Here is a 56662-nt window from a genome sequence, read left to right as displayed (position 1 = left end):
GCGGGAAGCACACTTTTTTCAGGCGTGACGCGCCTGCATGCAGACTAAAAGAGGCTAGACCCCTGTGGCATTGACGATTCTTGGCCTGTCCGGCGCCCTTAGCCATGATCCTTCCGCAGCCTTGTACATCGACGGCAAGCTGATCGCGGCCGCCGAAGAAGAGCGCTTCGTGCGCGACAAACATGCAAAGAACCGCATGCCCTACGAATCGGCGAAGTTCTGCCTGGAACAAGCCGGTATCAAGCCTTCCGACGTTGATGTGGTGGCGATTCCGTTCGCCCCCATCAGCCTGTTCGGCGAGGCCCGCTGGCACTATGCCAAGCGTTACTGGTATGCCCCGGACCGCGCCCTCGACGCGATCCTGATGGGCAACCGTCGCTACAAGCGCTATCGCAACAAGATCGTCTGGTGCCTGGAGCAACTGGGCTTCGATCCGAAGAAAATCAAGATCGAACCGGTTGAACACCACCTGGCCCACGCCTCCAGTGCCTACCATTGCTCGGGCTTCCAGGAGAAGACCGCGATCCTCGGGATCGACGGCAAGGGCGAGTACGCCACCACCTTCTTCGGCTACGGCGAAAACGGCAAGATCCACAAGATCAAGGAATTCTACGATCCGGACTCCCTCGGCGGCCTGTATGGCGCGATCACCGAGTTCCTCGGTTTCGAGATGCTCGACGGTGAGTTCAAGGTCATGGGCATGGCGCCGTATGGCGATGCCAGCAAGTACGATTTCTCGCGCCTGGCCTCCTTTGAAAACGGCGAGCTGGTGATCAACACCGACTACGCCAACGTCATCGGCCTGCGCCGCTACAAAGAGAAGGGCAAGGGTTTCTACTTCTCGCCAAAACTGATCGAGTGGCTGGGTCCGAAGCGCGAAGGCGATATCGCCGACGAGCCGTACATCCACTACGCGGCCAGCATGCAGGCGCTGTTCGAGAAGCTGGCGTTGCAGATGATCGACCATTACCTGGGCGACATCCTCAAAGACACCGGCAAGCTGGCGTTTGCCGGCGGCTGTGCGCTGAACGTCAAGCTGAACCAGAAGATCATTGCCCGCGACGACGTCAAGGAGCTGTTCGTGCAGCCGGCGTCCGGCGATGCCGGTACTGCGGTGGGTGCAGCCGCCTACGTGTCTCACGCCCGTGGCGTACCGGTTGAGAAGATGGAACACGTCTATCTCGGCCCGTCCTACAGCAACGAAGACGTGATCGCGGCGTGCGCCAAGCACGAGAGCAAGCCGGTTTGGCGCAAGATTGAAAACATGCCCAAGCGCATCGCCAGGATCATGGTCGACGGCAACCCGGTGGCCTGGTTCCAGGGCCGCATGGAGTTTGGCCCGCGTGCCCTGGGCGGTCGTTCGATCATCGGTTGCCCAAGCGCCACCGGCGTGGCTGACCGGATCAACCACCAGATCAAGTTCCGCGAGCGCTGGAGGCCTTTCTGCCCGTCGATGCTCGACACCGTTGCGCCACAGATGATCAAGGTCGATCACCCGGCGCCGTTCATGACCTTCACTTTTGAAGTGTCGGAAGAGTGGAAAACCCGCGTGCCGGAAGTGGTCCATGAAGATGGTACCTCCCGTGCCCAGGTGCTCAAGCGCGAATACAACCCGCGCTACTACGACATGATGAAAGAACTGGAAGTACTGACCGGCAATGGTGTGTCGCTGAACACCTCGCTCAACCGTCGTGGCGAAGCGATGATCTGCTCGCCGACCGACGCGCTGAACATGTTCTTCGGTTCCGACCTGCAGTACCTGATCATGGAAGACATCCTCGTGGTCAAGGACGGCGTGGACCCTTATGACGCCGTGGTCTAAATGCTGAACCGCTTCCAGGGCTGGCGTGAACGTGGCTGGACGCCTGTCGAGGCCGAGGTTTACGCCCAGGCCTGGCAGCGTTTTGGCGGCAGCGTGGCGACTCATCCGCAGATCGTCGAGCGGCTGGCGCACCTGGCGCAGATTCCGGTGCGCTACCTGGGCTGGGAGCAGGACGGTGAGCTGAAGGGCGCAATTGCTACCTGGGGGCGCGACCTGGCCCTGTCCAAGGACGTGCTCAAGCGCAAAGGCAAAAAAGGCCTGTTTGATCTGGGTAACGCCGAGATCATCCTGCCGATTGCCGCCGATGCGCAGGTGCCATTGCGCCATCGCGCGCGTTATCTCTCTGCACTGAATGAGGGGCGCGTAAGCACCCTCAAGCCCCAGGCCGAGCAGTTGGCCATGGCGCGCACACCGGAAGAGCTGTCGAAGAAGTTTCGCTACAACCAGCGCCGCGAACTGCGTTTGCTGGAAGAGGCGGGCGGCGTGGTAAGGGCGGTCGGCGAGTTTTCCAGCCGCGAACTGGCGGCGATTTACTGCGACCTGTTCCAGCGGCGCTGGGGCTTCCCGGCCGCAGGTGCCGAGCGTTTGGCCGAGGTGCTGGAGTTGCTCAAGGAATTCCTGTTCGGCTCGGTGCTGTTTCTCAATGACGCTGCGATTGCCGTGCAACTGGTGTATCAGGTGCAGGCGCCGCAGTGGGTCAGCGCCGAATACGTCAACGGCGGTGTCGACCCTGAAACCAAGGCGTTCAGCCCCGGCAGCGTGCTGAGTTTCCTCAATACCCAAAGTGCCTGGGAGCAAGCGCGGGCGAGCGACAAGCCGCTGCGTTTCTCCTTCGGGCGTTCCGACCGTGAATACAAGGAGCGCTGGTGCAACCCGGTGCCGGTGTTCAGCGTATGAGTCGCAAACAGCAATTGCTCAAGCAGCACCGGCGCAACAAGCGTATTGCGCTGTTGGTGGGCCTGTTGCTGTTGGTGGCTGTCGGTGTGCTGGTGGCCTGGTGGTTGCCACTGGTGCTGGCCGTGGTGCTGTGGGCCGCACATGAGGCCTGGTTTGCCGATCATCTGTTCTACTCGCCGAAAGACGATTATGAGTACGCGTTTCCTGAAGGGAGCGAGTGCGCGGGCCTGCGTCTTGAAGCCGGGCGCCTGCTGTTGGACACGCCTCTGGTGGGCGATGAAACCCTGATCGTAGGGGTTGAACTCAAAAGCTCTTGGCTCGGGCGTTTTCTCGATCCTGCGGTGGACGTGTCGGGCCTGGATGCACCCGACCGGCAAGTCTTCGAGCGTGGTCTTTCAGGCCGGCGTTACCTCAACCTGACGGGCATGGGCGAAGCACTCGCCGGCGGTAAGCTGCGCTTGCGCGGGCGCTTCTGCCGGATCAAGGGGCAGCCGACGCTCTGGTTGTTCCGCCAACCGGACTACCGTCGCCAACGGGTGATGGTCATCGCGCCCCATGCCGACGATGCCGAACTCGCCGCTTTCAGCCTCTACAGCCAAGCCGATGAGAGCTGGATCGTCACCCTGACGGCGGGCGAAATCGAAGCCGATCACTATCAGCAGATGGGCATGCCCAAGGCCGATGCCGCACGACTCAAAGGCCGCCTGCGTGCCTGGGACAGTGTCACCGTGCCGCGTTGGGCGGGCGTTCCCGAAGCGCAGTGCGTGCAGTTGGGTTACTTCTGCATGCAGCTTGCAGCGATGCAGGCCGCACCGGATCAGCCCCAGGCTTCCCGGGAAGCTCAGTTGGACGATACGCGGCTGTTTCGCCAGTTCAATGCCCTGGCCTTGCCCGGGGATGTGGACGGCGCCCCGACCTGGAATAACCTGATTGCCGACCTGCGGGCATTGCTGCTCAAGGCGCGCCCGCAGGTGATCGTGTTGCCGACGCCGTTGCTGGATCCGCACCCGGATCACATCTGCGCCCACGCCGCGATCCTTGAGGCCCTGCAAGGCCTGGAGTGGCAACCGGGCACGTTGCTCGGCTACGCCAACCACCTGCATGATAACGATCGTTGGCCCATGGGTGATTCGGGCGCTGGCGTGGCCTTGCCGCCGCGTTTTGATGCCTCCCGTGAACTTGTGCCTTGCAGCTTGCCGCTGACGCTCAGCCAGCAGCAGGACAAGGCCATGGCCCTGGGCATGATGCACGACTTGCAGCCGCGGGCGCCGTTCAAGCGCCGCGTGCGCAGGTGGTTGCAGCAATTATTGGCGGGCCGTAGTCCATCGCCTTACGGAGAGAATGAGTTCTTCCGCAAGGCGGTGCGCCGTCATGAGTTGCTCTGGGTGTTGAAGCAGGATTGAGACCTTATTGAAGGCAGGCTTGCAGCGCCTGCCGCCCCTTTTCGCCGGGCTGCGCGCCCGCAGCCAGATTGCAGCATGGAGAGTTATGAAACCTCGTTTCAAGGTTTTGCAGTTACAGCCGGACTACAACGTCAAGACCCACGACTTCGCCGACCTCGGCGAGCAGATCGTCAAGGCCTTGCCGGCTGAACGTTTCGAGGTCACATCCGGGTTCCTCAGCGGCCGCCCGCTGCCCGGCCAGCCCCTGAGCGTGGCTGAGCACTCCCATTATTTCGAGTTGCCGGAAAAGTCCCTCAAGGGCATTCGTTTCGGCGCGATGTGGCAGATCTACAAATATTGCCGCGAGCAGAAATTCGACGTGGTCATCTGTAACCGCTTCAAGTCGGTGAACATGATGCTGTCGCTCAACCGCTGGTTGAAGATCCCCCTGTGCATCGGCATTTCCCACGGTTTTGGCGAGTACGCCCGGGGCTACCGCCGGCGCCAGACGCAGAAGTGGGTCAGCCCGGCGTGGCGATTCGTCGGGGTGTCGGCAGCGGTCAGGGATTACCTGGTGGACCTCAACTGCGGGTTCACCCGCGAAAACACCACCTTTGTCACCAATGCCATCGACATCCCCCAGGCCGAAGCCTTGCAGTTGCCACGGGATGAAGCGCGCAAGGCCCTGGGCCTGCCGCTGGATGCACGGATGATTGGCGCCCTGGGCCGCCTGGTGCCGATCAAGGGCCACACCCATTTGTTGCAAGCGTTCGCCACCCTCAAGGACAAATACCCTGAGGCCCAGGTGGGGATCATCGGCTCCGGCCGCGCCGAAGCAGACCTGCGCGCCGATATCGAGCGCCTGGGCCTGACCGGCCGTGCGCACCTGCTGGGCTTTCGCGAAGATGGCATGAAGTATGTGCGCGGTTTCGACATCTGGACCATGCCGTCGTTGTTCGAAGGCCTGGGCCTGGCGCTGCTGGAAGGCATGAGCGGCCATCTGCCGGTCATCGCCTCCAATGGCCCGGCGATGCTGCCGTTGGTGCAAGGTGCCGGCGGCCTCTCCCATGATCCGGGCAATGTCGAGCAGTTGGCGGCAGCACTGGACACTTACCTGGCGCTGAGCGACGAAGATCTGCGTGCCAAGGGTGAGCAAGTGTTCCGCTACCTGGAAGAAAACCACACCCTGGACGAGTTCCGGCACAAGTATTTGAACCTGATCGAAACCGGTCTGCGTGAAGTAGGTAAAGCATGAGTCTGCAGCAACCCCTGGTCACTGTGATCATCGCCTCCTACAACCACGGGCCGTACATCGAGCAGAGCATTCTCAGTGTGCTCGGCCAGACCTACGCCAATATCGAATTACTGGTGGTGGACGATGGCTCCAGGGATGACAGCGTGGAGCGCATCCAGCGCTTGCAGGCCGAACACGGGTTTGATTTCCAGGTGCAGCAGAACCAGGGCCTGACCAATACCCTGAACGGTGCCATCGCTCGCGCCAAAGGCAGCCTGATCGCGCCATTCGGCTCCGATGACATCATGCTGCCCGAGCGCATCGCCACCCAGGTTGCCTACATGGAAGGCAAGCCGAAGGTGGGCATTTGCGCCGGCAATATCGAGTTGATTGATGGGGACGGCAAGCCATACCCGGAGAAGAAGCAGCGCCGCGACTTGCCGTTTCGCAGCCTGGATTTCGATGACCTGTTCCTCGATCGCAAGCCCTTTCCGCCGGCACCGACGCTGATGATCCGTCGGCAGGCGCTGGAAGAGGTCGGAGGGTTCGACCCGCTGATTCCGCTGGAAGACTTGCTGATCGAATTGAAGATCACCCACGCCGGGTACACCATCGACGTGTTGAACGTGGTGATGGCGCGCTATCGCCAGCACGCGACCAACACCTACAAGAATCACCGCTACATGATCCAGAACATCCTCAAGACCTACGGGTTGTTCAGCGATCATCCAGCCTACGATCAGGTTCGCTACAACTTCCTGAACTCGATGTTCCTCAAGACCGCCGACCGTGACCGCCCACTGGCGCGGGAGATCCTCAAGCAGATTCCGTTGAAGTTCTGGGGTCGCAAGACCTTGCGTGGGTTGGTGCGGCTGTACCTGGCGCCGCAGCGCAGCTCATAGGGCTTCGGCCGGGCCATTGCGTTCACCGCAATGGCCCGGGGCCTGCAACCCCGGCGCTTCAAACCATCACTTGGCCGGGTTCGCTACCTGCGCAACCGGACGATTGAGCCTGGACACCTGGTCACGGATCTTCGCCGTGGCGCTTGGCGATGCTGCCGAAGCGTAGCCAGCGGCGAGTTGTTCAAAGTGGGTTTCGAACAACCAGTTGCGGTCCTGGGGATAACGCTGCATGTGCCGCAGGTTGCGCTGGCGCAGGGCGTTACGCAGCGGCGATGGGTAGATGCGCATGTCTGCCACGTCAATCAGGCCGAACTCGCCATCATCCATCAAAAGTACGTTGCCCAGGTGCAGGGAGCGGAAGTACACGCCGCGCTCGTGGAGCTGGGCCATGAACCGGCCGAAACGTTCGATCAGCGATTCCCGCAGGCTGCTGTCCAGGCTTTGCAGGGCCTGGCGCAGGGTCAGGCCGGGCAGCGGCTGATAACGTACGGCGCTGCTCGCATCCTTTAACTGATAGAGATTGAGGATGACCGGTGATGGAATCCCCAATGCACGCAGTTGCTCGCTGTTGCTGGCAAAGCGCTCTGAATAGGGATTGAAGCTGCCTGAGGTGTACCAGCGACGAGGGCGGAACAGCTTGAGGAAGCTGCCATCCTCCAGGCGCAGGACCTTGGGCCCCAGGCCATCGGCTTCGATCACGTGGGCGTTGGCGCACAGCTGTTCGAAGTCTTGCGATTTCAGGCGTTGAACCGGCATGCGCAGCAGGCTGCGGCGACGCTGGGCGATGCTCAGGCCGGCGATCAGTGCCAGCGGGATCCACAGCAGGAACCAGTGCTCTTTTGGTCGCGAGAGAATGCCGCCGCCTTCGGTCAGGCCGGCACCGATGCCATAGGCCAGCAGGGAGGAGGCCAGGATGAACAATGGCTGCGCACGTTCCTTGAGGCTTTTGTACAGGCCCCAGCCGAGCATGAATATCCAAGGGATGAAGCCGATGATGCCGACGTAATAGAGCACGCCGAGGGCAAAGCTGTGGGGTTCGCGCAGTTGATTGCCGTCGGCGAGTGTCAGGTACAACTCTGAGTCGTAGCTGTGGCCGATCCAGGGGTGTTCGGCAATACGCTCAAGCGACATGCTCCAGAGTTCGAAGCGGGACGAGCTGCCACGATTGGTGATCAGTTCGGGATAGAGCAGCAGCAGCGCCGCGGCCGCCAGCGCCATACAGGCGATCAGCAGGGCCGAGCGCCGATTGCGAGTGATGAAACTCATCCAGAGCACGGCAAGGAGCAGGGCAACCAGCGGCGTTCTCGAGCCGGTGGCCATCACTGCAGCGCCCATGATTGCCAGTGCCGGAACGCTGAACCAGAGTACGTGCGCACGCTTGGTGGTCATGCATACGTACAGCCAGTAAATGCAGAAGAATCCGAATACGTGAGAGCTCAGCAGCGGATTATCAAGAGCGCCACGCCCGCCGATCATTCGCGAGCCATCCGATAGGTGGGGAGCAAAAGCCACCAGGCTGCAGGCGCTCGATATCAGCGCAATCAGCGCGGCACAGAAGAAGATCGGCTTGAACAGTTCGCTGCGGTAATGCAGCAACAGTCCTAAGCCGACAAACAACGTGAAGGTATTCGGTGGCCGCTTGAACAGGTCGGAGTCTGTCGTGGCCTCAGGGCTCCAGAGCAGGCTGGTGAGCGCCCAGCCCGAGAAAACCAGGAAGGCAATCGCCAGCGGCTCGCGCAATACCTGCTTGAATTCCGTCGGGCGCAGGCACAGCAGCAACAGTGTCGGCGCTGCGAACAGCAGGTAGTAGAACCTGTGCAGCACGTTTCGATTGGTGACGAAGAACAGCGAACTCAGGAGCAACAACAAGCCGATGGGCAGAATCCACAAACAGAGGAAGTCGAAAACGCGATTTGAGCCATAGGTAAGGCGCTTGGAGTGCATACAGAAAAGCCGTTCCAGAATAAAGAAAGCCGACCATACTAAAGTAGTGGCTATATAATGTCGTCCGTTGGATCCAACGGGGCTGCGGTTGTGCCGCGTGCAAGTACAACAGAGAAGCTGTGCTAAAGTCAGCCTCCTTTTTCAAAACCGCCGCGTGATATGACCGACTCCAGTCCGAGCGCAAGCCCTTCGAGCTTGAAAATATACTTCCGCCTGCTCAGCTACGTTAAGCCCTATGCCGGCTTGTTCGCGCTGAGTATCGTCGGCTTTCTGATTTTCGCTTCGACCCAGCCGATGCTGGGCTACATCCTCAAGTACTTTGTCGATGGCCTGTCCAACCCTGAAGCGGTGTTGTTCCCCACGGTGCCTTTCCTGCGTGACCTGCAACTGCTGCAGGCCGTGCCGTTGCTGATCATCCTGATCGCCGCGTGGCAGGGCCTCGGTTCGTTCCTGGGCAACTACCTGCTGGCCAAGGTTTCCCTGGGCCTGGTCCACGACCTGCGGGTGCAGTTGTTCAACAACCTGCTGACCCTGCCGAACCGCTATTTCGACAATCACAACTCCGGGCACCTGATCTCCCGCATCACCTTCAACGTGACCATGGTCACCGGTGCTGCGACCGATGCCATCAAGGTGGTGATTCGCGAAGGCATGACGGTGATCTTCCTGTTCGCCTCGCTGCTGTTCATGAACTGGCGGCTGACCCTGGTGATGATCGCCATCCTGCCGTTGATTGCCGTGATGGTCAGCACCGCAAGCAAGAAATTCCGCAAGCAGAGCAAGAAGATCCAGGTTGCGATGGGCGATGTGACCCACGTTGCCTCGGAAACCATCCAGGGCTACCGCGTGGTGCGCAGCTTCGGCGGTGAGGTGTATGAGCAGAAGCGCTTCCTCAAGGCGAGCCTGAGCAACACCAACAAGCAACTGCGCATGACCCGCACCGGCGCGATCTATACGCCGGCGCTGCAACTGGTGATCTACAGCGCCATGGCAGTGTTGATGTTCCTGGTCCTGTACCTTCGCGGTGATGCGTCGGCGGGTGACATGGTCGCCTACATCACGTTGGCCGGCCTGTTGCCCAAGCCAATCCGCCAGCTGTCCGAAGTCAGCTCGACCATCCAGAAAGGCGTGGCCGGTGCCGAAAGTATTTTCGAGCAGTTGGACGAAGACGTGGAAATCGATCGCGGCACCATCGAGCGCGACAAGGTCAGCGGCCGCCTGGAAGTGCGCAACCTGAACTTCACCTACCCGGGCACCGAGCGCCATGTGCTCAAGGACATCACCTTTACCGCAGAGCCCGGGCAGATGGTTGCCCTGGTGGGGCGTTCGGGTAGCGGCAAGTCGACACTGGCCAGCCTGATCCCGCGTTTCTACCACCATGAGAGCGGTGAGATCCTGCTCGACGGCGTGGAAATCGAAGACTATCGCCTGCTCAACCTGCGTCGGCACATCGCCCAGGTGACCCAGCACGTGACCCTGTTCAGCGACACCGTGACCAACAACATCGCCTACGGTGACCTGGCCGGCGCACCGCGGGCCGATGTCGAGGCGGCAGCGGCCGATGCCTATGCCAAGGACTTCATCGACCAGTTGCCCAAGGGCTTCGACACCCAGGTCGGCGAAAACGGCGTGCTGCTGTCCGGCGGCCAGCGCCAGCGCCTGGCAATCGCCCGGGCCTTGCTCAAGAATGCGCCATTGCTGATCCTCGACGAGGCCACCTCGGCGCTGGACACCGAATCGGAGCGCCATATCCAGGCCGCCCTGGACAAGGTCATGCAAGGCCGCACGACCCTGGTGATCGCTCACCGCCTGTCGACCATCGAGAAAGCCGACCTGATCCTGGTGATGGACGATGGCCGGATAGTCGAGCGCGGTACCCACGGCGAATTGCTGGCGCAAAACGGTTACTACGCCCGGCTGCATGCCATGGGCCTGGACGCGCCGATCCCGGCCGACATCACCTGATCTGCAGGAGCCGGCTTGTCGGCGATGGCCACCGCGGTTGCACTGAAAAACCGCGGTGGCCGCATCGCCGGCAAGCCGGCTCCTACATTGCACAAGCCTTTGACAACCCTGTGGTAATATCGCGCCCCTGTTCATTTTGTATGTGGGTTGCTCCATGAAGTTGTCCATGCCGCGATTCGATCAAGCCCCTGTCTTGGTGGTCGGCGATGTCATGCTCGACCGTTACTGGCATGGCGGTACCTCACGGATTTCCCCTGAGGCACCGGTACCGGTAGTCAAGGTCGAGCAAATCGAAGACCGTCCAGGTGGCGCTGCCAACGTTGCCCTCAATATTGCCGCCCTCGGCGCCCCGGCATCCCTCGTGGGTGTGACCGGCGACGACGAGGCTGCCGACAGCCTGGCCAACAGCCTGAAGGGTGCGGGTGTGCGTGCGCTGTTCCAGCGCATTCCCCACCAGCCGACCATCGTCAAGCTGCGGGTCATGAGTCGGCACCAGCAATTGCTGCGTATCGATTTTGAAGAACCCTTCGCCACCGACGCCCTGGTGCTCAGCGCCCAGGTCGACGAGATGCTCGAAGGCATCAAGGTGCTGGTGCTGTCCGACTACGGGAAAGGCGCCTTGAAAAACCATCAGGTACTGATCCAGGCCGCCAAGGCCCGGGGCATTCCGGTGCTGGCAGATCCCAAGGGCAAGGACTTCTCGATTTATCGGGGCGCCAGCCTGATCACGCCGAACCTCAGCGAATTTGAAACCATCGTCGGCGGTTGCGTCGATGAGCACGAGCTGGTGACCAAGGGCGCCCAACTCATGGCCGACCTCGACCTGGGTGCCCTGCTGGTGACCCGTGGCGAACACGGCATGACCTTGCTGCGTCCTGATCACCCGGCCATGCACTTGCCGGCGCGGGCCCGTGAAGTGTTCGACGTGACCGGTGCCGGTGATACCGTGATTTCCACCCTGGCCGCGGCAATTGCGGCGGGCGAGGAACTTCCCCATGCGGTGGCCCTGGCCAACCTGGCAGCAGGTATCGTGGTCGGCAAGCTCGGTACGGCGGCCATCAGTGCACCTGAGCTGCGCCGCGCCATCCAGCGATCCGAAGGCTCGGAGCGCGGCGTGTTGAGCCTTGAGCAACTGTTGCTGGCGATTGACGATGCCCGTGCCCATAACGAGAGCATTGTCTTCACCAACGGTTGCTTCGACATCCTCCACGCCGGTCACGTGACCTACCTGGAGCAGGCGCGGGCCCAGGGCGATCGCTTGATCGTGGCAGTCAACGATGATGCGTCGGTCAGCCGCCTCAAGGGGCCAGGCCGGCCGATCAACAGTGTCGACCGTCGCATGGCGGTGCTGGCAGGTTTGGGTGCGGTGGACTGGGTGATCAGCTTTGCCGAGGCGACCCCGGAAAACCTGCTGGCCCAGGTCAAGCCGGACGTGCTGGTCAAGGGCGGTGATTATTCCGTCGACCAGGTGGTGGGTGCCGATATCGTCAGTGCCTACGGTGGCAAGGTCAAAGTGCTGGGGTTGGTGGAAAACAGCTCGACCACGGCGATTGTCGAGAAGATCCGCAATAACTGATGGTGGGAGCGGGTTCGTGTGGGAGCGGGCTTGCTCGCGAAAGCGGTGGGTCAGCTGGCAGATGCAGTGACTGATACACCGCCTTCGCGAGCAAGCCCGCTCCCACATTTGACTGCCGCGACCTGACGTCCGGTTACCGGTTGGCTTTTTTCTTCGGCACGATCTTGCGCAAGATCTGCCGCGCCTTACCCGTCAAACGCTTCAATTTCGATTCTTTCTCCGGCGCATTCAGCCCTTGCTGGCGCAGCCAGTCCTTCCAGCGGATCCGCTCATCCCGCACGATCCAGCCTTCCTGCTGGGCAAAGCTTTCAGCCAGATACAACCCTCGCGTACTCGCCGGATACAGCTGATCCTTCTTCAAGGTATACAGCTCCGCACACGGCTGCCCGTCCTTCAGCGGCATCAGGTACAGGTCCGGGCGCTGGCGGTCCAGGCGGGCCACCAATTGGTCGCCCTCCAGGCGCTCGTCCACATGAAACAGGCTCAGGGACTTCGCCTCCTTGGGCACTTCCAGGCGCAAGTCATAAATCAACTGCAACGAAGCCGTGGGCAGGTGCACGTAGGCGCGTGGTCGTTCAATCAATTGCATGGTGGCGCAGCGCACCGGGCGCGCGGCCCCGGACAGCGGTGAGAGACGGAACGGCAACGCTTCGCGGTAGTGCAGGGCCGACGAGTAGGGCGCCGGCAGCCAGGTGTCATTGAAACGACCGCCCAGCCAGCCTTCCGGGGTTTCCAGCAGGCATTCCTCGGCGATTTCCTGGATGGCGGTGTGCAGTGGCAGGTTCAGTTCGTGGGCCGGCACATAGCCGGAGATCAGCTTGAGCACGACGTCGCCACGGTCTTGTCGGCGCTGGCGCACCAGCACCCAGTAATCGCGGTTCTGCCAGTGCAGCGTCAGGCGCACCGAGACCCCAAGGTTGGCCAGCTCCAGCACGAAACGCTCGGTGTCTTTCACCTCCACCGGCTTGCGCCGTTGCAGGGTCTGGGCGAAGTTGAGCGGCATGCCGACGCTCTGGTAGCTCAAGCCTTCGGGGGTTGCTTCGACGTGCAGCGGCAGTGTCTTGAAGTTGCTGGGGTTCTTTCTTATGAGCGTTCGCGGCATGTCGGCTCCTTCTTGCGTCGGGGTCGGCCGCGTCGGCGGCATCAGAGTTGGCGAATGACCTTGGCAGCGGTCGCCACGTTGTGGGCGAGGTGCAGCGGATTAATGGTCCCGACAATAGCACTGGCAACGCCAGTTTGCGCAAACAACAGCATGAAACTGGCGTGAATTGGATCCACTCCGGATTCCAGGCAGACATGGCCACTGGCTAGTGCCTTTTTCACCAGGATGCCCTTGCCGTGTGCGGCGGCATAATCAATGACGGCTTTCTCGGCCTGTTCGTTCAAATTGTAGGTGACCATGGCGCAATCACCTTGTTCCAGAGCCTTTACACCGCCCTCGACGGTTTTGCCGGAGAAGCCGAAACCACGGATCTTGCCCTCGCGCTTGAGGTCTTCCAGGGTCTGGTAAACCTCGCAATCATTGAGGATATGCAGGTCGTTGCCGTCGGAGTGCACCAGCACCAGGTCGATAAAATCCGTTTCCAGTCGTTTCAGGCTGCGCTCCACCGAAAGCCGGGTGTGGGCTGCGCTGAAGTCGTGATGGGATACGCCTTCGGCAAATTCTTCGCCCACCTTGCTGACAATTACCCATTCCTGGCGCTGGCCGCGCAACAGCGGGCCCAGGCGTTCTTCGCTGCGGCCATAGGCGGGCGCAGTGTCGATCAGGTTGATGCCCAATTGCCGGGCCTGGCGTAACAGCATCCGCGCCGCATCGTCATCGGGAATCTGGAAGCCACTGGGGTATTTCACCCCTTGGTCGCGGCCCAGCTTGACGGTGCCCAGGCCCAGCGGCGAGACCAGCAGGCCGGTGCTGCCCAGTGGGCGGTGGAGGTCGTGCAGAGTCGGCAGGGTCATGGCAGCAGTTGCTCCCAGGCAGGTTGGGCGATGGCGGGTTTCGGCAGCTCGGGCAGTTTTTCGGTAGTTCCGGGCTTGATGCCGTCACGTTCCAGTGCGTTGATCACTCGATCGGCGAAATCCGGTGCCAATGCCAGCTTGGTCGGCCAGCCCACCAACAGGCGATCCTGTTCGGCGAGGAACGCGTTGTCCGGGCGGGTCAGGCCTGATTGCAATGGTTCGGCGCGGTCGACGCGCAAGGTGGCCCATTGGGTCTGGCTCATGTCGATCCAGGGCAGCAACTGCCCCAGCTCTTTTTGGGCGGTGGCGATCTGTTGCTCCGGGGTACGGGCCACACCTTCGGCTTCGGCGATATCGCCGCCCAGGTACCACACCCAATTGCCGTCGGCGGCGGGATGCGTGGTCACGGTGATGCGCGGCTTGGTGCCGCCCCCCAGGCAGTGGGCGTACAGCGGCTTCAGGCCGGGGCCCTTGGCGATGATCATGTGCAGAGGTCGGCGTTGCATGGCGGGCTGGCTCAGGCCCAGGGCGCCGAGCAGGTCAGCGGTGCCGCCGCCGGCGCTGACGACGATACGCTGGGCGCGGATCTCACGGCCATCGACCTTCAGGCCGACCAGTGTGCCTTGTTCCAGCAAGGGTTCGATCTGTTTACCCGCGAGCAAACCGTCGCCGGCCAGTTGGGCCAGGCGTTCGATAAGGCTTGGGACGTCGATCACCAGTTCGGCCAGGCGATAGACCTTGCCCTTGAAGCGGCGATCTTGCAGGGCCGGTGGCAGGTCATCGCCCTTCACTTGATCCACGCGGCCACGCACGGCCTTGCTCGCGAAGAAACTGGTGAGGTTGCCGGCGATGGTGCCCGGCGACCACAAATAGTGGGCTTCGGACAGCAGGCGCACACCGGAGAGATCCAGTTCACCGTTGCCCGCCAGGGCTTCGCGCCAGCGGCGGGGCATGTCGGCGATGGCTTCGGAGGCACCGGTCAGGGCGCCGTGCAGTGCATATTTGGCGCCGCCGTGGATGATCCCCTGGGACTTCACGCTTTGCCCGCCACCGAGGGTGGCGCTTTCCACCAATACCGTGGAAAAGCCCTGGCGGCGCAGGCGCGCATTGAGCCAGAGGCCGGCAACCCCGGCGCCGACAATCAGAACGTCGGTGGAAATAACGGATGGCATGCAGCGACCTCAGTGTTCAAGACAGGCTGCGCAGTATACAGGCTCATGAAGTGAATCTTCGCCCCAACGCTCCCTGATGACAGACGCACCGCAGGAGCTGTCGAGTGGAACGAGGCTGCGAGTTTCGGCCTCAATTGAATCTCACGTGAACGCTCAGTGCCCGGCCGTTTTCGAGAACAACTGAATCACCACCACGCCCAGCACAATCAGGCCCATGCCCAGCATCGCCGGGATATCCAGTTTCTGCCCGTAGATAAACAGCGCGGCGATGCTGACCATCACGATGCCCATCCCGGCCCACACTGCATACGCGACACCCACCGGCACGGTGCGCACCACCAGCGTGAGCATCCAGAAGGCCACGCCGTAGCCGACGATCACCAGCAACAACGGGATTGGCGTGCTGAAACCCTTGATCGCTTTCATGGAAACGGTGGCGATCACTTCCGAGCAGATGGCAATGGCCAGGTAATAGTAGGCGGCGTTCATGGGGTAAATCCTCGGTACAGGGTCGCTTGATAAGGTTGGCATTTTAGAGACTTGTCAGATGCGGTAAAGTCATTACCTATCCGAATTGAAGATGGGTTGAGCCATGAGCGTGCAGTGGAGTCTTGAGCAAATGCGCCTGTTTGTCAGCGTCGCCGAGCAGCGTTCATTTTCGGCGGTGGCGCGGGACCAGCGTCGGGCGCAATCGGCGGTCAGCAATGGGATTGCCCTGTTGGAGGCGGACCTGGGCGTATCCCTGTTTGACCGCAGCAGCGGCCGCCAGCCCCGTTTGACCGAGGCGGGCACGGCACTGCTCGAGGAGGCGCGGGAAGTCTTGCGCCAGTGCGAGCGCCTGAATGGCCGTGCCTTGTCATTGATGCGCGGTGAGGAGGCGCGCCTGCGCCTGGCCCAGGATGAAGCCATGCTCTATCAGCCGGTGCTCGATAGCCTCGAAGCGCTGGCGGGAAAATTTCCCAGCCTGGAAGTGCAGTTGTCCAGCGCCGCCCAAGGCGATGTCGCGCGCAAGCTGGTGGAGCGCAAGGCGGATCTGGGCCTGCTGTTCTATCACGATCAGATTCCCGAAGCGTTGGAGCGCCGCGTGCTGGGCAGTGTGGAGATGGTGACCGTGTGCGGTATCGGGCATCCCATGGCCAAGGAACAGTTCGTGGATTGCCAGCGCCTGGCGCAGTTTCGCCAATTGCTGATGGCGACCCAGACCAGTGTGTATCCCGGCAGCGAGGCCGCCAGCCCGCAAGTGTGGCGGGCTGACAGTTTCTACGTGCTGGCCGAATGGCTGGCGCGCGGCCTGGGTTGGGCCTGGTTGCCGCGGCATGTGGTGCAGTATCCGGCCTATCAGAACCAGATGGTCGAACTGAACAGCGAATGGACCCCGCCGGCGCTGGTGGTGGAGCTGGTCTGGCGCCGCGACGAGCCCCTCGGCCCGGCCGCGCGTTTCCTCGCCGAACGTTTTGCCGAGTGCTTGCAGGCGATCGACTGAAAAAGCCGATAAACTCCGCCGCCATGAATAGAACTCTCTACAGCTGTCTGTTTTACCTGGCGCTGCCGTTGGTAGCTTTACGTCTGTGGCTGCGAGCCCGCAAAGCGCCTGCTTACGCGAAGCGCGTGGGAGAACGCTTCTCCTGGGGCTTGCCGGTGATGCAACCCGGCGGGATCTGGGTGCATGCGGTGTCGGTGGGCGAAAGCATCGCCGCTGCGCCGATGATTCGCGGGCTGCTGGAACGTTATCCACAGCTGCCGATCACCGTCACCTGCATGACGCCTACCGGTTCCGAGCGCATCCAGGCGTTGTTCGCCAACGAGCCGCGCATCCAGCACTGCTACCTGCCGTACGATTTGCCCTGTGCGGCCAAGCGTTTTCTTGATCGCGTGCAGCCGAAACTGGCGGTGATCATGGAGACCGAACTGTGGCCCAACCATATTCACCAGTGCGCCAAACGCGGGATTCCCGTGGCATTGGCCAACGCGCGGCTGTCGGCTCGCTCGGCCAAGGGCTACGGGCGTTTCGCCAGGCTGACCGCGCCGATGCTGGCGGAAATGAGCCTGTTCGCCGTCCAGACCGAAACCGAGGCCGAGCGTTTTCGCAGCCTGGGTGCACGGCCCGAGACTGTCGAAGTCACCGGCTCGATCAAGTTCGACCTGACCATCGACCCGCAACTGCTGGCGCGCGCCGCCGCGTTGCGTGAACAGTGGCACGCCAGCGAGCGCCCGGTATGGATCGCCGCCAGCACCCACGAAGGCGAAGACGAAGTGGTGCTCGCCGCCCATCGCCAGTTGCTTGCCAGTTATCCCAATGCGTTGCTGATCCTGGTGCCGCGCCATCAGGAGCGCTTCAACCCGATGTTCGAGCTGTGCCAGCAACAGGGTTTCGCCACGGTGCGTCGCTCCAGCGGCGAGGCGGTGACGGCGCAAACCTCGGTGTTGCTGGGCGACACCATGGGCGAGTTGCTGTTTCTGTATGCCCTTGCCGACAGCGCTTTTGTCGGCGGCAGCCTGGTTGCCACGGGCGGGCATAACCCGTTGGAGCCGGCGGCCTTGGCCAAGCCGGTGATCTGCGGGCCCCACGTGTTCAACTTCCTGGAAATCAGCGCAATGATGCGCGACGCCGGCGCGTTGCAGGAAGTGGACGATGCCGAGGGTTTGGCGGTGGCGGTGCAGCGTTTGTTCGAGCTGCCGCAGGATGCGCAGAAGATGGGGCAGGCGGGGCTGGCGGTGATGCGCGCCAATCAGGGGGCGTTGAAGCGTTTGCTGGACGGATTGGGCAGACTGCTTAACCACTGACAACACAAATCAAATGTGGGAGCGGGCTTGCTCGCGAATGCGCAGTGTCAGTCAGCGAATAAGTCGACTGATACACCGCCTTCGCGAGCAAGCCCGCTCCCACATTGGGTTATTTGGCAGTCTTAGTAACCCGGGTTAGCCTTCAGCTGCGCCGCGGCGGCCTTGGCCAGGTCCGGCGGCAGGAAGTCCTTGTCCGGGTTGTAGTCGGCCTTCAGGTACCGCGCCAGATCCTGCAAATCCCCCGGGTTCAACGTGCCCGCCGCCTGCTTCAAGCGCAGGTTGTCGAGGATGTAGTCGTAGCGGCTGTTGTTGTAGTTGCGCACCGAGGTGTACAGCTGGCGCTGGGCGTCCAGCACATCGACGATATTGCGCGTGCCCACCTGGTAACCGATTTCCGTGGCTTCCACCGCGCTCTGGTTGGAGATGATCGACTGGCGGCGCGCCTGTACCTGCTCCACATCGGTGTTCACCGCGCGGTGCAGGTTGCGGGTGTTTTCCACCACCTGGCGACGCAGGCCTTCGCGCTGCTGCTCGGTCTGCCCCAGGCGGGAATAGGATTCGCGCACTTGCGAGCTGGTCAGGCCGCCGCTGTATAGCGGGATGCTCAACTGCAAGCCTACGGTGCGTTGCGACACGTCACCGTGATACGGCTGGCCAAAGGCGCTCGGGTTGCTGAAGCCCAGGGCGTCGTTGTCACCTTTTTCATATTGCGCCACGGCATCCAGCGTCGGCGCGTGGCCGGCCTTGCGTTGCTTGAGGGTTTCTTCGGCGGCGGTGACGGCATAGTTGCTGGCCAGCAGGTTCAGGTTCTGGCGGCCGGCGGTTTCGACCCAGGCCTTGGCGTCGTTCGGCGCCGGTGGCAGCACCGGCAGCGTGTGGACGATGCCCTGGATCGAGTTGTACTGGCGGTTGGTCAGGGTGATCAGCGCTTCGAAGGCGTCGTCCACCTGGCGCTGGGCCAGGATGCGATTGGCCCGTGCGGTGTCGTAGCTGGCCTGGGATTGCAGCACGTCGGTCTTGTCCGACAGGCCGACGTCAAAGCGTTCGTTGGACTGGTCCAGTTGGCGCTTGAACGCGGCTTCTTCGGCCTTGGTGGACGCCAGGTTGTCCTGGGCCCGCAGCACGGCGAAGTAGTTTTCGGCGCTTTGCAGGATCAGGTTCTGTTCGGTGGCCGAGAGTTGCAGCGCGGCCTGCTCGTTGACGGCTTCAGCGGCTTGCAGCTGGAACCAGCGATCAGCGCGGAACAGCGGCTGGCTCAAGGTCGCGCGCCAGGAATGGGCGTCGCGGTTGACCGTGGCGGCGGGCTGGTCCAGCTGGGTGCGCACATTGTTGATGTCGGCACCGGCCGACAGGTTCGGCAGCAACCCGGCGCGGGCCTGGGGCACCACTTCTTTCTGCGCGCCGTATTGGGCGCGGGCGGCGGCCAGGTCGGCGTTGTTGTCCACCGCTTCCTGGTAGACGCTGACCAGGTCGGTTTTGGTCGTCAGGGGCGCTTCAGCTGCCCAGACCAGTCCGTTGGTCGCACAAGACACGGCGAGAGCCAGTGAAAGTTTGCGCAGCATGAGGCGATCCCTAGATTAAATATTACGGCGATAATTTGGTGCCCAAGGCTAAGGCGGCCCATTCCTGGCGTCAAGACCTCAGGCAGTCACCGAGTGTAGTGGCGCTATCACGGCACAACAATCCTGTAATTACGCCATTCATCACGATGAATGCACCGCCGTTGGCAATTTGCCTGCTCCATGGTCTAGACTGGCCGCGTTCTTGTCGGGGTGCCTTGTTGGAAGGCTGAGATCGGTAAATACCGGATCCCGTTGAACCTGATCAGGTTAGCGCCTGCGTAGGGAACAAGATTTCTCGTCACCCGGCGAGTCCTCTTGTGCTTCGTCCGGGATGTTGTTCGACAATCGAACAGCCCGTGCGCCAAGCACAGCACTGTCACAGTGCGTCCATCCGTCACAGGTTCACTCCGACAAAAATCCACCGCCTGGATAGTTGGAGAGCCCGTGATGAGCATCGAATTAAAAAGCCAAAAATCAAAAAACACCGTGCACTTGAGTGAATCGGCCAAGGTCGACTCCGGTTCCGTGCAGCCGTTTACCCGCTCGCAAAAAATCTACGTTCAGGGCACCCGTCCGGATATCCGCGTGCCGATGCGCGAAGTCAGTCTCGACGTGACCCCCACCGACTTCGGCGGCGAAATCAATGCGCCCGTAGTGGTCTACGACACCTCAGGCCCCTACACCGACCCGAACGTGATCATCGACGTGCGCAAAGGCCTGGGCGATGTGCGCTCGCCGTGGATCGAATCCCGCGGCGACACTGAGCGCCTGTCGGGCTTGAGCTCGCACTTCGGCCAACAGCGCCTGAGCGATGCCGAGCTGACCGCGCTGCGTTTTGCCCACGTGAAAAACCCGCGCCGTGCCAAGGCCGGGGCCAACGTCACCCAGATGCACTACGCCCGCAAAGGCATCATCACCGCCGAGATGGAATACGTCGCCATCCGCGAAAACATGAAGCTGGAAGAGGCCCGCGCCGCCGGCCTGCTGGACCAGCAACACGCCGGCCACAGCTTCGGCGCCAGCGTGCCGAAAATCATCACCCCGGAATTTGTCCGCGAAGAAATCGCCCGTGGCCGCGCGATCATCCCGGCCAACATCAACCACACCGAACTGGAACCGATGATCATCGGCCGTAACTTCCTGGTGAAGATCAACGGCAACATCGGCAACAGCGCCCTGGGTTCGTCCATCGAAGAAGAGGTGGCGAAACTGACGTGGGGCATTCGCTGGGGTTCGGACACGGTGATGGACCTGTCCACCGGCAAGCACATCCATGAAACCCGCGAGTGGATCATCCGCAACTCGCCGGTGCCGATCGGTACCGTGCCGATCTACCAGGCCCTGGAAAAAGTCGGCGGCGCCGCTGAAGACCTGACCTGGGAGCTGTTCCGCGACACCCTGATCGAACAGGCCGAGCAGGGCGTCGACTACTTCACCATCCACGCCGGCGTATTGCTGCGCTATGTACCGCTGACCGCCAAGCGCGTCACCGGCATCGTGTCCCGTGGTGGTTCGATCATGGCCAAGTGGTGCCTGGCGCACCACAAAGAGAACTTCACCTACACCCATTTCGACGAAATCTGCGAAATCATGAAGGCCTACGACGTCAGCTTCTCCCTGGGAGACGGCCTGCGCCCGGGCTCGATTGCCGACGCCAACGACGCCGCGCAATTCGGCGAGCTGGAAACCCTCGGCGAGTTGACCAAGATTGCCTGGAAGCACGACGTGCAAACCATGATCGAAGGCCCGGGCCACGTGCCGATGCAGTTGATCAAGGAGAACATGGACAAGCAGCTGGAGTGCTGCGACGAAGCGCCGTTCTACACCCTCGGTCCGCTGACCACCGACATCGCCCCGGGTTATGACCACATCACCTCGGGCATCGGGGCGGCGATGATCGGCTGGTTCGGTTGCGCGATGCTCTGCTACGTCACGCCGAAGGAGCATTTGGGCCTGCCGAACAAGGACGATGTGAAGACCGGGATCATCACCTACAAGATCGCGGCCCATGCGGCGGACTTGGCCAAGGGGCATCCGGGGGCGCAGATTCGTGACAACGCGTTGAGCAAGGCGCGCTTTGAATTCCGTTGGGAGGACCAGTTCAACCTGGGCCTGGACCCGGACACGGCGCGTTCTTACCACGATGAAACCTTGCCGAAGGACTCGGCCAAGGTCGCGCATTTCTGCTCGATGTGCGGGCCGAAATTCTGCTCGATGAAGATCACCCAGGAAGTGCGTGAGTACGCGGCCAACCAGCGCATTGAAGCGGTGGATGTGGACGTGGCCAAGGGACTGGCGGAGCAGGCGGAGCGGTTCAAGCAGGAAGGTAGTCAGCTGTACAAAAAGGTCTGAATCAGAACCTGTGGCGAGGGAGCTTGCTCCCGCTGGAGTGCGCAGCGCTCCCGGAATCTGGATCGGTGTCTTGACTGACACTCATCGGTTGCAGGTTTTGGGGCGGCTTCGCCGCCCAGCGGGAGCAAGCTCCCTCGCCACAGGGGACTTTGCTGATTCAAATAATAGTGTCCCTCTGAGATAACACCCTTGAGCATTCAACCCAGCACCTATTCCCCAGACATCGCAGTGCCCTTGGACAAACGCGTCTTCGGCGCCCGCGATCTCTTTTCCCTGTGGTTCTCCCTGGGCATCGGCCTGATGGTCCTGCAAACCGGTGCACTGTTGGCGCCGGGCCTGGGCCTCTCCGGTTCCTTACTGGCAATTTTCCTCGGCACGTTGGTCGGCGTGCTGTTGCTGGCCGCCGTCGGCGTGATCGGCAGCGATACCGGCCTGTCATCCATGGCCGCCCTGAAACTCAGCCTCGGCACCAAGGGCGCAAGCCTGCCGGCGCTGCTGAACCTGCTGCAGCTGATCGGCTGGGGCTCATTCGAAATCATCGTGATGCGCGACGCCGCCAGCCTGTTGGGCGCCCGCGCGTTCAGCGAAGGCAGCCTGCTGACCAGCCCATTGTTCTGGACCCTGGTATTCGGCGCCCTCGCGACCTTGCTTGCCGTCAGCGGTCCGCTGACCTTCGTGCGGCAGATCCTGCGCAAGTGGGGCATCTGGCTGCTGCTGGCCGCCTGCCTGTGGCTGACCTGGAACCTGTTTGCCAAGGCCGACCTGGCCACTCTCTGGGCCCAGGCTGGTGACGGTTCGATGCCGTTTGCCGTTGGCTTCGATATCGCGATTGCCATGCCGCTGTCCTGGCTGCCACTGATTGCCGACTACTCACGTTTCGGCAAACGCGCGAAAAACGTGTTCGGCGGCACGGCACTGGGTTTCTTCATCGGCAACTTCTGGCTGATGAGCCTTGGCGTGGCCTACACCCTGGCGTTTGCGCCGAGCGGTGAAGTGAATGCGTTGCTGCTGGCATTGGCCGGAGCCGGCCTGGGGATTCCGCTGCTGCTGATCCTGTTGGATGAATCAGAAAACGCGTTCGCCGATATTCACTCGGCGGCGGTGTCCAGCGGGATTCTGTTGCGCTTGAAAGTCGAGCACCTGGCATTGGCCATTGGCGTTATCTGCACGCTGATCGCCTGCTTTGCACCGTTGGCGCAGTACCAGAACTTCCTGCTGCTGATCGGCTCGGTGTTCGCGCCGCTGTTCGGCGTGGTGCTGGTGGATCACTTCATCCTGCGCCGTCGTGGCCATGGTGTTGCCGCCAACCTGCGCTGGCCGGCACTGCTGGCGTGGCTTGGAGGGATCAGCACCTATCACCTGTTGGCGAATCTGTACCCGGATGTCGGCGCGACCCTGCCGGCGCTGGTGCTGGCAGGGCTGTTGCACTTTATCCTGGGCCGGGCCTTCAGTGGCGTGCGGGTACCAGCTCAGGCTTGATCACGCCGGTGAGGCGCGCATAGGGGATGGTCATTTCGATCAGCCCCAATGCGTACGGCGCGATGGTGGTCACGTTGTACTTGAGCACCACGCCATTGCTGGTCAGCGCCACATTCGGGGTTTTCTGGAACGGCCAGTTCTTCACGAACTCCGGGTCACGGTCCATCTGCGAGTTGATCAGCCAGTTGTTGTGGGCCACTTTCGCGGTCTTCCAGAATGCATCTTCCTGGCCCGGCAACAGCATGTCGGTCAGGCTCAGCTCTTTGTGCAGCAGGCGTGAATAGTTGATGAAGCCGCGGCCCGGCTCGCCGTGGGCGGTGCCGGTGTCCAGGTAGCTGGACACTTCGATGATCACCAGTCCGTCATGCTGCTCACGTACCTTGGCCTGCAAGTACATGCTGTTGCGGTCCGGGGACTCACGCAAGAACTTGTCGCGGTAGGCGTTCAGGGTGGCGGGCATGGCCTGGCCAGGTGAAGTGCGGGCCATCTGCAGCAGGCGCTGTTCGATGATCTGGTCCAACTGCGGCTCGGACGGGAAGTGCACGGTGTCGATGTTTACCAGCGGGCAATCCGGACTGCTGCAGCCGGGTTTGATCTGCTCGGAGGCGTCGGCGGTGGTGTCCAGGGGCTTCAGGTAGCTCGGCTGGAACAGGCTCTGGCAAGCACCCAGGGTCAAGGCGATACAGGCCACGGAGGCGATTTTTAAAAGCGACATGTGTGTCCTTCATAAATCGAGGAAAGGTGAAAATGTGGAGCTTCGACTCCCGACAAGGCAGTCAGTTCGCCACTAAGCTGATTAGAGTGAGTTTGACGCCCGCCGTCTATCCCGGCAACCGGAAAGGGGCTGCATCAAGGGGCACGAGCGCGTTAGGATGGCGCGATGTCGAGGCCGCCTCGATACCGCAAGGCAATAAACGAGGGTTGATATGACGGACACAGCGAAATCGACGCCGAGCAAGGTCGAGATTGTTCAGCGCGACAATGCCTACAAGGGCTTCTACAAACTGGATCGGCTGAAGCTGCGGCACGAGAAGTTTGATGGCGGCATGAGCCGTGAGCTCAATCGCGAAGTCTTTGTGCGTCATGACGCCGTGTGTGTACTGCCCTATGACCCGCAGCGCGATGAAGTGGTGCTGATCGAGCAGTTTCGCGTCGGCGCCATGGGGCGTACCGACAACCCGTGGCTGATCGAAATGGTCGCCGGCCTGATCGACAAGGATGAGCAACCGGAGGAGGTTGCACACCGCGAAGCCGAGGAGGAAGCTGGCCTTACATTCTCCGCACTCTGGCCGATCACCAAGTACTTTCCGTCGCCGGGTGGCAGCACCGAATTTGTCCACTTGTTCCTGGGCCGTTGCGAAAGCGCCGGGGCCGGTGGCGTCCATGGACTGGAAGAGGAAGCCGAAGATATCCGCGTCACCGTCTGGGCCTTTGAAGACGCCCTGCAGGCGGTACGTGACGGTAAAATTTCCAACGCAGCGAGCATTATTGCCCTGCAATGGCTTGCGCTTAATCGCGCGGAAGTGAGGGGGTTATGGCAGTAAAGGCTCGGGAGCGATATCGGGTTGACCTGATCGGGCTGCAAGCAGCCTGCGAGGCCAACTATGCACGGCTGATGCGGCTGCTGCCAGACATGCGCCACACCCCCGAGGCGCGGCGCATTGCCGTGACCCACGGCGACCAGATGCTCGGCGTGCTGACCCTGGAAGTGATCGTGAACTGCCCGTACACCACCACTTTGCGGGTGCGTCAGGAGCACAGCCTGCCGTGGCTGCCGGTGCCGCAGCTGGAAGTGCAGGTGTACCACGACGCACGCATGGCCGAAGTGATCAGCGCCGAGCATGCACGACGCTTTCGCAGCATCTATCCTTACCCCAACGTGTTCATGCACCAACCCGATGAGAAAGCACAGCTCAATGTGTTCCTCGGTGAATGGTTGAGTCACTGCCTGGCCCTGGGCCACGAGTTCGAAGTCGTTCGATAGATGTGAACTGCGTCCGCTTCACGGGTTTCCTCTTTGTGTCCTGCCCCAGCATAATCGCCTCAAATGTCCATTCCTGTGATCACGCCCTGGGAGAACGCCTTGCCGAGCGTATCCGCCATGAACCCTGACGCTTCGGCGTTGCTGGTGCAGTTGTCCGACAGTCACCTGTTTGCCGAGGCGGACGGCGGCCTGCTGGGCATGAATACCCGCGAGAGCCTGCAACGGGTGATCGACACGGTGTTGGTGCAGCAGCCGCAGATTGATCTGGTGCTGGCCACCGGGGATTTGTCCCAGGACGGTACGCTGGAGTCGTATCAGGCGTTTCGTGACATGACGCGGCAGATTCAGGCGCCGGCGCGCTGGATCCCGGGGAATCACGATGAGCCGCAGGTGATGCTGCAAGCGGCGATCAACAGTGCGTTGCTGGAACCGGTGGTGGATGTGGGCAACTGGCGCATTACCCTGCTGGACTCGGCGGTGCCGGGTTCGGTGCCGGGGTATTTGCAGGATCAGCAGCTGCAATTGCTGGCGCAGTCGTTGAGTGAGGCGCCGGCTCGGCATCATTTGGTGTGTTTTCACCATCATCCGGTGTCGATTGGGTGCGCTTGGATGGAGCCCATCGGTTTGCGCAATCCTGAGGCGTTGTTTGCGGTGCTGGATCGGTTTCCGCAGGTGCGGGCGGTGCTTTGGGGGCATGTGCATCAGGAAATTGACCGGGAGCGCAATGGGGTGCGTTTGTTGGCTTCGCCTTCTACCTGCATTCAGTTCGCTCCCGGGAGTGAGGATTTCAGCGTGAGTGAGCAGGCACCCGGGTATCGCTGGCTGCGGTTGCATGCCGACGGGCGGTTGGAAACCGGTGTGGAGCGGGTGCAGGGCTTCGCGTTTCAGGTGGATTACGGTAGCAACGGCTACTGAGATTTCCCTGTAAACTGCGCCTCTTTGGCAGACCCACAGAGGACCCGGAATGTCCGCATCGATCTTGTATATCCACGGTTTCAACAGCGCACCAGCCTCCAACAAGGCGAGCCAGTTGATCACCGTGATGGACAGCCTCGGTCTGGCCGACCAACTGCGCGTGCCGGCCCTGCATCACCACCCCCGCCAGGCGATCCCCCAGTTGGAGGCGGCTATCCGTGACCTCGGAAGGCCACTGCTGGTAGGCAGCTCACTCGGCGGCTACTATGCAACCCATCTTGCCGAACGCCATGGCCTCAACGCCTTGCTGGTCAACCCGGCAGTCAGCCCTCATCGGATGTTCGACGGTTACCTGGGCACCCAGAAGAACCTCTACACCGATGAGACCTGGGAGCTGACCCACGACCACGTCGCGGCCCTGGCCGAGCTGGAAGTGCCGGCGCCCCAGGACGCCCAGCGTTATCAGGTGTGGTTGCAGACCGGCGATGAAACACTGGATTATCGCCTCGCCCAGCAGTATTACCGGGCCTGTGCCTTGCGCATCCAGGCCGGTGGCGATCACGGTTACCAGGGCTTCGCCCAACAGTTACCGGCGCTGTTGAGTTTTGCCGGCATAGGCTCCGATCAGTACCAATCCTTCGATTTCACCGCATTGTGAAACCGCAGGTTACTTTTTAATCGAACGACTCACGACGAGACCCCATGGCCACTCCCAGCGCTAGCTCTTATAACGCCGACGCCATCGAAGTCCTCTCGGGCCTCGACCCGGTGCGCAAACGCCCCGGCATGTACACCGACACCAGTCGGCCGAACCACCTTGCCCAGGAAGTCATCGACAACAGCGTCGACGAAGCCTTGGCCGGGCACGCCAAGTCGGTACAAGTCATCCTTCACGCCGACCATTCCCTGGAAGTGTCCGACGACGGTCGTGGCATGCCGGTGGACATTCACCCGGAAGAGGGTGTGTCGGGCGTCGAGCTGATCCTCACCAAGCTGCACGCCGGCGGCAAGTTCTCCAACAAGAACTACCAGTTCTCCGGTGGCTTGCACGGTGTGGGTATTTCCGTGGTCAACGCCCTGTCGAACCACGTACGGGTCAAGGTCAAGCGCGACGGCAACGAGTATCAGATGACTTTCGCCGATGGCTACAAGGCCACCGACCTGGAAGTGATCGGCACCGTCGGCAAGCGCAATACCGGCACCAGCGTGTACTTCGCGCCGGACCCGAAATACTTCGATTCACCCAAATTCTCCATCAGCCGCCTCAAGCATGTGCTCAAGGCCAAGGCTGTGCTGTGCCCGGGCCTGCTGGTCAGCTTTGAAGACAAAGGCACCGGCGAAAAGGTCGAGTGGCATTACGAAGACGGCCTGCGTTCCTACCTGGAAGACTCTGTCAGCGAATTCGAGCGCCTGCCGAACGAGCCGTTCTGCGGCAGCCTGGCGGGTAATAAAGAAGCCGTGGACTGGGCCTTGTTGTGGCTGCCGGAAGGTGGCGACAGCGTCCAGGAAAGCTACGTCAACCTGATCCCGACAGCCCAGGGCGGTACCCACGTCAACGGTTTGCGCCAGGGCTTGCTGGATGCCATGCGCGAATTCTGCGAATACCGCAGCCTGCTGCCGCGCGGCGTGAAGCTGGCGCCGGAAGACGTCTGGGAGCGGATCGCGTTCGTCCTGTCGATGAAAATGCAGGAGCCGCAATTCTCCGGCCAGACCAAGGAGCGCCTGTCGTCCCGTGAGGCAGCGGCGTTTGTCTCCGGGGTGGTCAAGGATGCCTTCAGCCTGTGGCTCAACGAACACCCTGAATTGGGCCTGGCCCTGGCGGAGCTGGCGATCAACAACGCCGGCCGTCGCCTGAAGGCCAGCAAGAAAGTCGAACGCAAGCGCATTACCCAGGGGCCGGCGCTGCCTGGCAAGCTGGCGGACTGCGCCGGGCAAGACCCGATGCGCTCCGAGCTGTTCCTGGTGGAAGGTGATTCTGCCGGCGGTTCCGCCAAGCAAGCGCGGGACAAGGAATTCCAGGCGATCCTGCCCCTGCGCGGCAAGATCCTAAACACCTGGGAAGTCGATGGCAGCGAAGTACTGGCCAGCCAGGAAGTGCACAACATCGCCGTGGCCATCGGTGTTGACCCGGGCGCGGCGGACATGAGTCAGCTGCGCTACGGCAAGATCTGCATCCTCGCCGACGCCGACTCCGACGGCTTGCACATTGCGACCTTGCTCTGTGCACTGTTCGTCCAGCACTTCCGCCCATTGGTGGATGCCGGTCACGTCTATGTCGCCATGCCGCCGCTGTACCGCATCGACCTGGGCAAAGAGATTTTCTACGCCCTGGACGAAGCCGAGCGCGATGGCATTCTCGACCGCCTGGTGGCCGAGAAGAAACGCGGCAAGCCGCAGGTCACCCGATTCAAGGGCCTGGGTGAGATGAACCCGCCGCAGCTGCGGGAAACCACCATGGACCCGAACACTCGGCGCCTGGTGCAGTTGACCCTGGAAGATTTCGCCGCCACCTCGGAAATGATGGACATGTTGCTGGCGAAGAAACGCGCGCCGGATCGCAAGAACTGGCTGGAGTCCAAGGGCAACCTGGCCGAGGTTCTGGGCTGATGCGCAGCAGTTTCGCCCTGGCGATTCTGTTGTTGAGCGGGTTGGCGACCGCCTCGGTGGTCGCGGCGCCCGTGGCTGAGCTGAAGCTGTTGTCGGAACACCCGGTGGAAGGCATGCGCGGCGGTAACCTGTCGGGCCTGGCCTTATGCGGTAGCGAATTGTGGACAGTCTCCGATCGCGATGACGACCAGATCTACCGGCTCGATACCGCCGGTGACGTCTGGAAAGCAGAGACATACGGGATTGATGTGCCGCCGGTGCCGGCGTCGGGTTTGCCCTTTGGCCTGCGCTCACGCACCAAGGCGGCTTCGTTGATTCGCGGTGGTGATCTGGATTTTGAAGGCATCAGCTGCGATGCGGCGGGTAACCGTTACATTGTCAGCGAAGCCCACGCGGCGGTTCTCAGGGTGCCTTTCTCCTCAGAACACGGTGAAACGGAGTGGCTGAAGATCGCCCCGGGCATGGTTCGCGAAGCTCGGGCCAGTGGCATGTTGCTGCACTTCAACGCGCTGTTTGAAGGCATCGTGGTGAACCCGGAAGGCAATCAAATCTGGCTTGCGGCCGAACGCGAGCGGCGCGGGCTGATTTCCATCAAGCGCCCGCAAACCCTCTGGGATTGTGAAGGCCCTTGTGTATTGCTGAGCGAGGCCGGCCAGGAGATGCAGCCGGCGCAGTTCCCGGGCGCCAAGGCGGTGTCCAAGGACTTTGCCGACCTGGCGCTGTTCAATGGCAAGCTGTTTACCCTGGAGCGCAATGCGTTTCAGGTGTGTCGCCGGGATGCGGTCACGGCCCAGGTGGAGTTGTGCTGGTCGTTTGCCGATGAAGCGCTGACGCCGAATCGGCGTTATGCCCAGGCCTATGGATTGGCCGAAGCCTTGGTGGTGGACGCTGACGGTGCCTGGATCGGCATCGACAATAACTTCGGTGCCCGCGCCGATGGCGAAAAGCGGCCGGTGGTCTATCGTTTCGCCGCCCCTGCGGGTGGCTGGAGCGCCAAGCCATGAGTGCGCAACCACCCGGCAAGCGCGCCGGGCGTGTGTTGATGTTCGTCGCGTGGGGCGCCGGCCTGTTTTTGGCGACACGATTTTTTGGGCAGTGGGAAGCGCGACAGGAAAACCCCAATGCCGTGGTGACCTCGGAGCAGCACGAGGGTTATATCGAAGTAAAACTGCTGGGCAACGGCCAAGGGCATTTTGTCGCCACTGGCCAGATCAACGGCAAGCCGGTGCAGTTCATGCTCGACACCGGGGCCACCGACGTGGCGGTTCCGGCTGAATTGGCCGACCGTCTCGGGCTTGAACGCGGCATGCCGGTTGGCGTGAGTACGGCCAACGGGCGAACCCAGGGCTTTCGGACCGAGTTGGGCCGCCTGCAACTGGGCGATATCGTCCTTCGGGACGTGCGCGCCATCGTGGTACCGGGTTTGGGCGATGAACAGGTATTGCTGGGCATGAGTGCATTGAAACAACTTGAATTTACCCAGCGCAGCGGCACTTTGCTGCTGCGCCAGACCAAACAATGATGAGGCCCGCATGAGTGACATCCTTGCAGACAGCTTAGATGGCGTTGAACGCCGGTCGCTGGCTGACTTCACCGAAAATGCCTACCTCAACTACTCCATGTACGTGATCATGGACCGTGCCTTGCCGCATATCGGCGACGGCCTGAAGCCCGTACAGCGGCGCATTATCTATGCGATGAGTGAGTTGGGCCTGGACGCTGACTCCAAGCACAAGAAGTCGGCGCGTACCGTCGGTGACGTGCTCGGTAAATTCCACCCTCACGGCGACTCGGCGTGCTACGAAGCCATGGTGCTGATGGCCCAGCCGTTCAGCTACCGCTACACGCTGGTGGACGGCCAGGGTAACTGGGGGGCGCCGGATGATCCGAAGTCCTTCGCCGCCATGCGTTACACCGAAGCGCGTCTGTCGCGGTATTCGGAAGTGCTGCTCAGCGAACTGGGCCAGGGCACGGCCAACTGGGGCCCGAACTTTGACGGCACCCTCGACGAGCCGCTGGTGTTGCCGGCACGTTTGCCGAATATCCTGCTCAATGGCACCACGGGTATCGCCGTGGGCATGGCCACTGACGTACCGCCCCACAACCTGCGGGAAGTGGCCAGCGCCTGCGTGCGCCTGCTGGATGAGCCGAAGGCTACGGTCGAACAGCTCTGCGAGCATATCCAGGGCCCGGATTACCCGACCGAAGCAGAAATCATCACGCCTCGCGCCGACCTGCTGAAAATCTACCAGACCGGTAAAGGCTCGGTGCGCATGCGCGCCGTGTACCACATCGAAGACGGCGACATCATCGTCACCGCGCTGCCGCACCAGGTGTCCGGCGCCAAGGTGCTGGAGCAGATTGCCGCGCTGATGCAGGCCAAGCCGTCGAAGCTGCCGCAAGTCGCCGACCTGCGTGACGAGTCCGACCACGAAAACCCGTGCCGCATCGTGATCATCCCGACCAACAGCCGGGTCGACCATGAAGTGCTGATGCAGCATCTGTTCGCCAGCACCGAGCTGGAGTCCAGCTATCGGGTCAACATCAACATCATCGGCCTGGACGGCAAGCCGCAGTTGAAGAACCTGCGGGCTTTGCTGGTGGAGTGGCTGGAATTCCGGGTGCAGACCGTGCGTCGCCGCCTGCAATTCCGCCTGGACAAGGTCGAACGCCGCCTGCACCTGTTGGACGGCTTGCTGATCGCTTACCTCAACCTGGATGAAGTGATCCATATCATCCGTACCGCCGAGCACCCGAAGGCCGAGCTGATCGCGCGCTTCGAACTCAGCGAAATCCAGGCCGACTACATCCTCGACACCCGTCTGCGTCAGTTGGCGCGACTGGAAGAGATGAAGCTGCGGGACGAACAGGACGCGCTGCTCAAGGAACAAGCCAAGCTCCAGGCCCTGCTGGGCAGCGAGGCCAAGCTGAAGAAGCTGGTGCGCACCGAGCTGATCAAGGACGCCGAAACCTATGGCGACGACCGCCGCTCGCCGATTGTCGAGCGCGCCGAAGCCAAGGCCCTGACCGAAACCGAGCTGCTGCCCAACGAGAAAATTACCGTCGTTCTGTCGGAAAAGGGTTGGGTTCGCTCAGCCAAAGGGCATGATATTGACGCCACCGGCCTGTCTTACAAGGCTGGCGACGGTTTCAAAACCGCGGCGGCGGGGCGTTCCAACCAGTTTGCGGTGTTTATCGACTCCACCGGTCGCAGTTACTCGGTGCCGGCGCACACCTTGCCATCGGCGCGGGGGCAGGGCGAGCCGTTGACCGGGCGCCTGACACCGCCGCCGGGTGCGAATTTTGAGTGCGTGCTGCTGCCGGACGATGACTCGTTGTACGTCATCGCTTCCGATGCGGGCTATGGGTTCGTGGTCAAGGGTGAAGACCTGCAGGCCAAGAACAAGGCGGGCAAGGCGTTGTTGAGCCTGCCGAACAACGCCAAGGTGATCCTGCCGCGTCCGGTGGAAGACCGTGAAGGCAACTGGCTGGCGTCGGTGACGACCGAAGGGCGCCTGCTGGTGTTCAAGATCAGCGATTTGCCGCAGTTGGGCAAAGGCAAGGGCAACAAGATCATTGGTATTCCCGGGGAGCGGGTGGCCAGTCGCGAAGAGTACGTGACCGACATCGCCGTGATCCCGGAAGGCTCGACCCTGGTGTTGCAGGCCGGCAAGCGCACGTTGTCACTGCGCCCTGACGACCTCGAGCACTACAAGGGTGAGCGGGGTCGTCGTGGCAATAAACTGCCGCGCGGCTTCCAGCGAGTGGACGCTTTACTGGTGGAAACGCCCGTTTAAGGCGATATAGAGCGCCCGATCTACGATTTAACCCGTAGATCGACGCTTTCGCGCTGGAGTCATGGCGCATATTCACGGATGATATGGCCTTTCCAGCGCCGGCGTGGCTGAGCGCGTACAGGTTATTTTTGAGTATTACATTGTGGTTCGCCTTGTGGCAGCCACCTGGATGGGATGATGACTGCTCCGCGCCTTCCTTTATTTTTGTTGCTCGCTGGCCTTTTGGGCCTGGCGGGTTGCAGCACACACCAACCGGTGTCGCTGTATCAGCTGGACAGTGGAAGTCCGGCTCAGCCTGCACAAAGTGCCGGCATGGCTGTATTGCTTGGCCCTGTTGTAGTGGCCGACTATCTGCAACGTGAAACCCTGCTGCAACGTCAGAACGACGGCAGCCTGCAAGGTTCCACCGATGGCCGCTGGGCCGGTAGCCTTTCGTCCGACATCAATCAGTTGATGTTGCGCCAGGTGGCTGGCCACCTGGACAGCCAGCGTGTGGTATTGGCGCCGGCGCCGTTGGGTTTTGCCCCGGACGTACAGGTGCTGCTGACCATTACGCGACTGGACTCGGGCGTGTCGCAGCCCGCTATCCTCGACGCGCAATGGCGCTTGATCGACCGTCGTGGCCAGGTGCGGGATAACCGCATCGTGCACTTGCAGGAAGAGCACAGCGGCAGCACCGCGTCCCAGGTCCAGGCCCAGGGTGTGTTGCTGCAACGTTTGGCTGACCAGCTGTCGGTGGCCCTCAAGCCATTGGCCAATCAGCCAGCGGTGGCAGAAGCGCCACGCAAACAAGCCCCGGCGCAGCCCAAGGCTGCGGCACCGGAGAAGCCGAAGATGCCGATGGCCGTGCCGATTCGTACGGATATGGAAGTGTTCAGGTTCTGACCTGAATACAGACCAACAAAAAGGCCCGCTGATGAGCGGGCCTTTTGTTTGTGCGGGATTTGAGCGGTACGCAGATCTAATGTGGGAGCGGGCTTGCTCGCGAAGGCGGCGGATCAGTCGATACATAGGCTGACTGACAGGCCGCTTTCGCGAGCAAGCCCGCTCCCACATTGATTTGCGTTGTTCTTTAGTTCTTCGCCCGCGTCTCATGCATCCGCGCCAGCTGGCGCTCAAGCATCGACGGGTAAGGCTCCATCAACCGCTCCACACAGCACGCACCTTCAGGGCTGGCAATCGGGCGGATCCGCGCACGCTGGCGAATCAGCACGTCGTCACTGATCTTGCGTTCCACCAGCAGCAGGTTGCGGCTGTGTTGCGACAAGGCCAGCGCATCCTGGGCAATCTCGGTCAGGAGCAGATCGATCTGGCTCATGCCATACAGATCGTCGCCCACCGTCAGGCCCAATTGCAGTTGCAGGGTGATGCCGCTGTCGGCCACTTCGATTTGCAGCGCATGGCCCAGGGCCCGCAGCAGTTCACCGCAGCAGATGGCGTTGGTCAGGTAGTCTTCGCCGCTGTCTTCGCTGTGGAACAGCATCAAGGTGCTGCCGTCGTTCAGGGTGTGCAGTTCGCTCTGATACAGCGAGGCCGCCTGGTCGAGGCAGTCACGATAACGTTCCAGCAGCTCGGTCAGGCGTGCCCGCGGCAAGCGACGCAGTTGATCCTGTGCGCCCAGTTGCACGGCCAATACGGCGCTGTGCTGGGGCTGGGTGCTGCGCACCGGAGCAGGCTGCACAGCAGGAGCGGTTGGCACTGAAGTATCGCGAAGATCGGCGAACGGGTCTTCTTCGTCCAGTTCGTCTTCTTCTGCCTTGATCACATGACGGGTCGCCGGCTTTTGGGTCGCTACCGGCGCAGACTCGTCGAAGCTCGGGTCCCGCAGGTTGCGCACTTCAAACTCGGGCTCGTCGTCTTCGTAGTCGGTGTCGTCGAACTCGGGCTCGGGTTCAACCTCGGGCACTACGGGCTCCGGCGCGAAGCTGGTGTGCAGTTGGCGGGCGAGGTCGCCGATTTCGTCCTGGCGGTCGGTGGCCGGGGTGTGTTCATCGATATCCCGCAGCCAGATGCGCAGTTGCATCAGTGGCGTGGAGATATGCCGGCCCAGGCGCAGGCTCAAGGCCAGGGACAGTGCCAGCAGGATCGCACTCAAGATACCCATGCTTTGCAGGCTGATGGTCATCGGCTGCTGGAACTGTTGCATGTCCAGGCTGATGCGCAGTTGGCCGGCCTTCACGTCCTGAAACGTGATATTGCTCTGGTACAGGCCTTCGGCTTCACCCAGCAGGCCGTTTTTCGGACGTTGCCCGGCTTCGGCCATGATCCGGTTGTCCACGCTATAGATAGCAGCGTGGGCCACCAGCGGGTTCTTGGTCAGGTTGTTGAGCAGCACGTTGAGGCTGAGGATGTCGTTGGACACCAACAACTCAGTCGCCGAGGTGGCGGTCTGGGTGGTCAGGCTCTCGCCCAAAGCGTCGGCTTGCTCGTGCATGGCCTGCTTGAACTGCAAACCCATCACGCAGGCGTAGATGACCAGGGCCAGGGCGACCAGGATCACGTTATGGCTGGCGATGCGTAATGCGATCGGTACACGGCGGTGGCGCAGTGCCCGGAAGATCAGCAGGAAGAAGTTATCGGTTTTTACTGGCGTGGGCCGGTTCACTTAAGCTCGGCTCTTTAGTCCGTGAAGTTGACGCGCAGTATAGCGACAGGCCCAAGACCGGCAAAGCGCTGGCTGTGCCCGATGGTCACTGAAAGTGGGTAGAATGCGGTTTTTTTCCAGCTCGGGGGTGCGCTTTGCGCGAAATTGTCCTGATTAACATCACAGGTGAGGACCGTCCGGGTCTCACCGCAGCCATTACCGGTGTTCTGGCCCAGGGTGGTGTGAACATTCTCGACATCGGCCAGGCAGTGATTCACGACACGCTGTCGTTCGGCATCCTGGTGGAAATTCCCAGCACTGAGCAGGCCTCGTCCGTGCTCAAGGACATCCTGTTTACGGCGTATAAGCTCGATCAGCAGGTGCGTTTCACCCCGGTGTCCGAAGAGGATTACCAGAGCTGGGTGGCCGGCCAGGGCAAAAAACGCCACATCGTGACGCTGTTGACTCGCAAGGTGACGGCCGAGCAATTGCAGCGTGTCAGTTCGATCACGGCTCAGTACGGTTTGAATATCGACCATATTGACCGTCTGTCGGGTCGCATGCCATTGGACACGCCAGCGGACAAGGGCAAGGGCTGCATTGAGTTCTCCGTACGCGGTGAGCCGGCAGATCCTCAGGCCCTGCGTGCCGAATTCCTGAGCGTTGCCCAGGAGCTGAATGTCGATATCGCCTTCCAGGAAGACTCGCTGTTCCGCCGCAATCGCCGCCTGGCGGTGTTCGACATGGACTCGACGCTGATCGAAGCCGAAGTCATCGACGAATTGGCCAAGGCTGCCGGTGTAGGCGAGCAGGTTTCGGAAATTACCGAGCGTGCTATGGCCGGTGAGCTGGATTTCCGAGCCAGCTTCAAGGAGCGCCTGGCGCTGCTCAAAGGCCTCGACGTCAGCGTGCTGGACTCCATCGGCGCCTCCCTGCGACTGACCGAAGGTGCCGAAACCCTGTTCGCCGAACTCAAGCGCCTGGGCTACAAGACCGCGATCCTGTCGGGCGGTTTCACTTACTTCGCCAAGCAATTGCAGGCCAAGCTGGGTATCGACTATGTGTTCGCCAACGAGCTGGAAGTGGTAGACGGCAAGGTGACGGGCGTGGCCGTGGAGCCGATTGTCGACGCACAGCGTAAGGCTGACCTGTTGCGGGAATTGGCACACAAGGAAGGGTTGCGTCTGGAGCAGACCATTGCGGTCGGCGACGGGGCAAATGACTTGCCGATGCTGGCGATTGCCGGGTTGGGTGTGGCGTTCCGGGCCAAGCCCCTGGTCAAGCAATCGGCCAAGCAGGCGATTTCGACTTTAGGGCTGGATGGCGTGTTGTACCTGTTGGGCTTTCGCGACCGCGACGGTCAACTGTAAACGACACAAAGCTTAAGGTCTGAACCGGATCAATGTGGGAGTCGGGCTTGCCCGCGATGCAGGCGCCTCGTTCTTTCAGAGGGACCGCGCCGATGCTATCGCAGGCAAGCCAGCTCCCACATTTTGATCTTCAATCGCCTTGAGTCAGGCTTTCGGCAAACCCATGCCCTGGCCCATCTGCACCGGCGTCCCCGCCTGCAGTGCTTCCGACCATTGCACCTGGTCCGGCCCAAACAGCACGATTGCCGTCGAACCCAGCTTGAAGCGCCCCAGTTCCGCACCTTTTTCCAGGTGGATCGGCCCACGGGCAGCTTCGTCATAACGGAAGGTTTTCAGCTCGCGTTTTGGCGGCGTTACCAAGCCTGCCCAAACCGTTTCAATCGACGCCACGATCATCGCGCCAACCAGCACCACGGCCATCGGGCCGCGTTCGGTGTCGAAGATGCAGGCAACACGCTCGTTACGCGCAAACAGTTCCGGCACATTTTCGGCCGTGGTCTGGTTCACCGAGAAGATTCGGCCAGGGATATAAACCATTTCCCGCAGGGTGCCGGCCAATGGCATATGCACCCGGTGGTAGTCCTTCGGCGACAGGTAAACAGTGGCGAAATCGCCGCCCATGAACGGCGCAGCCACCGCCGCATCGCCGCCCAGCAATTCCAGCACGCTGAAGCTGTGGCCCTTGGCCTGGAACACCCGGCCATGTTCAATCGGGCCCAACTGGCTGACCGCGCCATCGGCCGGGCTCAACACCGCGCCTGGGGTCTGATCCAGCGGCCGTGCACCGTCTTTCAACGCGCGGGTGAAGAAGGCGTTGAAGTGCTCGTAAGCGGTCACGTCTTCAACCAGGGCCTGGGACATGTCCACTTGATAACGCTTGGCAAACCAGCTGGTGAACGCATTCTTGAACCAGCGCACGCGGCATTCGGCAATGCAACCGGCCAGACGCGACAGCAGGTGGTGGGGCAGCAAGTACTGGCTGAGGATGAACAACTGCTTTTTCATTAACTGTCCTTAAACCTTAAATCTCAACGGGGGTGTCGGGGTGGTTGCCCCATTCGCCCCAGGAACCGGCATAACCTTTGACTCGCGGATAACCGAGCGCCTTGGCCACCAGGTAGGTGAAGCCAGAACGATGGTGAGTCTGGCAGTGGGTGATGATTTCTTTGTCGCGGGTCAGCCCGAGGTCTTCGAGGATCTGCGGCATGTCGCGGCGGATGCGCAGTTGGCGTGCCTTGTCCATGCCGGCGGTCCATTCGAAGTTCACCGCGCCCGGGATGTGTCCACCCTTGGCCGCGAGGACTTTCTCGCCGGAGTATTCCAGCGGGCCACGGGCGTCCCAGATGCCGAGGTCGGCAGCGCCGAGACGGCTTTGCAGGTATTCGCGGGTGGCGGTGGGTTCTTCATGCAACGTCAGGCTGACCGGGCCGCCGGCGCTGGCCGGTACCTCGGTGGACACTGGGTGTTTTTCTTCCAGCCACGCCAGCAGGCCGCCGTCGAGGTAGTGGTACTTCTTGTGGCCGATGACGTCGAGCATCCAGATGAATCGCCCGGCCCAGCCACCGCCTTCGTCGTCATACACCACGTAAGTGGCATCCGGGGTGTGGCCCAGTTCGCCGAACAGCTTTTCAAGATCGGCCTTGCCCGGCAGCAGGCCCGGCGCTGGTGGCTGGCCCAGTTGAGTGCGTTTTGGATCAACGAAACGTGCGCCGGGGATATGCCCTTCGGCGTAACGCGCAGCGCTGGTGAGGTCCACCAGGATCAGGTGTTCGGCATCGAGGCGACCGAGCAGGTCACTGGCCTCGATGACCAGCGGCAAGCCAGAGAAGTCAGGCATGTGAGGTCTCCTGGGCATAAAAATTGGGCGCTAAGGGAGGGCGATTGTAGCGCAAGCGTCAGGCACTGCGGTTGGTAAAGCTGTGCAGGGCCTTTTCGATGCATTGGGCGGTTTTGCCGAAGGCCTGCACGGTGGTTTCCGAGAACGGCCCGCCGCCCTGGTCGGCCACCATCAGCATCACCACCCGGCCATTGCAGCTCAGGGAGCGCAGCAGCAGGTGTTCGCCCTTGAACAGGCGGCGCAGTTCCGGCGGCAGCAGTGCCGAGAACTGGGCGTGGTTGTCGGGGTTGAGGCGCACCTGGGCGGACTTGGCCAGCAGGCGTTGCAGCAGGGTGCTATGCGCCACGTCGAGGCTCATGTGGTCGGCGTCCTTCGGCAGGCCGTCGACTTGATGCACACGTAGCGTGCTCAAGGTTTTGTCCGCCATCAGCAGCATCACCCGTTGCATGCCGCAGGCCACGAGGGCTTCCTTGGCGCAGGTGGTCAGGTGCATGGCGTTGGCAAAGCGGCTCGGCTCTACGAGCAATTCGGTGCAGCGCTTGCGCCAGATCGCCAGGGACTCGGCGGTGGGTGGCGGTGCCGGCAGCAAGCCGTGGTGAACGCGCTGCACATCCCATGGCCAGATCAACGACAGCGCCGGGTGCCACAGGTCGCGCATCAGGGTGCTGCGGGCGCTGATCGCCGCGTGTTGGTGGGACTGTTGCTGCACTTCGGCCAACGGTTGTTGAAGGTAAAGCGCAGTGAGGTATTGCCAGCGCTGGGTGTGCGGGCAGGTCCAGGACTCCTGCGCCGCCAGCGCCAGGCCGTTGGCCAACAGCACAGTGTTGGCCGGCTGGTTCAGCCAGCGACGCAGGTTCGGGTCGGCATCCAGCAACTGCTGTTGGCGCAACGGCTCGTCTTCACGGGCAATGCTCAGCGCCTTGACCAGCAAGCGTTGTTCCGTCAGCAGCAACGTATAACCCTGGGACACCCAGATCGGCAGGCGCCAGGTGTCGGTCAACCCCAGGCACAGGTCCAGCAGGCGTACGCCGAACAGCTCCTGTTCGACTGTGCGGGCCGATTCGCCCTTGTGAATCACCCGCAGCTCCCATTCTTCCAGCAGCTTGGGATAGGCAATCGCCATCGGCCACAGCGGTGAAAGGAACAGCAGGCTGCCCCAGTGAATGTCTTGCCACAACCGCGCCAGGCGGCTGGCGAACAGGCCGCTGGCTTGTTGCGAAGCGTGCTGGCTGATCATCTGCAGCTGGCGCAGGGCCACGGGGATTTCATTCAGCGGCACGGAAGGCAGGCGCCGCAGCAACTCCTCGGTGCGCTTGAGGCCGAGGCGATTGATCGCCACTTCGAGGTTTTCTGCCGGCTCCGCGAGGCTGCCGTGGGCCTGGTTGTTGGCCTCGCGCATCACGCTCAGCACCAGCGCCGGGCTGTTCTGCATCAGCTCTGCAATATCCCGCAACGAACTGCGGTTGTCGCCGATGGCCTTGCAAACCCGGTCGTGGCTCGCCTGTGGAACAGGCAACAGCACATCGTCCAGGCGCTTTATCCAAGCGGCGAGGGTGGCGGGTTTTTGAGTTGGGACTGTCGTTTCATTTGCCATGATTGGGGCGCGATCATCACTTGCGGTCAACACGCCCGGGACGGGCCGAACTGGTTTTTCGCCATAACGGGCTATAGTCTGGCGCAGATTTGCCGATAAGTAGAACAAGAGTTTTCAACTCTTGCGAATATGACCCTGAACCCGACGGCGCAAGTACTCATCCCCTATGGCTAAAATTATCGGCATCATCGTCGTCATCGCGAGCGTGCTCGGCGGATACGTCCTTTCCCACGGCAAGATTGCGGCGCTGATCCAGCCTTTCGAAGTGCTGATTATCGGCGGTGCGGCGTTCGGCGCATTCCTGCAGGCCAACCCCGGCTACATGACGATGCACGTGATCAAGAAGTCGCTGGGCATGTTCAGCTCGCGCTTCTCCCACACCTTCTACCTGGAAGTGTTGGGGCTGATCTACGAGATCCTCAACAAGAGCCGCCGCGAAGGCATGATGGCCATCGAAGGCGACATTGAGGACGCCGCGGCGAGCCCGATTTTCGCCAAGTACCCGGCCGTGCTCAAAGACGAGCGCATGACCGCCTACATCTGTGATTACCTGCGCATCATGTCGTCCGGCAACATGGCGCCCCATGAGCTGGAAGGCCTGTTCGACATGGAACTGTTCAGCCTCAAGGAAGAGCTGGAGCACCCATCCCACGCCGTGACCGGCATCGCCGACGGCATGCCCGGTTTCGGTATTGTTGCCGCGGTGCTCGGGATCGTGGTGACCATGGCCTCCCTCGGTGAAGGCGACCAGAAAGCCATCGGCATGCACGTAGGTGCGGCACTGGTAGGTACCTTCTTCGGTATTCTCGCGGCCTACGGTTTCTTCGGCCCGCTGGCCACGTCCCTGGCCCACGATGCCAAGGAAGAAGTGAATCTGTACGAAGCCATCAAGGCCTGCCTGGTGGCTTCGGCTTCCGGCATGCCGCCATCGTTGGCAGTGGAGTTCGGGCGCAAGGTTCTGTATCCGAAGCACCGTCCAAGCTTCGCTGAGCTGGAACAAGCGGTTCGCGGTCGCTAAGCCATGGAAAACAACCAGCCGATCATCATCAAGCGCGTCAAGCGCTTCGCTGCGGGGCACCATGGCGGCGCCTGGAAAATCGCCTTCGCCGACTTTGCGACGGCGATGATGGCGTTCTTCCTGGTGCTGTGGCTGATGTCCACCGCCACGCCGGAACAGAAGATCGCCATCGCCGGTTACTTCAAGGACCCCATCGGTTTCTCCGAGAGCGGCACGCCTTTTGTGATCGACCTCGGTGGTTCGCCGCAACTGGCGCCCGAGCGCACCATCAACCCGGAAATCAAGACCGACTCGCCCCAGGAAAAGATCCCGATCGAGCGCGACACCGTCGAGAGCATGGCCGAACAGGTCGAGCAGGAACGCCTGGAATTGCTGCTGCAGGAACTGCAAACCAAGGTTGAGGAAAACCCGCAACTGCTGAAGTTCAAGGACCAGATTTCCTTCGAGATCACCCCGGATGGCTTGCGCATCCAGATCACGGACGCCGCCAACCGGCCGATGTTCGATTCCGGCAGTGCACGCTTGAAGCCGTACTTTGAAGACATCCTGCTGGCCATGGCCGACACCATCAAGGCGGTGCCGAACAAGATCAGCATCAGCGGCCACACCGACGCCAAGCCGTATGCAGGCCAGGGCGACTTCGGCAACTGGGAGCTCTCGGCCAACCGGGCCAATGCCGCGCGTCGTGCACTGGTGGCCGGCAGCTATCCGGACCCGCAAGTGGCACGGGTGGTGGGGTTTGCTTCCTCGCAGCTGTTTGATCCCAAGGATCCGTTCAATCCGATCAACCGACGCATCGATATCGTCGTGCTGACCAAAAAGGCCCAGCGTGCAATTGAAGGTGACCCGCCTGCGACGCCACCGGTACCGACCCAGGGTGAAGGCGCGCCGGGCGAGGTGCCGGCAGACCCGAACGCACTGCCGCCGGAGCAGGAGCCTTTGCCGGCCCATGAGCTGCGACAGAAGCTGAACCTGTTTGACGATGGCGGTGTGAAGGATCCGACTCAGCCAGCCACTGGCTCGTAAGCAGGTACAAAAAGGCCGCGATGATCGCGGCCTTTTTGTATCTGCTACATCCTGTAGGAGCGAGCTTGCTCGCGATGGACGTTAACGATGACGCGTGCTCTCTGAATGCACGCGGCGCCCTCAAGCTTTTCGCGAGCAAGCTCGCTCCTACATGTTAATAGCTGGTCTCGGGCAAGCTGGCGATGATCGAGCGATAGCTGTTCATTCGCTGCTGCTGCACGCGGCCGTCTTCCAGTGCCTTGAGCAGGGCGCAACCCGGCTCGCGGTCATGTTTGCAGTCACGGAAGCGGCAGGTGCCGATCAAGTCGTTGAACTCGATAAAGCCCGCTTCAACATCGGCACGGCTCACATGGCCCAGGCCGAATTCACGGATGCCGGGGGAGTCGATCAACTCGCCGCCGCCCGGAAAGTGGAACAATCGCGCGGTGGTGGTGGTGTGGGTGCCCTGGCCGGACAGCTCCGACAGCGGGCCAACACGGGTTTCGACTTCCGGCAACAGGCTGTTGACCAGGGACGACTTGCCCACGCCCGACTGGCCGACGAACACGCTGATGCGACCGTCCAGTTCAGTCTGTAACTGTTCCATGCCATTGCCGTGATGCGCCGAGACTTCCAGCACCGGGTAGCCGAGGGTGCGGTACACCGCCAGCAACGCGTTGAGCGCCGGGGCGTTCTGTTCGTCGATCAGGTCGAATTTGTTCAGCAGCAACAGCGGGCGAATGCCGGCGTGTTCGGCGGCTACCAGGTAGCGGTCGATAAGGTTGGCATGGGGCTCAGGCAGTGGCGCGAAGACAATGACGATCATGTCGACGTTGGCCGCTACCGGCTTGAGCTGGCCACGGCTGTCGGGGCGACGCAGTTCGGTGGTGCGCGGCAACTGGGCGACGATCACGCCGATGCCCTGGTTGCCGGCACGCCATACCACCTTGTCGCCGGTCACCAGCGCAGGCAGGTTGGCGCGCAGGTGGCAACGGAACACCTGGCCGGCGTGATCGCCTTCGGTGGCCTCGACTTCGACCTGCACACCGAAGTGCGCGATCACCAGGCCCGTTTGCTCGGGGCCCAGGTCGCCGCCCTCAAGCGCTTCCACGGCGGAGGATTCACGTTTGGCGGCGCGGGCAGCGCGTTCGCCCTGAATCTTTTCGATGCGCCAGTTTTGGCGACGGTTGAGCTGGCGTTTGGCCATTGGTGTTCCGTGTCGATAATGCAAAGGTTAGGTGAAACGGTCGCGAGTCTAGCACGCCCTGCCTGCTAAACTGCGCAGCTACGCCAAGGTGCCAAGGAACCACGACATGCAAAACCCACAGAACCTGATTTGGATCGATCTGGAAATGACCGGTCTGAACCCTGACACCGACGTCATCATCGAGATGGCGACCATTGTCACCGACAGCAACCTCAACACCTTGGCCGAAGGTCCGGTGATCGCCATTCACCACAGCGACGCGGTGCTGGCCACCATGGACGAGTGGAACACCCGCACCCACGGCAACTCGGGCCTGACCCAGCGTGTGCGCGACAGCCGCGTGAGCATGGCTGAGGCTGAAGCCGAAACCATCGCCTTCCTGGAAAAGTGGGTACCCAAGGGCAAGTCGCCAATCTGCGGCAACAGCATTTGCCAGGACCGCCGCTTTCTCTATACCCACATGAAGGCGCTGGAAAGCTACTTCCACTACCGCAACCTGGACGTGTCGACCTTGAAGGAGCTGGCCGCGCGCTGGGCGCCGGAAGTCAAAGACAGCTTCCACAAGGGCAGCACCCACCTGGCACTGGACGATATCCGCGAGTCGATTGCCGAGCTGCAGCATTACCGCAAGCATTTCATCAAGTTCTAAAGCGGTAATACCTGAGCCCAGCGGGCTTTTGTGGCGAGGGGCTTGTCTGTGGCGAGGGGGCTTGTCCCCCGTTGGGCTGCGAAGCGGCCCTAAAATCTGACATCCCGATCTACCTGAAAACTCTATTGCCTTTAAAAGGGGCTGCTTCGCACCCCAACGGGGGACAAGCCCCCTCGCCACAACTTTGCAAGGATCGCCATCATGCTGCTGATGCTCTACCTCATCGCCATCACCGCCGAAGCCATGACGGGTGCCTTGTCCGCCGGGCGGCGCGGGATGGACTGGTTCGGTGTGGTGCTGATCGCCTGCGTGACGGCGCTGGGCGGCGGTTCGGTGCGTGACGTGTTGCTCGGCCACTACCCGCTGACCTGGGTCAAACACCCGGAGTACCTGGTGCTGACCTCCGTCGCGGCCCTGGTGACCATCTTCATCGCTCCATTGATGCGCCACCTGCGCTCGCTGTTCCTCGCGTTGGACGCCGTGGGCCTGGTGGCCTTCACGCTGATCGGCAGCATGACCGCCCTGGAAATGGGCCACGGCATGCTGGTGGCGTCAGTCAGCGGTGTGATCACCGGGGTATTCGGCGGCATCCTGCGGGATATCTTCTGCAACGACATTCCGTTGATCTTCCGCCGCGAGCTGTACGCCAGCGTGTCGTTCCTGGCCGCCTGGTTCTACATGCTGTGCATCTACCTTGAGCTGCCAAGTGAGCAATCGATCCTGCTGACGCTGTTCAGCGGCTTTCTATTGCGCCTGCTGGCGATCCGTTTTCACTGGGAAATGCCCAAGTTCGTCTACAACGACGACGTGCACTAACGTTCGGCGTGCTGGTTCAGCGCCCATTCCACATGTTCGCGCACCAGTTCCGAGGGGTATTCCCGACGCGCCTTCAGCGCTTCCAGCACCGGAATGCTTGATGGCGCATTGCCCAGGCCCACCGCCAGGTTGCGCAGCCAGCGCTCATAGCCGGCGCGGCGCAGGGGAGAACCTTCGGTGCTGCTGAGGAATTTGTCCTCGTCCCACATAAACAACTCGGCGAGCTCTGCGTTATCCAGGTTGTGCCGTGGCTTGAAATCGCGTTCGTCGGTAGGCCGCGCGAAACGATTCCACGGGCAAACGATCTGACAGTCATCGCAGCCGAATACCCGATTGCCGATCAGTGGGCGCAGTTCTTCGGGGATCGCACTTTTCAGCTCGATGGTCAGGTAGGAAATGCAGCGCCGGGCGTCCAGCACGTAGGGCCCGACGAAGGCGTTGGTAGGGCAGATATCCAGGCAGGCGGTGCAGCGGCCACAATGTTCGGTGGCGTGGGGTGGGTCGACCGGCAACGGCAGGTCGACAAACAGCTCGCTCAGGAAGAAGTAACTGCCCGCCTTGCGATTGAGTACCAAGGTGTTCTTGCCGATCCAGCCGAGCCCGGCCTGCTCGGCGATGGCTTTTTCCAGCACGGGGGCGCTGTCGACAAAGGCGCGGAAGCCGAACGGGCCGATTTGCGCCTGGATGCGGTCGGCCAGTTGCTGCACGCGCTTGCGGATCAGCTTGTGGTAGTCGCGGCCCAGGGCGTAGCGGGAGATGTAGGCTTTTTCGGGTTTGGCCAGCAGTTGGGCCATTTGGGTGTCGCCCGGCAAGTAGTCCATGCGCAGTGAGACCACGCGCAAGGTGCCGGGTACCAGCTCCTCCGGGTGTGAGCGCTTGCTGCCGTGGGCGCCCATGTAGTCCATTTCGCCGTGGTAGCCGGCGTCGAGCCAGCGTTGCAGGTGCTGTTCATGCTCGGCGAGGTCGAGGCCGCTGATGCCCACTTGTTGAAAGCCCAGCTCGCGGCCCCAGTCTTTGATCGATTGGGCGAGGGCGGGCAGGTCGTAGGTAATAGCAGGCATGAACAAGAGAAACCGCAGGTTAGATGCGTATAATTCTGCCAGACATCGGAGCTTGAAGACGCATGCCGCAGACAAAACACGAAATACCCGACGTTCAGCACCTGTTGCCCGGCCAATTGCCGCAACTCGCTGCGCGTTCCCCGGACGCCCATAAAGGCCAGTTCGGCCATGTATTGCTGATCGGCGGCGACCGCGGTTTTGGCGGCGCCGCCTTGCTCAGTGCTGAAAGTGCCCTGCGCAGTGGTGCCGGAATGGTTTCCCTGGCGACCCGCAGCGAGCACGTCGGTGCGGCGCTGGCGCGGTTGCCGGAAGTGATGACGGTGGGCGTGCACTCGGCCAATCAATTGATGGGCCTGCTGGAAAAGATTTCCGTGATCGTCATCGGCCCGGGCCTGGGCGAGGCCTCCTGGGGCAAAAGCCTGCTGTCGGTAGCGGCCAATGCCAGGCAGCCGCAAGTCTGGGACGCCGATGCCTTGAACCTGCTGGCGGCGGGCAGCGTCAGCCTGCCGGCCAATTGCGTGATCACTCCGCATCCTGGCGAAGCGGCCCGCTTGATGGGTATTTCGACAGCCGAGGTTCAGGCCGACCGCCTTAACGTGGCGCGCGCCTTGAGTCAGAAATTCAATGCGGTGGCCATCCTCAAGGGCGCCGGCAGCTTGATCGCCAGCCCGGACGGTCGGGTTGCCCGCTGCGATCAGGGCCATCCTGCAATGGCAACCGCTGGCCTTGGCGATGTGTTGGCCGGCCTGGTCGGTGCTTTGCTGGCGCAAGGCATGCCGGCATTTGATGCCGCCTGCCTGGCGGTCTGGCTGCATGCCACTGCCGGAGATCGCCAGGGTACCTACGGTCGCGGGCTGGCCGCCAGTGACCTGATTCCTGCCATTCGTCAGTTGCTGGAGGAGCAATCGCCGTGTCTGAAGTAGTTCTTTTCCTGCCTGATGAAGACGCCATGGTCGCCTTGGGCAACCGTATTGCCCGGGTCACTCAAGGCTCAGGGCTGATCTTTCTGGAAGGCGATCTCGGCGCCGGAAAAACCACCTTGTCCCGGGGCATCATTCGCGGGTTGGGGCACGCGGGTGCTGTGAAAAGCCCTACGTTCACCTTGGTAGAACCCTACGAAATCGGTGACGTACGAGCGTTCCACTTCGACCTGTATCGCCTGGTGGACCCGGAAGAACTGGAATACATGGGCATTCGTGATTACTTCGATGAGGACGCCTTGTGCCTGATCGAGTGGCCAGATAAAGGCACAGGCTTTTTGCCAAAGCCGGACCTGACCATTACCATTACCCCGCATAAGCAAGGACGTCAGCTGAAGTTGTTGTCCCAGAGCGCGCGCGGCGAGTCGTGGTGCGCCGCCTTGGCATTGGAATTCAAATAATTGATGGGGTTAGGTATGCGCTTTCGCGCGTTGGTTACTGTCGTAGGGGTGTTGCTTGCGGCAATGACTTTCAATGCACTGGCGGCCTCACAGGTGAAAAGTGTTCGCCTGTGGCGGGCACCGGATAACACGCGACTGGTATTCGACCTGTCTGGCCCGGTTCAGCACAGCGTCTTCACCCTCACGGCGCCTGATCGCCTGGTGATTGATATCAACGGTGCGACCCTGGCCGCGCCGTTGAAAGTCGCCATGGCCAATACCCCGATTACCGCGATGCGCTCGGCCCAGCGTACGCCGACCGACCTGCGGGTGGTTATCGACCTGAAAAAGGCCGTGACCCCGAAAAGCTTCGTGCTGGCGCCCAACGCGCAGTATGGCAACCGGCTGGTGGTCGACCTGTTCGACAACGCCGCCGATGCCGCGCCGCCGCCTGCGCCAACTCCAAGCGTCGCGACGATACCTGCGGTGCCGGTCAACCAGTCGCAACCCCAGGTCAAATTGCCGCCGCTGCCACCGGCTCCGGCGGGCAAACGTGACATTATCGTGGTCATCGATGCCGGTCACGGCGGCGAAGACCCGGGTGCCTCGGGCTCGCGCGGCCAGCATGAAAAAGACGTAGTACTGGCCATCGCCCGCGAACTGCAGCGCCAGATCAATGGCATGAAAGGCTACCGCGCCGAGCTGACCCGGACCGGCGACTACTTTATTCCGCTGCGTGGCCGTACCGAAATCGCCCGCAAGAAGGGCGCCGACCTGTTCGTCTCGATCCACGCCGACGCCGCACCTTCGGCCGCGGCGTTTGGTGCCTCGGTGTTTGCCCTGTCTGATCGCGGCGCTACGTCCGAGACCGCCCGCTGGCTGGCGGACAGTGAAAACCGTTCCGACTTGATCGGCGGGGCTGGCAACGTATCCCTCGACGACAAGGACAAGATGCTCGCTGGCGTATTGCTCGATCTGTCGATGACTGCCTCGCTGACCTCTAGCCTGAACGTCGGGCAGAAAGTCCTGAGCAACATTGGTCGCGTCACCTCACTGCACAAACAGCGCGTGGAACAGGCCGGGTTCATGGTGCTCAAGTCGCCGGATATTCCGTCGATCCTGGTGGAGACCGGGTTTATCTCGAACTCCAACGAAGCCTCGAAACTGGCCTCGGCCAGCCATCAGCAGGCTTTGGCGCGCTCCATCAGCGCCGGTGTTCGGCAGTTCTTCCAGCAGAATCCGCCGCCGGGCACTTATATAGCCTGGCTGCGTGACTCCGGGAAAATCGCCCAGGGCCCGCGTGACCATCGCGTGCAGCCGGGCGACACCCTGGCGATGCTGGCGGTGCGCTTCCAGGTGTCAGCGGCAACCTTGCGCAGTGCCAACAACCTCAAGACCGATGAATTGAAGGTCGGCCAGGTGTTGACCATCCCGGGCACTGAACTGGCGGCGCAATAATGAGCGAAACAGTCTTGAGCAATACCTCGCGCATCGAGCTGCTAAGCCCGCGTCTCGCCAACCAGATCGCGGCGGGTGAGGTGGTCGAGCGGCCAGCGTCGGTAATCAAGGAGTTGCTGGAAAACAGTATCGACTCCGGTGCCAGGCGCATTGATGTCGATGTTGAGCAGGGCGGCGTCAAGCTGCTGCGAGTGCGCGACGACGGCAGCGGGATTTCCTCCGATGACCTGCCGCTGGCCCTGGCCCGTCACGCCACCAGCAAGATTCGCGACCTGGAAGACCTGGAACGGGTGATGAGCCTCGGGTTTCGTGGTGAGGCCCTGGCTTCCATCAGCTCGGTGGCTCGCCTGACCCTGACGTCCCGCACCCGCGACGCCGATCAGGCCTGGCAGGTTGAAACCGAAGGCCGCGACATGGCGCCCCGGGTCCAGCCGGCGGCACATCCGGTGGGCACCTCGGTGGAAGTGCGCGACCTGTTCTTCAACACCCCGGCCCGGCGTAAATTCCTCAAGGCCGAAAAAACCGAATTCGATCACCTGCAGGAAGTCATCAAGCGCCTGGCCCTGGCGCGGTTTGATGTGGCTTTCCACCTGCGCCACAACGGCAAGACCATCCTCAGCCTGCACGAGGCCCATGATGATGCGGCCCGTGCGCGGCGTGTCTCGGCCATCTGCGGCGCGGGGTTCCTGGAGCAGGCGCTGCCGATCGAGATCGAGCGCAATGGCCTGCGGCTGTGGGGTTGGGTGGGGTTGCCGACTTTCTCCCGTAGCCAGGCGGACATGCAGTATTTCTTCGTGAATGGCCGGGCGGTGCGCGACAAGCTGGTGGCCCACGCGGTGCGCCAGGCGTATCGCGACGTGCTGTTCAACGGGCGGCATCCGACGTTTGTGCTGTTTTTCGAGGTCGACCCGTCGGTGGTCGACGTCAACGTGCACCCGACCAAGCACGAAGTGCGCTTCCGTGACGGTCGCATGGTCCACGACTTTCTTTACGGCACCCTGCACCGCGCCTTGGGCGATGTGCGGCCGGATGATCACCTGGCGGCGCCGATTGTCACGGCTGTTGTCCGTCCTTCAGGGCCGGAAGCCGGCGAGTTCGGGCCCCAGGGCGAAATGAGCCTGGCGGCCAACCTGCTGCAATCGCCGCAAGCCCAGCCGAGCTTTACCGCACCTGGTTCAGGCGCCGGCGCCGGTTATCAATACCAGTACACCCCGCGTCCGCAATCGGCGGTGCCGGTGGCCGAGGCCCAGGCGGCCTATCGCGAGTTTTTCGCGCCGCTGCCCGGCGCCGAGCCAGGTGCTGCCGCGTTGCCGGAAGGCCAGGGCGACGTGCCGCCGTTGGGTTACGCGCTGGCACAGCTCAAGGGTATTTATATTCTTGCGGAAAACGCCCATGGCCTGGTGTTGGTGGACATGCACGCCGCCCACGAGCGGATCATGTACGAGCGCCTGAAGATCGCCATGGCCAGCGAAGGCCTGAGCGGCCAGCCGCTGCTGGTGCCGGAATCCCTGGCGGTCAGCCAGCGGGAAGCGGATTGCGCCGAAGAGCACATCAGCGTGTTCCAGAAGCTGGGCTTTGAGCTGCAACGCCTGGGGCCGGAAACCCTGGCTATCCGCCAGATTCCGGCTTTGCTCAAGCAGGCAGAGGCCAACCGGCTGGTGGCCGACGTACTGGCAGACCTGATGGAATACGGCACCAGTGACCGGATCCAGGCCCACATCAATGAACTGCTCGGCACCATGGCCTGTCACGGCGCCATCCGCGCCAACCGCCGGCTGGCCTTGCCGGAAATGAACGGCCTGCTGCGGGACATGGAAAACACCGAGCGCAGCGGCCAGTGCAACCATGGCCGCCCGACCTGGACCCAGATGGGCCTGGACGACCTGGACAAACTGTTCTTGCGCGGCCGTTGATGAGTGCCTTGCCCCCCGCCATCTTCCTGATGGGCCCGACGGCCGCCGGCAAGACCGACCTGGCCATCGAGCTGACCAAGGTCTTGCCGTGCGAGTTGATCAGTGTCGACTCTGCACTGGTTTACCGGGACATGGACATCGGCACTGCCAAACCTTCAAAAGAGCTGCTGGCCCAGTATCCGCACCGGTTGATCGACATTATTGATCCCAGCGAGAGCTATTCGGCGGCGGATTTTCGCATCGATGCGCTGGCCGCCATGGCCGATATCACCGCGCGGGGCAAGATTCCGCTGCTGGTCGGCGGCACGATGCTCTACTACAAGGCCTTGCAGGAAGGTCTGGCTGATATGCCGCCAGCTGATCCACAGGTGCGCGCCGAACTTGAAGAAGAGGCTGCGCGCCTTGGCTGGCAGGCCTTGCACGATCAGTTGGCCATTGTGGATCCGGTTTCCGCCGCGCGAATTCATCCCAATGACCCCCAGCGCCTGACGCGAGCGTTGGAAGTCTGGCGGGTCAGTGGCCAGACCATGACTGAACACAGGCTGAAACAAACTGCGCAAAGTGCTGAAGCAGGCGCCTCGGGACACTCACAATTGCCCTATACTGTGGCGAATCTGGCCATCGCTCCGACGGATCGCCAGGTGCTGCATGAACGAATTGCACAAAGATTCACAATTATGTTGGAACAGGGGTTTGTGGAGGAGGTCGTAGCACTGCGTTCAAGAGGTGACCTGCATCCAGGGCTGCCTTCGATACGTGCTGTAGGCTACCGCCAAGTCTGGGATCATCTGGATGGCAAGCTGACGTCAGCCGAAATGCAGGAGCGCGGCATCATTGCCACGCGCCAATTGGCGAAGCGTCAGTTCACCTGGTTGCGCAGTTGGAGCGATTTGCACTGGCTGGACAGCCTGGACAGCGACAATCTGTCACGCGCCTTGAAATACTTGGGAACGGTCTCCATATTGAGCTGAGTCCTTGCAATTGCCGTCTATCCTTGGGGGTGTGACGGCCATGAGCTATCTATTTTCCGATTTTTATTATTGATCCTTAAAGGAGTGCGGCACATGTCAAAAGGGCATTCGCTACAAGACCCTTACTTGAATACTTTACGTAAAGAGAAAGTTGGGGTTTCCATCTATCTGGTCAACGGTATCAAGCTGCAAGGTACGATCGAGTCGTTCGACCAGTTCGTGATCCTGCTGAAAAACACCGTAAGCCAAATGGTTTACAAGCACGCTATCTCGACCGTAGTGCCGGTTCGTCCAATTCGTCTGCCTAGCGCAACCGAAGAACAGGGTGACGCCGAGCCTGCACCAGGTAACGCCTGATAGGAGTCTCCTTTGTTCTTTGAGCGCCACGGTGGTGGTGAGCGAGTAATCCTCGTTCACTTGGATGGACAGGACCCTGAGGCGCGCGAAGATCCGCAGGAGTTTCAGGAGTTGGCAAATTCGGCCGGCGCCGAGACCGTCGCGTTTTTTAACGTGCCGCGTCATCGGCCAACCGCCAAATTCCTGATCGGCAGCGGCAAGGTCGAGGAACTGCGCGACCTGGTCCACGCCGAAAAGGCCGATCTGGTGATTTTCAATCACATCCTCACGCCCAGTCAGGAACGTAACCTCGAACGAGTTTTCGAGTGTCGCGTGATCGACCGCACGGGTCTGATTCTCGATATTTTCGCTCAACGCGCCCGTACCCATGAAGGCAAGCTCCAGGTAGAACTGGCCCAGCTTGACCACATGAGCACCCGGCTGGTGCGTGGCTGGACTCACCTTGAGCGCCAGGGTGGCGGCATCGGCATGCGCGGCCCGGGTGAAACCCAGCTGGAAACCGACCGGCGTCTGCTGCGGGTCCGCCTGCGACAGATCAAGGGCCGCCTGGAGAAGGTGCGCAGCCAGCGCGAACAATCGCGACGTGGCCGTATGCGTGCGGATATCCCGACCGTTTCCCTGGTGGGCTATACCAACGCCGGCAAATCCACACTCTTCAACAACGTGACGAAATCGGACGTGTACGCGGCCGACCAACTGTTCGCGACCCTCGACCCGACCTTGCGCCGTCTGGAACTGGACGACCTGGGGCCGATTGTCCTGGCCGATACCGTGGGTTTCATTCGTCACTTGCCCCACAAGCTGGTCGAGGCATTTCGGTCTACGCTCGAAGAGTCGAGCAATTCCGACCTGCTGTTGCACGTGATCGATGCGGCCGAACCGGATCGCATGTTGCAGATTTAACAGGTCATGGTGGTGATGGGCGAGATTGGTGCCCAGGACTTGCCGATCCTCGAGGTCTATAACAAACTCGATTTGCTTGAAGGCGTTGAGCCACAAATCCAGCGCGACGAAAACGGCAAGCCCCAGCGGGTCTGGCTGTCGGCGCGTGATGGCAGTGGCCTGGAATTGCTTGAACAAGCCATTGCCGAGCTGTTGGGCAGCGATTTGTTCGTCGGCACCTTGCGCTTGCCGCAGCGTTTTGCTCGACTGCGTGCACAGTTTTTCGAGCTGGGCGCGGTACAGAAAGAAGAACACGACGAAGAAGGTGTCAGCTTGCTGGCCGTTCGATTGCCGCGCTCGGAGCTGAATCGGCTGGTCAGCCGTGAAGGCGTTGTGCCGACAGAGTTCATCGAACAACACACTTTGCAATAAAAGCCTGAGAAAGCGGTTGTGCCGCTGTGACAGGCATTCTGTAGCATTGGTCGGCGCGCCGTGGGTGCGTCTTTGCTTTATCAGATGGAGAGCGCTATGGCTTGGAATGAGCCGGGTGGCAACTCGAATAATCAGGATCCTTGGGGTGGTAAACGCCGCAATAATGGCGACCGCAAGGGGCCACCAGATCTCGACGAGGCCTTCCGAAAGCTGCAGGAAAGCCTGAATGGGTTGTTCGGTGGTGGAAAAAAACGTGGTAGTGACGAAGGCGGTCGTACGAGCAAGGGCGGTGGTTACGGCCTGCTCGGCATCGGCCTCGTCGTGCTGGCGGCCGTCTGGCTGTACAGCGCCGTCTATGTGGTGGACGAGCAGGAGCAAGCCGTGGTGCTGCGCTTCGGCAAGTACTACGAGACTGTCGGCCCTGGCCTGAACATCTACTTCCCGCCGATCGACAAGAAGTACATGGAAAACGTCACGCGTGAGCGTGCCTACACCAAGCAGGGCCAGATGCTGACCGAAGACGAGAACATCGTCGAAGTGCCGCTGACCGTGCAGTACAAGATCAGCAACCTGCAGGACTTCGTGCTGAACGTCGACCAGCCGGAGATCAGCCTGCAACATGCGACCGAAAGCGCCCTGCGCCACGTGGTGGGTTCCACCGCAATGGACCAGGTGCTGACTGAAGGCCGTGAATTGATGGCCAGCGAAATCAAGGAGCGCCTGCAACGGTTCCTCGACACGTACCGCACCGGTATCACCGTGACCCAGGTCAACGTACAGAGCGCAGCGGCACCGCGTGAAGTGCAGGAAGCCTTCGATGACGTGATCCGTGCCCGTGAAGACGAGCAGCGTTCGCGCAACCAGGCTGAAACCTACGCCAACGGCGTGGTGCCGGAAGCCCGTGGCCAGGCCCAGCGCATCCTTGAGGATGCCAACGGTTACCGCGACGAAGTGGTCTCCCGCGCCAAGGGTGAGGCAGATCGTTTCACCAAGCTGGTGGCCGAGTACCGCAAGGCACCGGAAGTCACCCGTGAGCGTCTGTACCTGGACACCATGCAGGAAGTCTTCAGCAACACCAGCAAGGTTCTCGTGACCGGCAGCAAGGGCGGGCAGAACAATCTGCTGTACCTGCCGCTGGACAAGATGATCGAAGGTGGTCGTAGCAGCACCAGCGCACCGGCTACCGGTTCCAATGCTGCTGCCAACGAAGCGAGCGCCCGTGCGGCCGCTGACCTGCTGCAACAGCAAACACGTACCAGGGAGAGTCGTTGATGAGCAATAAATCGCTGACCGCCCTGATTGTGGGCGTCGTCGTGGTCATCGCTGCCTGGAACTGCTTCTATATCGTGTCTCAGACCGAGCGCGCGGTGTTGCTGCAATTCGGTCGCGTGGTCCAGGCGGATGTCCAGCCGGGCCTGCATGTGAAAGTCCCCTACGTCAACCAGGTGCGCAAGTTCGACGGCCGCCTGATGACCCTGGATGCACCGACACAACGCTTCCTGACCCTGGAAAAGAAAGCCGTGATGGTTGACGCCTACGCCAAGTGGCGCGTCAAGGATGCCGAGCGCTTCTACACCGCGACCTCCGGCCTCAAGCAGATTGCCGACGAGCGTTTGTCGCGCCGTCTGGAATCGGGCCTGCGTGACCAGTTTGGTAAGCGCACCCTGCACGAGGTGGTATCCGGTGAACGTGACGCGCTGATGGCGGACATCACGCGTTCGTTGAATGCGATGGCGGAAAAAGAGCTGGGCATCGAGGTGATCGATGTTCGGGTCAAGGCCATCGACCTTCCGAAGGAAGTGAACCGCAGCGTGTTCGAGCGTATGAGCACCGAGCGTGAGCGCGAGGCTCGTGAGCACCGCGCCAAGGGTAACGAACTGGCAGAAGGGATCCGCGCGGATGCCGACCGTCAGCGTCGCGTACTGTTGGCTGAAGCCTATCGCGAGTCTGAAGAGGCCCGTGGTGATGGTGATGCTCAAGCCGCTTCGATCTACGCCAAGGCCTATGGCCAGGACCAGGAGTTCTACGCGTTCTACCGTAGCCTGCGCGCCTACCGTGAAAGCTTTGCGAACAAAACCGACGTCATGGTGCTGGACCCAAGTAGCGATTTCTTCCGCTACCTGGAAAAGTCCAAGTAACCCGCATGTAGTCTGAGAATCGCTCCGTCGGGCGGCTAAAATGCCGGGCGGGGTGATCCTTTCAGAAAACGGGTGTATGATGCGGCAGCCGGGAAATTCCCGGCTTTTTTGCGTCTGCATGTTTGATTGTGGTTTTGCTCCGCAGGCGCCACAGGTTTTTCGAGGAAAGTGCCCGACGAGGCCGATTGTTGGTCGTTCGTCACGTCGCTCTTGCGCGTGGTTTATGCAGGGGCCGGGTATTTTCTGCTTCACTCAAGGCTCGCCCGAGGGCTGGCCGCCCGGATCATAGGGGAATGGCGTAATGGCAACGGTAGACCGCTGGCTGCTGCCAGATGGCATCGAAGAAGTACTGCCACCAGAAGCTGCGCGCATTGAAATCGCGCGCCGCCAGGTGTTGGATCTGTTCCAGAGCTGGGGTTACGAGTTTGTCGTGACTCCGCATATCGAGTACCTGGAATCCCTGCTGACCGGCGCGGGCCAGGACCTGGATCTGCGCACCTTCAAGGTCATCGACCCGCAATCGGGCCGGCAAATGGGCTTTCGTGCCGACATCACGCCGCAAGTAGCGCGCATTGATGCGCACACCCTGCGTCGCGAAGGGCCAAGCCGCCTGTGCTACGCCGGCAGCGTGCTGCATGCGCAACCGCGTGCGTTGTCGTCGTCCCGCAGCCCGATCCAGTTGGGCGCCGAGTTGTACGGTGATGCGAGCCCGAGCAGCGACGTGGAAGTCATCAGCCTGATGCTGGCCATGCTGCAATTGGCCGATGTGCCGGATGTGCACATGGACCTTGGGCATGTCGGTATCTACCGCGGCCTGGCCCGTGCGGCCGGCTTGTCGGGTGAAGTGGAACAACAGTTGTTCGATGCCTTGCAGCGCAAGGCCATCGATGAAGTGATTGCCCTGACGGCGGGCGTGCCTGCCGACCTGGCCGGCATGCTGCGTGCGCTGGTGGATCTGTGTGGCGGCCGTGAAGTACTGACCGCCGCCCGTGATCGCCTGGCGAATGCGCCGGCTGATGTATTGGCGGCCCTGGACGATGTGCTGGCGATTGCCGAGCAGTTGTCTGCGCGCTTCCCGCAGTTGCCGCTGTATTTTGATTTGGGTGAGTTGCGCGGCTACCACTACCACACCGGTGTGGTGTTCGCGGTGTTTGTCCCGGGTGTTGGCCAGGCCATCGCCCAGGGCGGTCGTTACGACGATATCGGCGCCGACTTCGGTCGCGCTCGTCCGGCGACCGGTTTTTCCACCGATTTGAAAACCCTGGTGACCCTGGGGCGTGCTGAGGTCGAACTGCCGTCTGGCGGTATCTGGATGCCCGACAGTACGGACGCAGCACTCTGGCAGCAGGTTTGCCAGTTGCGCAGTGAGGGTCAGCGTGTGGTCCAGGCCTTGCCTGGGCAGCCATTGGCCGCCGCCCGTGAAGCGGACTGCGACCGGCAATTGATTCAGCAGAACGGGCTTTGGCAAGTATCGCCACTGGCTTCTTGAGTTTTCCTGCCGGCCACTGCCGGCACCAAGTTTGCGCGAATGAGGACAAGTGTTATGGGTAGAATGTCGTAGTCCTGGGCACCCAATGGGGTGATGAGGGCAAAGGCAAGATCGTTGATCTGCTGACCGAACATGCTGCCGCCGTAGTGCGCTACCACGGGGGCCACAACGCTGGCCACACCCTGGTCATC

48 protein-coding genes, 2 pseudogenes and 1 riboswitch are annotated in these 56662 nt (G+C 61.6%); of the genes and pseudogenes, 37 read left to right on the top strand and 13 right to left on the bottom strand.

All coding sequences use genetic code 11. The annotated features are described in order from the left end of the window. Positions 1-64 precede the first annotated feature (64 nt). The 5 genes from ACIOMR_RS20865 (at position 65) to ACIOMR_RS20845 (ending at position 6237) form a co-directional block, all read left to right on the top strand. Complete coding sequence (locus tag ACIOMR_RS20865) at positions 65-1822, top strand: carbamoyltransferase (RefSeq protein WP_008439143.1); 1758 nt, start codon at positions 65-67, stop codon at positions 1820-1822. Beyond that, the gene (locus tag ACIOMR_RS20860) at positions 1823-2719 is read left to right on the top strand and encodes a GNAT family N-acetyltransferase (RefSeq protein WP_087692495.1); all 897 of its coding nucleotides are present in this window, start codon (positions 1823-1825) and stop codon (positions 2717-2719) included. It begins immediately after the preceding gene. Beyond that, on the top strand, positions 2716-4122 hold the full coding sequence (locus tag ACIOMR_RS20855) for a PIG-L deacetylase family protein (RefSeq protein ID WP_401196137.1): 1407 nt from the start codon (positions 2716-2718) through the stop codon (positions 4120-4122). Before ACIOMR_RS20860 ends, ACIOMR_RS20855 begins: the two co-directional genes overlap by 4 nt. Before the next feature lie 85 nt (positions 4123-4207). Next, complete coding sequence (locus ACIOMR_RS20850; RefSeq protein ID WP_177122257.1) at positions 4208-5356, top strand: glycosyltransferase family 4 protein; 1149 nt, start codon at positions 4208-4210, stop codon at positions 5354-5356. Beyond that, the gene (locus ACIOMR_RS20845; RefSeq protein WP_401196133.1) at positions 5353-6237 is read left to right on the top strand and encodes a glycosyltransferase; all 885 of its coding nucleotides are present in this window, start codon (positions 5353-5355) and stop codon (positions 6235-6237) included. Before ACIOMR_RS20850 ends, ACIOMR_RS20845 begins: the two co-directional genes overlap by 4 nt. A 66-nt stretch (positions 6238-6303) precedes the next feature. Here the strand turns inward: ACIOMR_RS20845 and ACIOMR_RS20840 are convergent, their stop codons facing one another. After that, on the bottom strand, positions 6304-8181 hold the full coding sequence (locus tag ACIOMR_RS20840) for an O-antigen ligase family protein (RefSeq protein ID WP_177036436.1): 1878 nt from the start codon (positions 8179-8181) through the stop codon (positions 6304-6306). Positions 8182-8340: 159 nt separating this feature from the next. Between ACIOMR_RS20840 and msbA the strand changes: the two genes are divergently transcribed. Both msbA and hldE read left to right on the top strand, forming a co-directional pair. Beyond that, positions 8341-10146 carry a lipid A export permease/ATP-binding protein MsbA gene (msbA, locus tag ACIOMR_RS20835; RefSeq protein WP_003209481.1) on the top strand — a complete coding sequence of 602 codons (1806 nt, stop codon included), beginning with the start codon at positions 8341-8343 and terminating at the stop codon, positions 10144-10146. Positions 10147-10300: 154 nt separating this feature from the next. Then, positions 10301-11722 carry a bifunctional D-glycero-beta-D-manno-heptose-7-phosphate kinase/D-glycero-beta-D-manno-heptose 1-phosphate adenylyltransferase HldE gene (gene hldE / locus ACIOMR_RS20830; RefSeq protein WP_003209486.1) on the top strand — a complete coding sequence of 474 codons (1422 nt, stop codon included), beginning with the start codon at positions 10301-10303 and terminating at the stop codon, positions 11720-11722. Positions 11723-11855: 133 nt separating this feature from the next. On the opposite strand, the gene ACIOMR_RS20825 is transcribed toward hldE, so the two are convergent. From ACIOMR_RS20825 to ACIOMR_RS20810, 4 genes are all read right to left on the bottom strand, one after another. Further along, complete coding sequence (locus tag ACIOMR_RS20825; protein ID WP_401196128.1) at positions 11856-12824, bottom strand: metal ABC transporter ATPase; 969 nt, start codon at positions 12822-12824, stop codon at positions 11856-11858. Positions 12825-12865: 41 nt separating this feature from the next. After that, positions 12866-13678 carry an aldo/keto reductase gene (locus ACIOMR_RS20820; protein ID WP_003209490.1) on the bottom strand — a complete coding sequence of 271 codons (813 nt, stop codon included), beginning with the start codon at positions 13676-13678 and terminating at the stop codon, positions 12866-12868. Then, positions 13675-14850 (bottom strand): FAD-binding oxidoreductase, encoded by a 1176-nt coding sequence (locus ACIOMR_RS20815; protein WP_008439128.1) that lies wholly within the window; start codon positions 14848-14850, stop codon positions 13675-13677. Before ACIOMR_RS20815 ends, ACIOMR_RS20820 begins: the two co-directional genes overlap by 4 nt. Positions 14851-15003: 153 nt before the next feature. Beyond that, the gene (locus ACIOMR_RS20810; RefSeq protein WP_003209492.1) at positions 15004-15339 is read right to left on the bottom strand and encodes a multidrug efflux SMR transporter; all 336 of its coding nucleotides are present in this window, start codon (positions 15337-15339) and stop codon (positions 15004-15006) included. Between the two features lie 103 nt (positions 15340-15442). Between ACIOMR_RS20810 and ACIOMR_RS20805 the strand changes: the two genes are divergently transcribed. After that, complete coding sequence (locus ACIOMR_RS20805) at positions 15443-16333, top strand: LysR family transcriptional regulator (RefSeq protein ID WP_008439125.1); 891 nt, start codon at positions 15443-15445, stop codon at positions 16331-16333. Between the two features lie 23 nt (positions 16334-16356). Next, on the top strand, positions 16357-17634 hold the full coding sequence (gene waaA / locus ACIOMR_RS20800) for a lipid IV(A) 3-deoxy-D-manno-octulosonic acid transferase (RefSeq protein ID WP_301049755.1): 1278 nt from the start codon (positions 16357-16359) through the stop codon (positions 17632-17634). A gap of 122 nt (positions 17635-17756) precedes the next feature. Here waaA and ACIOMR_RS20795 read toward each other — a convergent pair whose 3' ends face one another. Further along, the gene (locus ACIOMR_RS20795; RefSeq protein WP_102604279.1) at positions 17757-19196 is read right to left on the bottom strand and encodes a TolC family outer membrane protein; all 1440 of its coding nucleotides are present in this window, start codon (positions 19194-19196) and stop codon (positions 17757-17759) included. 196 nt (positions 19197-19392) lie between these two features. Next, a riboswitch (TPP riboswitch) is annotated at positions 19393-19498 on the top strand. Positions 19499-19643: 145 nt separating this feature from the next. Between ACIOMR_RS20795 and thiC the strand changes: the two genes are divergently transcribed. Together thiC and cytX are read left to right on the top strand one after the other, a co-directional pair. Continuing rightward, entirely contained in the window at positions 19644-21548 is a 1905-nt protein-coding gene (gene thiC / locus ACIOMR_RS20790) for a phosphomethylpyrimidine synthase ThiC (RefSeq protein WP_008439122.1), read from the top strand. 189 nt (positions 21549-21737) lie between these two features. After that, positions 21738-23027, top strand: a complete 1290-nt coding sequence (cytX, locus tag ACIOMR_RS20785; RefSeq protein ID WP_401196124.1) for a putative hydroxymethylpyrimidine transporter CytX — start codon at positions 21738-21740, stop codon at positions 23025-23027. Here the strand turns inward: cytX and ACIOMR_RS20780 are convergent. Continuing rightward, positions 22996-23742, bottom strand: a complete 747-nt coding sequence (locus ACIOMR_RS20780; RefSeq protein WP_003209503.1) for an RsiV family protein — start codon at positions 23740-23742, stop codon at positions 22996-22998. The genes cytX and ACIOMR_RS20780 overlap by 32 nt on opposite strands. 211 nt (positions 23743-23953) lie before the next feature. Between ACIOMR_RS20780 and ACIOMR_RS20775 the strand changes: the two genes are divergently transcribed. From ACIOMR_RS20775 to ACIOMR_RS20735, 9 genes are all read left to right on the top strand, one after another. Then, positions 23954-24571 carry an NUDIX domain-containing protein gene (locus ACIOMR_RS20775; RefSeq protein ID WP_003209505.1) on the top strand — a complete coding sequence of 206 codons (618 nt, stop codon included), beginning with the start codon at positions 23954-23956 and terminating at the stop codon, positions 24569-24571. Next, positions 24562-25011, top strand: coding sequence for a DUF1249 domain-containing protein (locus ACIOMR_RS20770; protein WP_003209507.1), 450 nt, complete (start codon positions 24562-24564; stop codon positions 25009-25011). Before ACIOMR_RS20775 ends, ACIOMR_RS20770 begins: the two co-directional genes overlap by 10 nt. Positions 25012-25110: 99 nt before the next feature. Further along, a complete protein-coding gene (cpdA, locus tag ACIOMR_RS20765) occupies positions 25111-25926 on the top strand; it encodes a 3',5'-cyclic-AMP phosphodiesterase (protein WP_177069161.1) in 816 nt (271 codons plus the stop codon). Positions 25927-25975: 49 nt separating this feature from the next. Continuing rightward, positions 25976-26584: a YqiA/YcfP family alpha/beta fold hydrolase gene (locus ACIOMR_RS20760; protein ID WP_003209516.1), complete on the top strand. Its 609-nt coding sequence runs from the start codon at positions 25976-25978 to the stop codon at positions 26582-26584. A gap of 44 nt (positions 26585-26628) precedes the next feature. Further along, positions 26629-28533 (top strand): DNA topoisomerase IV subunit B, encoded by a 1905-nt coding sequence (gene parE, locus ACIOMR_RS20755; protein ID WP_003209518.1) that lies wholly within the window; start codon positions 26629-26631, stop codon positions 28531-28533. Continuing rightward, positions 28533-29537: an esterase-like activity of phytase family protein gene (locus ACIOMR_RS20750; protein WP_401196118.1), complete on the top strand. Its 1005-nt coding sequence runs from the start codon at positions 28533-28535 to the stop codon at positions 29535-29537. The genes parE and ACIOMR_RS20750 overlap by 1 nt, the downstream gene beginning before the upstream one ends. Next, the gene (locus ACIOMR_RS20745; RefSeq protein WP_008439113.1) at positions 29534-30055 is read left to right on the top strand and encodes a TIGR02281 family clan AA aspartic protease; all 522 of its coding nucleotides are present in this window, start codon (positions 29534-29536) and stop codon (positions 30053-30055) included. Before ACIOMR_RS20750 ends, ACIOMR_RS20745 begins: the two co-directional genes overlap by 4 nt. Positions 30056-30065: 10 nt before the next feature. Then, a complete protein-coding gene (parC, locus tag ACIOMR_RS20740) occupies positions 30066-32330 on the top strand; it encodes a DNA topoisomerase IV subunit A (RefSeq protein ID WP_003217539.1) in 2265 nt (754 codons plus the stop codon). A 177-nt stretch (positions 32331-32507) separates the two neighbouring features. After that, positions 32508-33215 (top strand): membrane integrity-associated transporter subunit PqiC, encoded by a 708-nt coding sequence (locus ACIOMR_RS20735; protein ID WP_003217538.1) that lies wholly within the window; start codon positions 32508-32510, stop codon positions 33213-33215. A 187-nt stretch (positions 33216-33402) separates the two neighbouring features. Here ACIOMR_RS20735 and ACIOMR_RS20730 read toward each other — a convergent pair whose 3' ends face one another. Beyond that, positions 33403-34935, bottom strand: coding sequence for an AhpA/YtjB family protein (locus ACIOMR_RS20730; RefSeq protein WP_102367973.1), 1533 nt, complete (start codon positions 34933-34935; stop codon positions 33403-33405). A 134-nt stretch (positions 34936-35069) separates the two neighbouring features. Here ACIOMR_RS20730 and serB point away from each other — a divergent pair, with 134 nt between their 5' ends. Next, positions 35070-36284, top strand: coding sequence for a phosphoserine phosphatase SerB (gene serB / locus ACIOMR_RS20725; RefSeq protein WP_003217536.1), 1215 nt, complete (start codon positions 35070-35072; stop codon positions 36282-36284). 144 nt (positions 36285-36428) lie between these two features. Here the strand turns inward: serB and asd are convergent, their stop codons facing one another. From asd to ACIOMR_RS20710, 3 genes are read right to left on the bottom strand one after another with little or no spacing between them, the layout of a single operon-like run. After that, positions 36429-37289 (bottom strand): archaetidylserine decarboxylase, encoded by an 861-nt coding sequence (asd, locus tag ACIOMR_RS20720; RefSeq protein WP_003217535.1) that lies wholly within the window; start codon positions 37287-37289, stop codon positions 36429-36431. Between the two features lie 16 nt (positions 37290-37305). Further along, complete coding sequence (locus tag ACIOMR_RS20715) at positions 37306-38121, bottom strand: rhodanese-like domain-containing protein (RefSeq protein WP_102367974.1); 816 nt, start codon at positions 38119-38121, stop codon at positions 37306-37308. 58 nt (positions 38122-38179) lie between these two features. Then, the gene (locus ACIOMR_RS20710; protein WP_401196111.1) at positions 38180-39715 is read right to left on the bottom strand and encodes an HDOD domain-containing protein; all 1536 of its coding nucleotides are present in this window, start codon (positions 39713-39715) and stop codon (positions 38180-38182) included. A 166-nt stretch (positions 39716-39881) separates the two neighbouring features. Here ACIOMR_RS20710 and motA point away from each other — a divergent pair, with 166 nt between their 5' ends. The 3 genes and pseudogenes from motA to ACIOMR_RS20695 form a co-directional block, all read left to right on the top strand. Then, positions 39882-40733, top strand: coding sequence for a flagellar motor stator protein MotA (motA, locus tag ACIOMR_RS20705; protein WP_003217532.1), 852 nt, complete (start codon positions 39882-39884; stop codon positions 40731-40733). A gap of 3 nt (positions 40734-40736) precedes the next feature. Beyond that, a complete protein-coding gene (gene motB / locus ACIOMR_RS20700) occupies positions 40737-41759 on the top strand; it encodes a flagellar motor protein MotB (RefSeq protein ID WP_003217531.1) in 1023 nt (340 codons plus the stop codon). A gap of 20 nt (positions 41760-41779) precedes the next feature. Beyond that, positions 41780-41911 (top strand): annotated as a pseudogene (locus tag ACIOMR_RS20695) (outer membrane lipoprotein carrier protein LolA); the annotation flags it as partial. 2 nt (positions 41912-41913) lie between these two features. On the opposite strand, the gene rsgA reads toward ACIOMR_RS20695, so the two are convergent. Continuing rightward, positions 41914-42945: a small ribosomal subunit biogenesis GTPase RsgA gene (rsgA, locus tag ACIOMR_RS20690; protein ID WP_003217530.1), complete on the bottom strand. Its 1032-nt coding sequence runs from the start codon at positions 42943-42945 to the stop codon at positions 41914-41916. Positions 42946-43051: 106 nt separating this feature from the next. Here rsgA and orn point away from each other — a divergent pair, with 106 nt between their 5' ends. Continuing rightward, a complete protein-coding gene (gene orn / locus ACIOMR_RS20685; RefSeq protein WP_003217529.1) occupies positions 43052-43594 on the top strand; it encodes an oligoribonuclease in 543 nt (180 codons plus the stop codon). Positions 43595-43792: 198 nt separating this feature from the next. Beyond that, entirely contained in the window at positions 43793-44410 is a 618-nt protein-coding gene (locus ACIOMR_RS20680) for a trimeric intracellular cation channel family protein (RefSeq protein WP_172834585.1), read from the top strand. On the opposite strand, the gene queG is transcribed toward ACIOMR_RS20680, so the two are convergent. Further along, a complete protein-coding gene (gene queG / locus ACIOMR_RS20675; protein ID WP_401196106.1) occupies positions 44407-45471 on the bottom strand; it encodes a tRNA epoxyqueuosine(34) reductase QueG in 1065 nt (354 codons plus the stop codon). The two genes, ACIOMR_RS20680 and queG, sit on opposite strands and share 4 nt — an antisense overlap. A gap of 62 nt (positions 45472-45533) precedes the next feature. Between queG and ACIOMR_RS20670 the strand changes: the two genes are divergently transcribed. The 11 genes and pseudogenes from ACIOMR_RS20670 to ACIOMR_RS20620 form a co-directional block, all read left to right on the top strand. After that, a complete protein-coding gene (locus ACIOMR_RS20670; protein ID WP_177008315.1) occupies positions 45534-46394 on the top strand; it encodes an NAD(P)H-hydrate dehydratase in 861 nt (286 codons plus the stop codon). After that, positions 46382-46852 (top strand): tRNA (adenosine(37)-N6)-threonylcarbamoyltransferase complex ATPase subunit type 1 TsaE, encoded by a 471-nt coding sequence (gene tsaE, locus ACIOMR_RS20665; protein ID WP_003217524.1) that lies wholly within the window; start codon positions 46382-46384, stop codon positions 46850-46852. Before ACIOMR_RS20670 ends, tsaE begins: the two co-directional genes overlap by 13 nt. Positions 46853-46855: 3 nt before the next feature. After that, entirely contained in the window at positions 46856-48289 is a 1434-nt protein-coding gene (locus tag ACIOMR_RS20660; RefSeq protein WP_202948682.1) for an N-acetylmuramoyl-L-alanine amidase, read from the top strand. A 14-nt stretch (positions 48290-48303) separates the two neighbouring features. Continuing rightward, positions 48304-50202, top strand: a complete 1899-nt coding sequence (gene mutL, locus ACIOMR_RS20655; RefSeq protein ID WP_008439101.1) for a DNA mismatch repair endonuclease MutL — start codon at positions 48304-48306, stop codon at positions 50200-50202. Continuing rightward, entirely contained in the window at positions 50202-51173 is a 972-nt protein-coding gene (gene miaA / locus ACIOMR_RS20650) for a tRNA (adenosine(37)-N6)-dimethylallyltransferase MiaA (RefSeq protein ID WP_003217518.1), read from the top strand. Before mutL ends, miaA begins: the two co-directional genes overlap by 1 nt. 93 nt (positions 51174-51266) lie before the next feature. Further along, entirely contained in the window at positions 51267-51530 is a 264-nt protein-coding gene (hfq, locus tag ACIOMR_RS20645; RefSeq protein ID WP_003217515.1) for an RNA chaperone Hfq, read from the top strand. A 12-nt stretch (positions 51531-51542) separates the two neighbouring features. Beyond that, a pseudogene (gene hflX / locus ACIOMR_RS20640) lies at positions 51543-52844 on the top strand (ribosome rescue GTPase HflX). Between the two features lie 96 nt (positions 52845-52940). Further along, positions 52941-54116, top strand: coding sequence for an FtsH protease activity modulator HflK (gene hflK / locus ACIOMR_RS20635; protein ID WP_177080388.1), 1176 nt, complete (start codon positions 52941-52943; stop codon positions 54114-54116). After that, positions 54116-54982 (top strand): protease modulator HflC, encoded by an 867-nt coding sequence (gene hflC, locus ACIOMR_RS20630; protein ID WP_003217510.1) that lies wholly within the window; start codon positions 54116-54118, stop codon positions 54980-54982. The genes hflK and hflC overlap by 1 nt, the downstream gene beginning before the upstream one ends. 301 nt (positions 54983-55283) lie before the next feature. Continuing rightward, positions 55284-56471 carry an ATP phosphoribosyltransferase regulatory subunit gene (locus tag ACIOMR_RS20625; RefSeq protein WP_003217507.1) on the top strand — a complete coding sequence of 396 codons (1188 nt, stop codon included), beginning with the start codon at positions 55284-55286 and terminating at the stop codon, positions 56469-56471. 74 nt (positions 56472-56545) lie between these two features. Continuing rightward, the coding region (locus tag ACIOMR_RS20620; protein ID WP_401196157.1) for an adenylosuccinate synthetase at positions 56546-56662 on the top strand (117 nt) is incomplete at its 3' end.

Source organism: Pseudomonas sp. NPDC087814, assembly GCF_044742865.1.
Lineage (GTDB): Bacteria > Pseudomonadota > Gammaproteobacteria > Pseudomonadales > Pseudomonadaceae > Aquipseudomonas.
The sequence above is the reverse complement of the archived record's forward strand: the minus strand, read 5'-3'. Positions and strand labels throughout refer to the sequence as shown.

Excerpts from the sequence above, each read along its gene's own strand:
- ACIOMR_RS20860 (WP_087692495.1), top strand. The coding sequence starts at position 1,823 with ATGCTGAACCGCTTCCAGGGCTGGCGTGAACGTGGCTGGACGCCTGTC.
- ACIOMR_RS20855 (WP_401196137.1), top strand. The coding sequence starts at position 2,716 with ATGAGTCGCAAACAGCAATTGCTCAAGCAGCACCGGCGCAACAAGCGT.
- ACIOMR_RS20850 (WP_177122257.1), top strand. The coding sequence starts at position 4,208 with ATGAAACCTCGTTTCAAGGTTTTGCAGTTACAGCCGGACTACAACGTC.
- ACIOMR_RS20845 (WP_401196133.1), top strand. The coding sequence starts at position 5,353 with ATGAGTCTGCAGCAACCCCTGGTCACTGTGATCATCGCCTCCTACAAC.
- ACIOMR_RS20840 (WP_177036436.1), bottom strand. The coding sequence starts at position 8,181 with ATGCACTCCAAGCGCCTTACCTATGGCTCAAATCGCGTTTTCGACTTC.
- msbA (WP_003209481.1), top strand. The coding sequence starts at position 8,341 with ATGACCGACTCCAGTCCGAGCGCAAGCCCTTCGAGCTTGAAAATATAC.
- hldE (WP_003209486.1), top strand. The coding sequence starts at position 10,301 with ATGAAGTTGTCCATGCCGCGATTCGATCAAGCCCCTGTCTTGGTGGTC.
- ACIOMR_RS20825 (WP_401196128.1), bottom strand. The coding sequence starts at position 12,824 with ATGCCGCGAACGCTCATAAGAAAGAACCCCAGCAACTTCAAGACACTG.
- ACIOMR_RS20820 (WP_003209490.1), bottom strand. The coding sequence starts at position 13,678 with ATGACCCTGCCGACTCTGCACGACCTCCACCGCCCACTGGGCAGCACC.
- ACIOMR_RS20815 (WP_008439128.1), bottom strand. The coding sequence starts at position 14,850 with ATGCCATCCGTTATTTCCACCGACGTTCTGATTGTCGGCGCCGGGGTT.
- ACIOMR_RS20810 (WP_003209492.1), bottom strand. The coding sequence starts at position 15,339 with ATGAACGCCGCCTACTATTACCTGGCCATTGCCATCTGCTCGGAAGTG.
- ACIOMR_RS20805 (WP_008439125.1), top strand. The coding sequence starts at position 15,443 with ATGAGCGTGCAGTGGAGTCTTGAGCAAATGCGCCTGTTTGTCAGCGTC.
- waaA (WP_301049755.1), top strand. The coding sequence starts at position 16,357 with ATGAATAGAACTCTCTACAGCTGTCTGTTTTACCTGGCGCTGCCGTTG.
- ACIOMR_RS20795 (WP_102604279.1), bottom strand. The coding sequence starts at position 19,196 with ATGCTGCGCAAACTTTCACTGGCTCTCGCCGTGTCTTGTGCGACCAAC.
- thiC (WP_008439122.1), top strand. The coding sequence starts at position 19,644 with ATGAGCATCGAATTAAAAAGCCAAAAATCAAAAAACACCGTGCACTTG.
- ACIOMR_RS20780 (WP_003209503.1), bottom strand. The coding sequence starts at position 23,742 with ATGTCGCTTTTAAAAATCGCCTCCGTGGCCTGTATCGCCTTGACCCTG.
- ACIOMR_RS20775 (WP_003209505.1), top strand. The coding sequence starts at position 23,954 with ATGACGGACACAGCGAAATCGACGCCGAGCAAGGTCGAGATTGTTCAG.
- ACIOMR_RS20770 (WP_003209507.1), top strand. The coding sequence starts at position 24,562 with ATGGCAGTAAAGGCTCGGGAGCGATATCGGGTTGACCTGATCGGGCTG.
- ACIOMR_RS20760 (WP_003209516.1), top strand. The coding sequence starts at position 25,976 with ATGTCCGCATCGATCTTGTATATCCACGGTTTCAACAGCGCACCAGCC.
- parE (WP_003209518.1), top strand. The coding sequence starts at position 26,629 with ATGGCCACTCCCAGCGCTAGCTCTTATAACGCCGACGCCATCGAAGTC.
- ACIOMR_RS20750 (WP_401196118.1), top strand. The coding sequence starts at position 28,533 with ATGCGCAGCAGTTTCGCCCTGGCGATTCTGTTGTTGAGCGGGTTGGCG.
- ACIOMR_RS20745 (WP_008439113.1), top strand. The coding sequence starts at position 29,534 with ATGAGTGCGCAACCACCCGGCAAGCGCGCCGGGCGTGTGTTGATGTTC.
- parC (WP_003217539.1), top strand. The coding sequence starts at position 30,066 with ATGAGTGACATCCTTGCAGACAGCTTAGATGGCGTTGAACGCCGGTCG.
- ACIOMR_RS20735 (WP_003217538.1), top strand. The coding sequence starts at position 32,508 with ATGACTGCTCCGCGCCTTCCTTTATTTTTGTTGCTCGCTGGCCTTTTG.
- asd (WP_003217535.1), bottom strand. The coding sequence starts at position 37,289 with ATGAAAAAGCAGTTGTTCATCCTCAGCCAGTACTTGCTGCCCCACCAC.
- ACIOMR_RS20715 (WP_102367974.1), bottom strand. The coding sequence starts at position 38,121 with ATGCCTGACTTCTCTGGCTTGCCGCTGGTCATCGAGGCCAGTGACCTG.
- ACIOMR_RS20710 (WP_401196111.1), bottom strand. The coding sequence starts at position 39,715 with ATGGCAAATGAAACGACAGTCCCAACTCAAAAACCCGCCACCCTCGCC.
- motA (WP_003217532.1), top strand. The coding sequence starts at position 39,882 with ATGGCTAAAATTATCGGCATCATCGTCGTCATCGCGAGCGTGCTCGGC.
- motB (WP_003217531.1), top strand. The coding sequence starts at position 40,737 with ATGGAAAACAACCAGCCGATCATCATCAAGCGCGTCAAGCGCTTCGCT.
- rsgA (WP_003217530.1), bottom strand. The coding sequence starts at position 42,945 with ATGGCCAAACGCCAGCTCAACCGTCGCCAAAACTGGCGCATCGAAAAG.
- orn (WP_003217529.1), top strand. The coding sequence starts at position 43,052 with ATGCAAAACCCACAGAACCTGATTTGGATCGATCTGGAAATGACCGGT.
- queG (WP_401196106.1), bottom strand. The coding sequence starts at position 45,471 with ATGCCTGCTATTACCTACGACCTGCCCGCCCTCGCCCAATCGATCAAA.
- ACIOMR_RS20670 (WP_177008315.1), top strand. The coding sequence starts at position 45,534 with ATGCCGCAGACAAAACACGAAATACCCGACGTTCAGCACCTGTTGCCC.
- ACIOMR_RS20660 (WP_202948682.1), top strand. The coding sequence starts at position 46,856 with ATGGGGTTAGGTATGCGCTTTCGCGCGTTGGTTACTGTCGTAGGGGTG.
- miaA (WP_003217518.1), top strand. The coding sequence starts at position 50,202 with ATGAGTGCCTTGCCCCCCGCCATCTTCCTGATGGGCCCGACGGCCGCC.
- hfq (WP_003217515.1), top strand. The coding sequence starts at position 51,267 with ATGTCAAAAGGGCATTCGCTACAAGACCCTTACTTGAATACTTTACGT.
- hflK (WP_177080388.1), top strand. The coding sequence starts at position 52,941 with ATGGCTTGGAATGAGCCGGGTGGCAACTCGAATAATCAGGATCCTTGG.
- hflC (WP_003217510.1), top strand. The coding sequence starts at position 54,116 with ATGAGCAATAAATCGCTGACCGCCCTGATTGTGGGCGTCGTCGTGGTC.
- ACIOMR_RS20625 (WP_003217507.1), top strand. The coding sequence starts at position 55,284 with ATGGCAACGGTAGACCGCTGGCTGCTGCCAGATGGCATCGAAGAAGTA.